This window comes from Kitasatospora sp. NPDC090308, from assembly GCF_044769485.1.
Lineage (GTDB): Bacteria > Actinomycetota > Actinomycetes > Streptomycetales > Streptomycetaceae > Kitasatospora > Kitasatospora fiedleri.
Window position 1 is genome coordinate 57,672 of sequence record NZ_JBIVXY010000015.1, and the last position, 55,419, is coordinate 113,090.

A 55,419-nucleotide genomic window follows, 5' to 3' on the forward strand; every position below is an offset into this window, starting at 1 on the left:
GGAGCCCGCGGCACCCCGGACCGGGGCGTCCGCCCGCCGTCCCGCTCCGGCCGCCGGGGTCGGGAAGCGGCGGCCGGCGGCCCCGGCGCCCGTACCGGCGGGGGTGGGGGCGCGGGCGTTCGGCTGGCTGGTGGACGGCGCGGTCACGGCGGTGGTCGGCGCGGCCGTCGCGGTGCCGCTGGCCGGGACGGTGCGCGCGCACGTCCAGCAGAAGATCGACCAGGCGGAGCTGGCCGCGCGCATGACGGGACGTCAGCACCAGGTGTGGCTGCTGGACGGGACGGTGCTGGGCCGGGTGGGCGTGCTGCTCGGGGTGCTGCTGGTGTTCGGGCTGCTCTACCAGGTGCTGCCGATCGCCCGGACCGGGCAGACCTTCGGCAAGCGGCTGGCCCGGGTCCGGGTGGTCGCCGCGGGCGGGGCCGGTGCGCCGGGGTTCGGCCGCTCGCTGGTCCGCTGGCTGGTGCGCGGCCTGGGCACCGCCGTCCTGCTCGGCCCCGCCGCCGCGCTGCTGGACCGCACCGCCCGACGCGGCTGGCACGACCGGGCGGCCCGGACCCGGGTGGTGCGGGTGGAACGCGGCTGACCCGCCGTCAGCCGCCCGTGGTCCGCCACCTGTCCGAACGGAACACTGCGAAACGGGCGGAAACGGATCAAATATCCCAACATCGTAGTATTCCCGGTGGTCTACTCGTGCCATGAGCACCAGCGACCCCTCCGGAACCGAGCCGGAGGAGGGCGGACGGCCTTCCTTCGACAAGCAGCCCCCGTCCTCGGGCAGCCCGTACGACAGCCCGCCCGGCTACGGCGGCCAGTACGGTGCGCCGGCCGGCTCGGGCTCCCCCTACGACCGCGACCAGCCCCCCGGCTACGGCCCCCCGCCCGGTGCTCCCGGCAGCCCGGGCGGACCCGGCGGCTCCGGTGACCCCTACGGTTCGCCCTACGGCGGGCCCGGCCCCGGCCCCGGTCCGGGGCCCGTTCCCGGCATGCCCGCGCTCGGCGGCTGGGGCGCGCGCATCCTGGCCCGGCTGGTCGACTACGTCATGGTGCAGGTCATCGCGGTGGCGGTGCTGCTGCCGTTCCTGCACTTCAACAAGCAGAGCGGCTGGATCGGCTCCTTCTGGTTCAGCTGCGCGCTGTACCTGGTCTACGAGGGCCTGATGCTCAGCCGGGACGGCCAGACCCTCGGCAAGAAGCTGATGAAGGTCCGGGTCGCGATGCTCGCCGACGGCTCCGCCCCCACCTCGGCGGCCGCCTGGACCCGCGCCGCGACCTTCATCGTCCCCGCGCTGATCTGCTGCGGCGGCCTCTGGTGGGCGATCGACGGGCTGTTCGGCGTCTTCGACAAGCCCTACCGCCAGTGCGTCCACGACAAGGCGGCCAAGACCGTGGTGGTCTCGACCGGCTGACGACCGGTCGGGCATCTCCCTGGGCCCCGGGCCTGCGGCAGTCGTTCACCTGCCGCCGGCCCGGGAGTCTTCGCGTGCCCCGCCCTGCTCCGGACGCCTCCGGTGGACCGGAGCGGCGGGGGTTCAGCGGGACTGGTGCGCGTACACCGGCTGCCGGGCGGCGGTGGCCGCGGCGGGCTGTTCGGCGGCCCACGGGGCCCGCCCGGCCGCGAGCGCCCGCGGCGGACGGCGGCGGGCGGCGGGGGAGAGCAGGACGGCCGAGAGCGTCCCGAGCGCGACGGCGAAGCCGATCAGCACCGCGATCCGCCACACCCCCGTCTCCCCGGACACGGCCAGCAGCGCCACCGCGGCGACCACCGCGATCAGCGCGCCGACCCCCAACTGCACGGCACTGAAACGACTCCCGGACACGAGCCCGGCAGCCCGGGACGCGGTGACGGCACGGGACGGAACGGCGGGGCGCGGCATGGCGGACGACCCTTCGCGCGGAGCGGGGAGAGCGACGGGGAACGGCGGGTGAGCGGCGGGTGAGCGCGGGCGGGGACCCGGCTCGACGGGAACGGGCGGAGCGGGAACAGCAAGTACAGGCTAACCGCCGGAAGTTGACCTGCCCCGGGGCACGGGGGGCGCACGGACTCACACCCCGGCAGCGCGCCGCCGTACCGGCCGGACGGCTCCCCGGGGCCGCCCGCTAACGTGCGTACGGAAATCACGTGCGGACATCACGTGCGGGCGGGGCGGGCAGCGCCGAGCACCGCGGAACGCACCGGGAGCCGACCGCCACCGCCCGCCGCCCGCCGCCCGCCGCGCCCGACCCCGACCCCGGAGCCCCGCCATGACCGTCCCCGCCGACTGGCCCACCACCGCCGAGGCCGCCCGCGCCGAACAGGAACGCCTGCGCCCCCTGGTCGTCCCCGAAGGACCCGAACCCCCGCGCCGCCCGGGCACGTTGATCGCCGGCGTGGACGTCGCCTACGACGACGAACGCGACGTCGTCGCCGCCGCGGCCGTCCTGCTCGACTACACCACCCTCGACGTCGTCGAGGAGGCCACCGCCGTCGGCCGGGTCGCCTTCCCCTACCTCCCCGGCCTGCTCGCCTTCCGCGAACTCCCCGCCGTCCTCGACGCCCTCTCCCGCCTCACCCGCACCCCCGCCCTCGTCGTCTGCGACGGCTACGGCCTGGCCCACCCCCGCCGCCTCGGCCTCGCCAGCCACCTCGGCGTCCACACCGGCCTCCCCACCCTCGGCATCGCCAAGAATCCCTTCACCTTCACCCACCGGCCCCCCGACGACCACCGCGGCGCTTGGACCCCCCTCCTCGACGGCCCCGAAACCGTCGGCCGCGCCCTGCGCACCCGCCAGGGCGTCAAACCCGTCTTCCTCTCCGTCGGCCACCGCATCGGCCTCGACGAAGCCACCGCCGTCACCCTCGCCCTCACCCCCTCCTACCGCCTCCCCGAAACCACCCGCCGAGCCGACTCCCTCTGCCGCCGGGCCCTCGCCGCGACCTGACCCCACCCGCACCCACCAGGGGGCGTGTTGACGGCCCGTTCCATGTGTTAGACATAGAGGTTGGAGCCAACTTTCTTTCAGGCCCCAGGCGGTCGAGCGGCAGTCGCGCGGGGCAGCAGGTACGGGGGAGGTACGAGACACATGAGCACCAGCGGTAAGGGCTTCGAGGTCGAGGTCGACAGCCTGCGGGCGTTCGCGGCCCAAGTGCGCGGTCTGTTGAGTGAGTTCGAGAGTGGTGCGGGTACTAGTGCGGTGTACGGCCCGAGTGGTGTCGGATCGGTGGCGTTCGGGAGTTTCGCCGAGGCGCAGGGCCTGTACACGCAGTACGACGCGTTGCGCCTTCGGTTGAGCACCCTCCTGGCCGATATCCAGAACGCCATCGACCTGGCCCAGCGGAACGCGGACCACACGGCGACGAACTACGAGGAACACGAGCAGGACACCCGCAAGAACATGACCCTGTCGAAGGACGGGTGGACCACGACCTGGAGCCAGTCCGAACTGGACGCGAGGAAGGCTGGGACCACCACGTCGGCCCAGTCGACGAACACGGTGAAGCCACAGTGGTGACGGTGCTGAAGACCAAGGACACGGACAACGGGCTGGAGGGTGCACAGTGAGGATGATGGACCAGGGCGGTGGCTCGGGGAGCACCGACTTCTCCGTTCACAGCCATGCCGAACTGATCTCCATGGTCCACTCGTTGGACTCCGGTTCGGTCATGGCCGCGGCCGATCCGTGGCGGCGGGCCCACGAGACGCTGACCCAGATCCACTCGGCGCTGACCACCGCCACCGGTGACGCCACCAGCACCTGGCAGGGCAGCACCAGCGACGCCTTCCACGCGCACATGACCGAACTCGCCGCGAAGGTCAGCGCCACGGCCGAGCACGTGAACTACACCGCCACCGCGCTGCAGACGCTGTCCGCGTCGATCGACGAGGCCAAGGCCGCGATGCCCGAGGAGCCGGGCTTCTGGGACAAGGTGGGCGACGGGATCAGCGACGCCGCCAAGCAGTCCGTCGGGGTCGACGACGCCGACGCGCGGCAGGGCATCGCCGACACCCGCAAGGAGGAGGCGGTCGGCGTGATGCAGGTGCTGGCGGCCAAGTACAGCACGGCCAGCAGCCGGCTGGGCAACCTCAGGACCGGACTCGACGACAACTCGAAGGACAATCAGGTAGCCCCTCCGAGTGACGGCGGCGCATCGGGTTTCATCGCGGCGATCGCCGGTGTCGGGGCCGGCATTTCCCAGAGTTCCGGACGAGTGAGCGGTTCCTCCTCCTCCGGGTCGCAGACCTTGCTCAAGAGCACGTCGAGCAGCCGGGCACCGCAGGCGCCCAAGGTCAAGCCCGCGGTGGTCCGTCCGACGGACGCGGGCATCTCCGGTGGAACGGCCAACGCCCTTCCGCAGCCGAAGGGCCCGGGCACGGGTATCGACGGCATCCACGGTGGTACCGGCGGCGTCCGCGGCGGCGGCACCACGACGATCGGCGGCCCCACCGTGTCCGGCGGCGTGCCCGGGACCGGTGGCGGCGGTGGCGGTCTCGGCGGTGGTGGTACCACCGGCGGGCTGATCGGCGGTGGCGGCGGGACCCTGGCCGGTGGCACCGGCATCGGTGCCCGCGCCGGGTTCAGCGGCAACAGCGTGTCCAAGGCCGGGACGTTCGGTTCCAACGGCCTGGGCGGCGGAGGCACGGGTCCGGGCGGCACCGCAGCGGGCGGCGCAGCCGGTGCCGGCGGCCGGGCCGGTGGCACGGGCAGCGGCGGTCTCGGCGGTGGCGCCGGAGCGGGCGGTGCCGGTGGCGGCGCGGGCCTCCGGGGCCGTTCCGGCGGCAGCCTGGCGGGTCGGGCCGGCGGCATGGTCGGCGAGGCGGCGCACGGCGGTGCCGGTGGCCGGGCCTTCTCCGAGGGCGGGTCGGGCATCGGCCGCAGCCGCCTCGGCCAGGGCGCCGGAGCCTCCGGTGCCGGTCACGCCGGTGGCACGGGCCAGGGCGGCGCGGCCGGGCACGGCGCCGGCATGGCCGGTCACGGCCAGTCGAGCAAGCGCGCCAAGAAGGGCACCTCGGAACGCCCGGACTACCTGGTGGAGGACGAGGAGACCTGGGCCTCCGGCGGAAACGCCAATCCGAACGTGGTGGAATGACGTTCGGTCAGTAGAACAGTCGGACATTACCTGGCCGCCCTGCAGACTCAAGGGTCTGCGGGGCGGCCGCTCAACGAGGGGTGACGAGGCTTGACGACCAGCCGAACCGTGCGCGGTCTGGCCGCGCTCGCTGCGGGAGCCCTGCTGTGGGGCGTGAGCGCCGGCCCGGCGGCGGCGGACCAGGACCGTCAGCAGCAGTGGGTGCTGGACAAGTACGGCATGGCCAGCGACGTCTGGCCGGTCAGCCAGGGTGACCAGGTCATCGTCGCGGTCATCGACAGCGGTGTCGACGCCAGTCATCCGGACCTGGCCGGACAGGTCCTCCCCGGTCTCGACCTCACCGGCAAGGGCGGGGACGGCCGGACCGACAGCGACGGCCACGGTACGGCGATGGCCTCCGACATCGCCGCACACGGGCACGGTGACAACGCCGGCGTCATGGGCATCGCGCCCAAGGCGAAGATCCTCCCGGTGAAGTTCGATTTCAGTGACGATCTTGGTTCGGCCGAGAACGTGGACTTCGGCGCGGGGATCCGGTTCGCCGTCGACCACGGTGCCAAGGTCATCAACATGTCTTTCTACGGCGGGAATCCGAGCGACAGCGGATACCGGGGAGCCATCGAGTACGCCATCCAGAAGGACGTCGTTCTCGTGTCGGCCTCCGGGAACCACGCCGGCTTGCCGATCGACTACCCCGCGGGCTTCCCGGGCGTGGTGGTGGTGTCGGGTGTCGCGGAGGACGGAAGCATCTGGCCGAAGTCGACCACCGGCCCGCAGGTGACCCTGGCGGCTCCGGCCGACGGCATCCACCGGGCCGACCTCAAGCAGGGGTACGCGACGGCTTCCGGTACCTCCGAATCCGCGGCCATCGTGTCGGGGATCGCGGCGCTGGTGCGGTCGAAGTACCCGAACCTGTCGGCTGGTCAGGTCATCAACCGGATCACCAAGGGTGCCTTCAAGCCCGACGGTCAGGGCTCGTTCCCGAACGACAAGTACGGGTACGGCATCGCGTCCCCGTCCGGGGCGTTGGCGGCGAACCCGGCGGTGGACAACGGGCCGAAGGAGAACCCGCTGCTGGGCCGGGCGGAGCCGGACTACAGCGGGACGGGTGGTAACTCGTCCGCGCCGTCGTCCCCGGCTTCGAAGGCGCCGTCGGCCGGTGCCGGGAATTCGGCGACTCCGCAGGCGAGCGGTGACGCGGGTGACGAGAAGAGCAACACGGGGATGCTGGTCGCGGTCGGTGGCGGTGTGCTCGCCGTGATCGTGATCGTGGTGGTCGTGGTGCTCGTGCGTCGTTCGAAGAACAACGGCGGCAACGGTGGCGGGCCCGGGGGCCCGGGCGGTCCGGGTGCGTCCGGCGGCCCCGGTGGTCCGGGGTACGGGTATCAGCAGCAGGCGCCGCAGCAGCAGCCGGCCGGGTACGGGTATCCGCCGCAGCAGCAGTCGGGGCAGGCGGTGTACCCGCCGCAGCAGCAGGCCGGGCAGCCGGGGTATCCGCAGCAGCCGCCGGCCGGGGGTAATCCGTACCGGAGTTGAGCGGGTCGGAGCGTAGGAAGAACGGCCCCTCGCGGGGCCACGGGGCAGGTGCCCGGTGGCTCGGCGGGGGGCCGTCGGCGTGGGCGGGGGCGACACGCCCACGGATGGGGGAAGGGGGGCGTGGGGGGTGAGGGCGGGTGGGTAGGGAGAGGGGACTGTGTCGTCGGATGTTCGGAGGTGGTTGCCGTGGTGCGGTGGAAGTGTGCGGTGGCGGGGTTGGTCGTGGCGGTGGCGGGAGTGGTGGGGGCTTCGGGGACGGCGGGGGCCGAGGGGCTGCGGGACGAGCAGCAGCAGGAGGTGTGTGCGCGGTTGTTGGACGGGCTGCTGCCGGGGTTGGTGCCGACGTCCTCGGTCTGCCGGGTCAACGTGGCGGGGCAGGGCTGAGCGGAAGGGGGGGGGCGGCCGGGTGAGGGGTGGGGAGTGTTACGCGTGCGCGCGGGAGGCTGAGTTCGAGCGGTTGCCGCGGTACCAGCGGATCGCGGTGGACGAGCACTGGCGGGTGGCGCACGCCGTGGATTGCGCGCTGCCGGGGTGGCTGGTGCTGTTGCCCCGGCGGCACCTGGAGTCGATGGCGGAGCTGACCGGGGCGGAGGCGGCGTCGCTGGGGGTGTGGCAGGTGCGGCTGGCCCGGGCGCTGGAGGTGGTGACGGGGTGCCGGAAGGCGTACGTGGCGCAGTTCGGGGAGGCGGAGGGGTTCGCGCACGTGCACTTCCACGTGGTGCCGCGGGCGGAGGAACTGCCGGTGGAGTGGCGGGGGCCGCGGGTGTTCGGGCTGCTGGGGGCCGGCGGGCGGGCGGTGCCCGCGGAGCGGATGGACGAGCTCGCCGGGCGGCTGGCCGAGGTGCTGGGGGGCTGAGCGGCGGGTTTGGCGGGATCTCGATGGGCGGTGGCATTCCTGCTGCTGGCCGGGTGGTCGTCCGGGCGGCCATCCTGGGGGCATGATCACTCCTGACACCAAGGACTGGACCTGGGTCCTCGAACGTCCTTGCGCCGAATGCGGGTTGGACACTTCGGCGATCCCCTTCGAGGCGGTACCGGCCCTGATCCGGGGCAACGGGCGGTTCTGGGCCGAGCTGCTGGCCGAGGGCGAGGCCGACGGCGAGGGCGGGGACGGGAGGGGGCTGCGGGAGCGGCCGGCGCCGGAGGTGTGGTCGCCGCTCGAGTACGCCTGCCACGTGCGGGACGTGTTCCGGACGATCGAGGGGCGGCTGCTGCTGATGCTGGCCGAGGACGACCCGGTGTTCCCCGACTGGGACCAGGACGCCACCGCCGTCGAGGACCGCTACCGGGAGCAGGACCCGGCCGCGGTGGCCGCCGAGGTCGGGGCGGCGGCCGAGCGGCTGGCGCGCGCCTACGAGGGGGTGCCGGACGCCGGCCGGGAGCGCACCGGCGAGCGCAGCGACGGCGCCCGGTTCACCGTGGCGTCCCTCGGCCGCTACGTCTTCCACGACGTGGACCACCACCGGTACGACGTCACCGGCGGGCAGCAAAAGGATTGACGGTCCGTCAGTCCGACTGCCGGAGGACCGGGTCGTCCGGCGCCGGCGTCCACGCGGGCAGGCCGTGCGGTACGGACTCGGCGAGCGTCGTGGTGATCGCGGAGCCGGAGCCCGAGCCGGGGCCGGAGCTGAGTCGGGCGGTGAGCAGGAAGCGGTGCCCGCCGCCGACCCGGCGGGGTTCGAAGGCGAGGTGAAGGAAGGGCGCGGACGGGGTCGAGGCGGCCGCGAGTCGTGCCAACTCGCCTTCCACGGAACGCCATTCGTCGACGGGAACGTACTGCCGCATGACCGAGTGCCAGACCACGGTCAGCGCGCCCGGCGCCGTTTCTAGGCCGCGCAGGAACACGGCCGCGCCGACCGCCTCGACCGGGGCGGGCGTCCGGGCGGCGAGGGCGAGTGCGCCATTCAGCCGCTGTGCGCGCGGGAGTTGGTCGGCCCACAGGTAGGAGCGCAGGGCCAGGGCGCCGTCGGCGGAGCGCGGGTCGATCGGTGTCGGGTCGCAGCCGCGCCGCTCCGTCACCCGCTGGAGCGGGGCGTCGCGCAGCCAGGCGGGCGGCTCGCCGCGCCAGGCGTCGGCGAGGACGACGGGGGAGTCCGGCGGCCCGTACGAGAAGCCCTCCGAGACGCAGCGGAACTGCTCGGCAAGGAGGTTGAGGCCCGCGCTGGATCCCAGCTCGTACAGCCGGACGGGGAGCGGGAACGGAGATGTGGTGGCGGTGGAGGCGGCGGCGTCGGCGAGCTGTTGCTGGGCCCAGGCGAGGCCGGTGAGCAGCAGGTTGGACCGGCCGACCTCGTTGGTCTGCGGCGGGCGGGTGAGCCACTCGCGGACGAACGGCAGGTGGGCGGCGACGGCGGCGCGGAAGGCCGGCCAGGGGGCGTCCGGGTCGGCGGGGTCGAAGTGGCCGCCCGCGTCGGGGTAGTGCGCGGCGAGGTCGGGGGCCCGGCCGGACAGCACCAGGGCGTGGACGGCGCCGAGCAGTCGCAGGGCGATGGCGTTCGGGCCGGGGGCGTCCTCGTGCCCGGCGATCGCCTCCGCGCACGGCCCGCCGGCGGCCAGGTCACCGGCGGCCCGGTGCAGCAGCGCGGCGGACAGCGGGGAGCCCAACTCGGCGCAGGAGTCCGCCTGGTGGCGGAACATGGCCACGGCGTGGTCGAAGGACATCCGGGGTCTCCGTCTGGGTCCGGGGCGCCGCGCACGGAGTGTCGGGCACGTGGTGCGGGTGCGGGTGCGGGTGTCGAGTGCGGGTGCCGGGCGTGATCGAACGGCCCCATCCTTCGCCGACCCGATCCGCGGGGGTAGTGCGACCGGCCGTGATGTCGATCACCGGTCCTCCGGGTGCGATCGGGTGCGATCGGCCCGGGCGGGCGCGCCCGGTTCGCGGGGGTACGCCACGGGCGGGCGGAACGGTCCGGGGGCGTGCGTGCCGCCCCGCACGCCCTGCCGGTGCCGTCGACGAGGGGGCGCGGAGCCGGGGGCCGGGACGCCGGACGGACTCGATGGCTCAGCTGCTCAGCGGCCCCGCGGGATCACCAGTCGGTGGTGCGCCGACGGTGGGTCTGGCGGAGCTGGCTGGTGATGCTGGCGGTGTCGCCGCCCATCACGTCTGCGATCTCGGGCGTGGCCAGGCCGACCACGTAGTGCAGGATCGCCAGGTCCTCGTCGCCCTCCACGTCGGGCCGCAGCCCGGCAGTCCCGGCGATCCCGGCGGCTCCGGCCGCCACGGCGGTGCCGTGCTGCTCGGTGACCGTCTCGCGGAGGATCTGCCAGGCCGCGGCGGCCGGGTTGGGGCTCTCCAGGACGGTCGGCCACACCGCGGCGATCGCGTGCAGGGCCAGCCGGACCACCCGGTGGGCGGCGCCGGGCTCCTGGAACCAGACCCGGGCGTAGCTCTGGTAGCGCGGCTCGTGCAGCTCGCAGAAGGCGGCGAACTCGACGGACACGTAAGGAAGTTCGGCGGACCGATCAGCAGATGCCGAGTCTGCGGCCGGGACATGACGTTCAGTCACATCAGCTGCCTCTCGATCTGGGTCCGGACGGGAGCGTCAGCGCTCACTCTAGGCCCTCGGGCGGGTGCGGTGGGTGACAAGTCTGCTGAGATGCCCGGGGCCGGGTCGGATTCGGGTCGTTGTGTGACGGCCCGTCAGCAGGGGTCGCTCGCCCGGTGCAGTTGCGAGGGCGTCGCACCTGGTCAGAGGTGGTACATCGGCAGTGGCTGCAAGCCAGTTGGTGTGCCACCGTAGGCCCTATGGGTGAACGCGAAATCGGTGACCGGCCTCACCTTCACGGGCGAATCCCGAGTCACGGGCATGACCACCATCACACACCGGACCGGCCGGACCGCCCCGGTCACGAGCCCCACGACCACCATCACCCGCACGGCGGCACCGTCCGGGGCCCGGAAACCCTCCCCACCCACCGGAGCGCGCCCCACGACCACGCGCCCCACGACCACGCCGAGCGCCACCACCCTCACCCGCACGATCAGCGCGATCACGATCACGATCACAGTCACGGTCACGGTCACGACCGCAGCCACCAGCACGGCCACGGCCACGGCCACGCCCGCGCCCGCCTGCGGCACCGCCTGGCCCACCTGCTGCGCCCGCACTCGCACGACGCCGCCGACCGGGTCGACGCGGCGATGGAGTCCTCCGCCGAGGGCCTGCGCACGCTCTGGGTCTCGCTGCTGGTGCTGGGTGCGACGGCCGCCGCGCAGGCGGTGATCGCGGCGCTGTCGGGTTCGGTGGCGCTGCTCGGCGACACCGTGCACAACGTCGCGGACGCGCTGACCGCCGTCCCGCTGGGCGTGGCGTTCCTGCTGGGGCGGCGGGCGGCGAACCGCAGTTACACGTACGGGTACGGGCGGGCCGAGGACCTGGCGGGCGTCGCGGTGGTGCTGGCGGTGGCGGCGTCCTCGCTGGTGGCGGGGTGGACGGCGGTGGAGCGGCTGCTGCACCCGGAGCCGGTCGGGCACCTGTGGGCGGTGGCCGCCGCGGCCCTCGCGGGGTGCGTCGGCAACGAGTGGGTGGCCCGCTACCGGATCGCCACCGGCCGCCGGATCGGTTCGGCGGCGCTGGTCGCGGACGGCCTGCACGCCCGCACCGACGGGCTGACCTCGCTGGCGGTGCTGCTGGGCGCCGGGGGCAGCGCACTGGGCTGGCGGTACGCGGACCCGGTGGTGGGGCTGCTGATCACGGTGGCGATCCTGGGCGTGCTGCGCGGCACGGTGCGCGAGGTGGGCCGACGGCTGATGGACGCCGTCGACCCGGCGCTGCTGGACGCGGCGGAGCGCGAACTCGCGGGCGTGGACGGGGTGCGCGGGGTCGGCGCGGTGCGGATGCGCTGGGTCGGGCACGCGCTGCGCGCCGAGGCGGAGGTGGTGGTCGACGGCGCGCTGACGGTGGTGGCCGGCCACCGGGTGGCGGAGGACGCCGAACGGGCCCTGATCCGGGCCGTCCCCCGGCTGCTGGCCGTGACCGTGCACGTCGACCACGTCCCGGCCGGGGCGCTCTGACCGCGTCCGGGCGTCCTGGCGTCCTGGCGTCGGAAGCCGGAAGCCGGAAGCCGGAAGCCGGAAGCCGGAAGCCGGAAGCGGGAAGCAGCAAATCGAAAGCCGAAAGCCGAAAGCCGCGAGCCGAGAGCAGGAAGCCGGGCAGCGCAGCTGACGTGCCGTCAGAAAGCCTTCCAGTGGGGCCAGTAGGGCCTGCGAAGGGCTTCGGCGACCCCGAGGGCCTCAGGGGTTGCCCGGGCCCGCTCGCGGGCCCTTCACGGCCTTCGCGTCCGCGGGCCGGTCCTTCGCGTCCGCGGGCCGGACCGTCACGTTCCCTGGTCCGGCCCGGGGCTCAGCTCTCGCGCGCCGACCGGGTGGCGGAGGCCCCGCCGAACCGGACGGTGGCGCCCGCACTCCCGGCGGTCCGCGCCGCCGCTTCACTGCCCGTCCGCCGGGCGGCCTCGCCGGTGCGCACCGCGTCCTCGCCCGCTCCGGCGGCGGACCCATCCGCGGCTCCGCCGACGGCTCCTCCGCTGACGGCTCCTCCGCCGAGGGCTCCTCCATCGGCCCCGCCCGCGCTCCCGCCCGCCCGCGCCGCCGCTCCGGCGGCGGCCTCGGCCGCGGCGCTCTCGGCGGCCCGCACCGCGGCGGCCACGCTGTCGGGCTCGCGGCGGGTCTGCTCGGGGATGCCGGCGGTGCGGCGGTCGGTCCGGGCGGTGGTCTCGGCGGCCTCGACGCTCTCCCGGGCGGCCAGGTAGGCCTGCACGGCGGCGATGCCGTAGACCGGCTGGATGAGCTGGTGGCCCTTGAAGAAGGGCCGGGCGGGAGCGAATCCGGCGGCGGTCACCAGCTCGCGGATCTCGGTTATCTCCTCTTCGCTGCGCGCCGTGAAACGGACTTCCCAGCCCTTCTTGTACGTACGGCCGTCCTCTCCGCCGCGTCTGGCGGGGTCGGGTTGGCGGACGTAGCCGGGCAGGCGGCCGAGGCGTAGTCGGGCGGCGCGCTGGGCTGATGACTCGTCGCGGGGCATGTGCCCGATGGTAGGCAATTCGTGACGGCCACCGACGCCAGCGGGTGTGACGTTGCGTGTGTGATCGATCACTTCCGGTCAGATCGCGCAGGTCGGCGGCGCGGACTCGATCGGATCGCAATGCTGTGTCGATCCGATGAAAATCGGATAGTAGAAAACAAGTCCGATCTATTACGGCAACGGAGTGAACACCCGATACGCCGAATGGGTGAGGGTATGGGGACTTTAGTGCGGAGCAGTCCCGGTTTGACGACGGTTGCGTAACAGGTCGTCAGGTCAGGCGTCGGGTGTCGGAGCCGAGGGGGAACGTGGACGGCATGAGCTACCGGATTCCGCAGCAGCCCGTGTCCCTCGAAGAACTCGCCCGGCGCCAGCAGAACGTGGTGACGGCCAGTCAGCTCCGCGCCCGCGGCGTCCCGGCCCGCATGGTGAGCGAGCACTGCCGCAGCGGCGGGCCGTGGCAGCGGCTGCTGCCGCGGGTCTACCTGCTGCAGGACGGCGCGCCGACGCCCGAGCAGCGGATGTGGGCGGCGCTGCTGTACGCGGCGCAGAACGGCCCGGCGGGGGACGGCACCCGCGAGGGCGCGGTGATCACCGGCGCGGCGGCGCTGGCGCTGTACGGGTTCGTGTCGGTGCCGCGGCTGCCCGCGGTGCTCGGGGTGGAGGTGCTGGTGCCCCGGCAGCGCCGGCTGCGGGACGCCGGACAGGTGCGGATCCGGCGCACCGGGCGGGAGCTGGAGGCCCGTTCGGTGCACGGGCTGGCGGTCGCCCCGGTGGCCCGGGCGGTGGCGGACGCGATCAGCGAGTGGGCCGAGCAGGGCGCGTTCGAGTCCGGCCGGGTCGGCCCGGGGCTGCTGCGGGCGCTGCTGCGCGAGGCGCTGCTGGCGCGCGGCGGCGGCTGCACGGTGGCGGAGCTGCTGGCCGAACTGGCCGAGGCGCGGCTGCTGGAGGCGCCCCGGGTGCGGGCGGCGGTGGACGAACTGCTGGCGGCGCGCCGGGAGGCCGCGTTCACCGAGCTGGTGGCCCTGGCGGTGGAGCGCGGTCTGCCGCTGCCGCTGCCCGGCCCCGAGCTGCGGATGCGCGGCGGCACCTACATCGCGGTGCCGGACCTGTACTGGCCCGAGGCCGCGGTGGCGGTGGAGGTCGACTCCGAGCTGCGCTGCGTCAGCGAGGGCGAGGCGGCCTGGGTGCGCGGCGGCCAGCACCGGATGGAGTACCTGGGCGTGCGGGTGGTGTACGTCGGCTCCGCCCGCCTCGCCGCCGAACGGGACGCGGTCGGCGACGAGCTGGCGCAGGCGTACGGGACCGGCGGCGAGGACGTGGTGGAGCTGGTGGTCACCGAGCGCTGAACCCGCCGGGACGGCAGGTGGATTGACGGACCGTCAGGCGCGGACGACCGGTGTGCCGGCCAGCTCGACCCCGGCGGAGCGCAGTTCCTCCAGTGCCTCGGCGGTGGTGGCGGGGGCGACGCCGGCCGTCAGGTCGAGCAGGACGCGGGTGGCGAAGCCTTCGCGGGCGGCGTCCAGGGCGGTGGCGCGGACGCAGTGGTCGGTGGCGATGCCGACCACGTCGACGTCGGTGACGCCGCGCTCGTTCAGCCAGTCGGTGAGGGTGCCGCCGTGCTCGTCGAAGCCCTCGAAACCGCTGTACGCGGCGGCGTGCGCGCCCTTGGAGAAGACCGCCTCGACCGCGCCCGAGGTCACCGAGGGGGCGAAGTTGGGGTGGAAGCCCACGCCCTCGGTGCCGGCCACGCAGTGCACCGGCCAGGAGCGGACGTAGTCGGGCTCGGCGGCGAAGTGCGGCCCTGGGTCGATGTGGTGGTCGCGGGTGGCGACGATGTGGGCGTAGCCGGGGGCGGACTCGGCGATCAGGTCGGTGATCGCGGCCGCGACCTCGGCCCCGCCGGCGACGGGAAGGCTGCCGCCCTCGCAGAAGTCGTTCTGCACGTCGACGACGATCAGGGCCCGGTGCATGGCTGGCTCTTCTCTCGTTGGCTCGTTGGGAGCTGGGGTGCGGCCCGGAGCCCGGGGGTCTCGGCCGCGGTGGCGTCGGGGTGGCCCGGGCGGGCCCGGACGGTACAGCGGTTGGCACTCTAGGCAGTGCGGGGCGGGCGCGAAAGTGCCGGGGCGCCGCCGGGGGATCGCCGCGGGACAAAGCCGGGCAAAGCCACGTCCGCGCCCGCCCCACCCGGTGTCCGCGCCCGTCCCATCCGGCGTCCGAGCCCGCCCCACCCGTGTCCGCGTCCGGCGGTTCAGTTGGCCTGCCGCTCGGTGTTGATCACCGGCTCGCCGCGGGAGAGCTGGGTCGCCGACAGCGGCAGCGCGGCGCGGGCCCGGCGGTGGCGGTCCCGGGCGGCATCCAGCGGCTCGCGGCCGACCACCTCGCCGTCGGTGATCAGCGGGACGTGCAGCAGGTGCGGCTCCAGCTCGGCCGGGACGGGGCCGGTGCCGACCACCTCGGCCTCGGCGAAGCCGTCCCGGTCGGGGCGGCGGGCGGCCCACTTGCGGCCGCCGACGCTGGTCTTGCCGCCGGCCGAGCGCTTGGCGACCGGGACGAGCTCGCCGCCGGGCACCGACTCGCGGGCGACCAGCTTGTAGACCATCGCGCAGGTCGGGTGACCGCTGCCGGTGACCAGGCTGGTGCCGACGCCGTAGCCGTCGACCGGGGCGGCGGCGAGCGCGGCGATGGCGTACTCGTCCAGGTCGGAGGTGACGATGATCTTCGTGGCGGTGGCGCCGAGCTCGTCGAGCTGGCGGCGCACCCGGTGGGCGAGCAGGGTCAGGTCGCCGGAGTCGATCCGGACGGCGCCCAGCTGCGGGCCCGCCACCTCGACGGCGGTGCGGACCGCCTCGCCGAGGTCGTAGGTGTCCACCAGCAGGGTGGTGTCGCGGCCCATCGAGTCGATCTGCGCGGTGAAGGCGTCCCGCTCGCTGTCGTGCAGCAGGGTGAAGGCGTGCGCGGCGGTGCCGGTGGTCGGGATGCCGTAGGTGAAGCCCGCCTCCAGGTCGGAGGTGGCGGAGAAGCCCGCCAGGTAGGCGGCCCGGGCGGCGGCCACCGCGGACTGCTCGTGGGCCCGCCGGGCACCCATCTCGATCACCGGGCGGTCGCCCGCGGCGGCGGTCATCCGGGAGGCGGCGGCGGCGATCGCCGAGTCGTGGTTGAGGATCGACAGGATCACCGTCTCCAGGATCACCGCCTCGGCGAAGCTGCCCTCGACGGTGAGCAGCGGCGAGCCGGGGAAGTACGCCTCGCCCTCGGGGTAGCCGTGCACGCTGCCGGTGAAGCGGTAGTCGGCGAGGAAGCGCAGTGTCTCCTCGTCGACGACCCGCTGGTCGGCCAGCCAGTCGAGCTGCGGGGCGGTGAAGCGGAAGTCCTCGATGGCGTCCAGCACCCGGCCGGTGCCGGCCAGCACGCCGTAGCGGCGGCCGGACGGGAGGCGGCGGGTGAAGACCTCGAAGACCGAGCGGCGGTGGGCGGCACCGCTGCGCAGCGCGGCCTGCAGCATGGTCAGTTCGTAGCGGTCGGTGAGCAGCGCGGAGCTGCGGTGCGCGGTGATGGCGTCCATGGGGATGATGCTACTACCACTTAGCGTCAAAGTGACGATTTCTCTTCCGGTCCCCGTGTCGGGCCACCCTGATTCGCTCCCGGGTCCCTCGGATGGAAGCATGGGCCGGGGGGAAGCCGAGGTCGACGAGGAGAGACGGACTGTGAGTGTCGCGCCGGTGGAGGTCGAGCGCCCGGAGACGGAGGGGGTTCCGGTCACGGAACCGGACACGCCCTGGGTGACCATCGTCCACAACGACCCGGTCAACCTGATGAGCTACGTCCAGTACGTCTTCCAGAGCTACTTCGGCTACCCGAAGGACAAGGCCCACCAGCTCATGATGGACGTGCACCACAAGGGGCGGGCGGTGGTCTCCAGCGGCACCCGCGAGGAGATGGAACGCGACGTGCAGGCGATGCACGGCTACGGCCTGTGGGCCACCCTGCAGCACGACTGACGGCCCGTCACCCACCATCCACGAGGGACTGATTCGACACACATGGCCGGTTTGTTCGAGAGTGCGGGCGACGGCGGCGCGGTGATCGCGCTGGACGAGTTCGAGGCGTCCATCCTGCGTTCGCTGGAAGTGCAGATGCTGGAGCTGATCGGGCCGCCGCCCGGCGGCGGCAGCGACGACCCGCTGGCCGCGCTGTTCGCGGAGGGCCCCAGCGAGGCCCCCGAGGACCCGGCGCTGCTGCGGCTGTTCCCCGACGGGTACGGCGGGCCGGGCGCGCCGGAGGACCCGCGGACCGCCGAGCGGGCCGCCGAGTTCCGCCGCTACACCGAGCTGGACCTGCGGGCCCGCAAGCGCGAGGACGCGCTGGCGGTGGTCCGGGCGCTGGACGGGCTGGGCGGCGCGGGCGGGGTGCTGGAGGTCGAGCCGGACGACTTCCCGCGCTGGCTGGGCGCGCTGAACGACCTGCGGCTGACCCTGGGCGCCCGGCTGGAGGTCTCCGAGGAGGAGGACGAGGGCCTGTACCGGCTGCCCGACTCCGACCCGCGCAAGCCGCTGGTGATCGCCTACCTGTGGCTGGGCGCGATGCAGGAGAGCCTGCTGGAGGCGATGGCGGGCTGACGGGGCCCGTCAGACCCCCGTCCGACCCCCGTCCACGCCCCCCTCGCGCCCCTCGCCCGCGCCCCCCGTTCGGCCCCCTTCTTTCGTTCATATTGTCCGATTGCTCAGCTAAAGCTCAGATATGAGGCGTTCCGGGGCTCCGGCGTGGTTCACTGCTGCCTCCCCGGGATAGACGGGGCCCGTCGGCCGGCCGGCCGGCGCGGACCGGGAGGCGAGGCGGGCGGATGACGCAGCAGGTGACGGACGAGGCGGCCGGGTCCGCCCCCGACGAAGAGGGCTACCAGCGGGGGCTGGGCACCCGGCAGATCCAGATGATCGCCATCGGCGGCGCGATCGGCACCGGCCTGTTCCTCGGTGCCGGCACCGCGATCTCCAAGGCCGGGCCCAGCCTGCTGCTGAGCTACGCGGTGGCCGGCGTGGTGATCTTCGTGATCATGCGGGCGCTCGGCGAACTGCTCACCTACCGCCCGGTGGCCGGCAGCTTCGCCGAGTACGCCCGGGAGTTCCTCGGCCCGTTCGCGGGCTTCGTCACCGGCTGGACGTACTGGCTGTTCTGGGTGGTCACCGGCATGGCCGAGACCACCGCCGCCGCCGTCTACGTCCGCTTCTGGGCGCCCGACATCCCGCAGTGGACCACCGCGCTGGCCTTCCTGCTGGTGCTGTACGCCGCCAACCTGATCTCGGTGAAGCTGTTCGGCGAGATCGAGTTCTGGTTCTCGATGGTCAAGGTCACCGCGATCCTCGGGATGATCCTGATCGGCGTCGGCGTGCTCACCCTCGGCTTCTCGGACGCCGGCGACACCGCCTCGGTCACCCACCTGTGGCAGGACGGCGGCTTCTTCCCCAAGGGCGTCGGCGCGACCGTGATGACCCTGCAGATCGTCATGTTCGCCTACCTGGGCGTGGAGCTGGTCGGCGTCACCGCGGGCGAGAGCGAGAACCCGGAGAAGACCCTGCCGCGGGCCATCAACACCCTGCCGCTGCGGATCGCGCTGTTCTACATCGGCGCGCTGCTGGTCATCCTGTCGCTGGTGCCGTGGACCGAGTTCCAGCCCGGCGTCAGCCCGTTCGTCGCCGCCTTCGGCAAGATCGGCATCCCGGCGGCGGCCGGGATCATCAACTTCGTGGTGCTCACCGCCGCGCTGTCCTCCTGCAACTCCGGGATGTACTCCACCGGCCGGATGCTGCGCGACCTGGCCCTGCGCCGGCAGGCCCCCGGGCGGCTCACCCGGCTCAACGGCCACCGCACCCCCGCCGCCGCGATCACCGTCTCCTGCCTGCTGATGGGCGTCGGCGTGGTGCTCAACTACCTCGTCCCGGAACGGGCGTTCCAGTACATCACCTCGATCGCCACCGTCTGCGGCCTGTGGACCTGGGGCGTCATCCTGGCCAGCCAGATCCGCTACCGCACCGCCTGGAAGGCCGGCCGGCTGCCCGCCCCGACCTTCCGCGCGCCCGGCGGCAACTGGAGCCGCTGGCTGTCGCTGGCCTTCCTGGTCCTGGTCGCCGTCCTGATCGCCTTCGACCCCGACGCCCGGATCTCGCTGTACGTCTTCCCCGGCTGGGCGATCTGCCTGGCGGTCGGCTACGCGGTACTGCGCCGCCGCGACCCGGCCGCCCTGCACGCCGACCCGCACACCCACCTCCGGGCCGGGGACGGCAACTGACGTCTCGCTATCCTGGCCGCATGCTGACCATCACCCGAGAACTGCGCGACCGGATCGTCGCCCACGCCCGCGCCGACCACCCGGACGAGGCGTGCGGCGTGATCGCCGGACCGGCCGGCACCGGGCGTCCCGAGCGGTTCATCCCGATGCTCAACGCGGCCCGCTCGCCCACCTTCTACGAGTTCGACTCCGGCGACCTGCTCAAGCTCTACCGCGAGATGGACGACCTCGACGAGGAGCCGGTGGTGATCTACCACTCGCACACCGCCACCGAGGCGTACCCCTCCCGCACCGACGTGAGCTACGCCTCCGAGCCGTTCGCCCACTACGTGCTGGTCTCCACCGCCGAGGGCACCGGTGAGCAGGACCCCTACCAGTTCCGCTCGTTCCGCATCGTGGACGGTGTGATCACGGAGGAAGACGTCGAGGTGGTCGAGGCCCACCAGGGCTGAGCGACCCCCGACCCGGCCCGGGCCGGGAACGGTCCGGCCGTTCCCGGCCCGGGCCGCCCGCGCGCGGCGGGTCGGCCCGCTTTCCCACCCCTCGGAACGCCGCCGACCGGATGCCGAGACAAGCATGTCAAAGCGGGGGCGGGAATCTATACGATGAGTCCATGCGTTCCGTCGATGTGAGCAATCAGGCCCCAGGCACCCGCCTCGTGGCGCGCCTGCACGTCGACCTGTGCCGGCTCGCCAGCGCGATCTGTCCCGGCACCGCCGCGCACTGACCGGCGGCACCGACCGGCGAGCCACCGACCGGCGAGCCCCAGACAGCACCCGCCCCGCGCGCCGGGGCCCCCTCCCCTGCCGCGCCCCGCCCGGCCCGGCAACCCGAACTCACACTCCACAGGAGCGCAGCCATGGCCATCGAGGTCCGCATCCCGACCATCCTCCGCACCTACACCGACGGCGCCAAGGCCGTCGACGGCAACGGCGCCGACCTCGGGGAGCTCTTCACCGACCTCGACTCCCGCCACCCCGGCATCGCCGCCCGGCTGCTGGACGGCGGCGAGCTGCGCCGCTTCGTCAACGTCTACCTGAACGACGAGGACGTCCGCTTCCTGGACGGCGTCTCCACCGCGCTCGCCGACGGCGACAGCGTGACCATCCTCCCGGCCGTGGCCGGCGGTATGAAGTAATGCGCTACGACAGCCCGATCGAGGCCATCGGCAACACGCCACTGGTGCGGTTGCCGCGGCTCTCGGCCGCAATCCCCGGGAACGAGGACGGTCGGGTCACGCTCTGGGCCAAGCTGGAGGACCGCAACCCGACCGGCTCGATCAAGGACCGCCCGGCGCTGCGCATGATCGAGCGGGCCGAGGCCGAGGGCCGACTCACCCCCGGCTGCACCGTCCTGGAGCCCACCAGCGGCAACACCGGCATCTCGCTCGCCATGGCGGCCAAGCTCAAGGGCTACCGGATGGTCTGCGTGATGCCGGAGAACACCAGCGAGGAGCGCCGCGAGCTGCTCCGGATGTGGGGCGCGGAGATCATCTCCTCGCCCGCCGCCGGCGGCTCCAACACCGCGGTGCGGATCGCCAAGGAGATCGCCGCCGAGCACCCCGACTGGGTGATGCTCTATCAGTACGGCAACCCGGACAACGCCGGCGCGCACTACGCCACCACCGGCCCGGAGATCCTCGCCGACCTGCCCACCGTCACCCACTTCGTGGCGGGCCTGGGCACCACCGGCACCCTGATGGGCGTCGGCCGCTACCTGCGCGAGAAGGTCCCGGGCGTGCAGATCGTCGCCGCCGAGCCGCGCTACGACGACCTGGTCTACGGCCTGCGCAACCTGGACGAGGGCTTCGTCCCCGAGCTGTACGACGCCGCGGTGCTCACCACCCGCTTCTCGGTCGGCTCGGCCGACGCCGTCACCCGCACCCGCGAACTGCTCCAGCAGGAGGGCATCTTCGCGGGCGTCTCCACCGGCGCGGTCGCGCACGCCGCGATCGGCGTGGCCCACAAGGCCGCCAAGGCCGGCGAGCGGGCCGACGTGGTGTTCGTGGTCGCCGACGGCGGCTGGAAGTACCTGTCCACCGGCATCTACACCGCCGAGACCACCGAGGCGGCGGTCGAGGCGCTGCAGGGCCAGCTCTGGGCCTGAGCCCCGCGGCAGGACCACGGCGCGGCACCCCGCCGAGGGGGCCGCGCCGTCCGCTCGTCCGATCATCGGCCCGCTGTGACATCCCGGTATTTGTCCGTTCCCGGTGACCGCTCCGTCACGGAACGGTCACCGCGCCGGTCGCGCCCCGGTCGCCGGAGTCCGCCGCGCCAGGCTGGCGGCGCACCACTGGTACGCCGTCACCCGGAGGTGGGCGCGATGCCCGGCCGAGAGCTCTGGTCCTACGTCGAGATCGCCCGGCACATCAACGTGCGGGTCGAGACCGTCCGCAACTACAAGCGGCACGGGCTGCTGCCCGAACCCGACCGGGTGGACGCCGCGGGCCACCCCCGCTGGTACCCGGAGACCATCCGCGGCTGGGCGCTGGCCCGCCCGGGACGCCGCTGAACCGGGCCCCGCCCCGTCCTGGTGATTCCGCCCACAGCCCGGCACGGGAGAGGGGGCAAAGTGCCGCCCGGCCCTTACCCTCGACAGTCAAAGCACCGACGGAGTCGAAGAACCCCGCCCCGCCCGACCGGCGGCGCGGACGGCCGCGGACGATGGCCCGACGGGGCGGGAAGGGCTCGGCATGAAACTGACCGTGGTGGGGTGCTCGGGGAGCTTCCCGTCCGTGGACTCCCCGTGCTCCAGCTACCTGGTGGAGCACGACGGCTACCGCCTCGTCGTCGACCTCGGCAACGGCGCGCTCGGCGCCCTGCAGAAGTACACCGGCCTCTACGACGTGGACGCCGTCCTGCTCAGCCACCTGCACGCCGACCACTGCGTCGACCTGTGCGCCTACTGGGTCGCCCGCAACTACCGGGTCGAGGGCTGCCCCGACCCGCTGCCCGTGCACGGCCCGGCCGGCACCGCCGAACGCCTGGCCCGCGCCTACGACATGCCGGAGAAGCCCGGCATGACCGAGGTCTTCGACTTCCGCGACCTCGCCGACGGCGCCCGGCTGTCCCTCGGCCCGTTCACCGTCACCGCCGCCCGGGTCAACCACCTCGACTGCGAGGCGTACGGCTTCCGGATCGAGGCCGGCGGCCGCAGCCTGGTCTACTCCGGCGACACCGGCGTCTGCCCCGCCCTGGTCGAACTCGCCCGCGGCGCCGACCTGTTCCTGTGCGAGGCCGCCTACACGGACGGCAAGGAGACCTTCGACTCCATCCACCTCAACGGCACCCAGGCCGGCGAGCACGCCGCCGAGGCCGGCGCCGCCCGCCTGGTCCTCACCCACGTCCCGCCGTGGACCGACGCCGAACGCAACCGCCGCGACGCCGCCGCCGTCTTCCCCGGCCCGGTCGAACTCGCCCGCGCCGGAGCCGTCTACGCGCTGTGAACCGGCGTCAGCCAGTGCCGGTAACGGGGGTCCGCGCCGCTCACCGCGCCCCGGTACGCCTCGGCCAGGCGCTTGGTCAACTCGCCTTCGGAGGACGGTAGTTCGCGGTTGTCCAGGGAGGCCACCGGGACGACGCCGGCCGCCGTGCCGGAGAGGAAGACCTCGTCGGCCGCGTACAGGTCCGAGCGCAGCAGGTTCTCCACCCGGACCTCCACGCCCAGGTCCCGGGCCAGGGTCAGCAGGGTGTCCTGGGTGATGCCCTCCAGGGCGCCCGCGCTGGCGGGGGTGGTGCGCAGGACGCCGCCGCGGACCGCGAAGACGTTCTCCGAGCTGCACTCGCTGACCGTGCCGTCCGGAGCCAGCAGCAGCGCCTCGTCGAAGCCCGCGTCGGTGGCCTCCCGCCGGGCCAGCGCCGAGTTCAGGTACGGGCCGGTGGCCTTCGCCGCCGGGGGGACGGCGTTGGGGTCGGTGCGCCGCCAGCTGCTGGTCATCAGCCGCAGTCCGCGCCCCGCCGCCAGGTAGGCGGGCCACTCCCAGGAGGCGATCGACACGCTGGTGGGGGAGTGCCGCATGTCCAGGCCCATCGAGCCGTAGCCCAGGAAGGCCAGGTGCCGCAGGTAGCAGGAGCGGTGGCCGTTGGCCGCCACCAGCGCCACCGTCGCCGCCGCCAACTCCTCCCGGCTGTAGGTGAGTTCGATGCGCAGCATGTGCGCACTGCGCTCCAGCCGGGCCAGGTGCTCGGCCAGCCGGAACACCGCGGGCCCGTCGGCCGTCTCGAACACCCGGGTGCCCTCCAGCACCCCGGTGCCGTAGTGCAGGGCGTGGGTCAGGACGTGGACGCGGGCCTCCTGCCAGGGCACCAGCGCGCCGTCGAACCAGATCACGGAAGACTCGGGAATCGCCATGCCGCCCATCCTGGAGACCCCGGCCCGCCCGGCGAAGGCCCCCGGCCCCGCCGGATCAGGCCATGGCCGCCACCGGAGCGCCCGTCTCGGATGCCGGGACCGCCTCCCGGACGCGGACCCGCTCCCGGCCGCCCCACCACCGCGCCGTCCGGCCGCCCCGCCGCCGCCCGCCCGCCCGGACCGTCTCGCATGCTGAAAACCGCGCTCCGCCCCCCGCCCGCGGCCCTAGGCTCCCGGAGGGTGGAGACCAGCACCGCCCTGTACGCCCGCCTGCTCGCCGACCCCGGCCTGCCGCTGGACTCCCTGCGCGAGGAACTCGGCTGCGAGGAACGGGAGTTCGAGCAGGCACTGGACGAGCTGCGCGGCCTCGGGCTGCTCCAGCGGACGTCGGCGACCACCAGCGGGATGGCCGCCGTCTCGATCGACACCGCCGTCCGCCAGCTGCTGGCCGACTCCGACCGCCGCTTCACCGCGCTGCTCGGCGAGGCCCGCCGCACCCGCGAGCGGGTCGAGCACCTGCACGCCCGCTACCTGCCGCTGCACACCGGCACCGCCCACGAGCTGGTCCGCGGCACCGACCGGGTGGCCGCGCTGCTGGAGGACGCCGCCCGGGCCGCCCGCACCGAGGCGCTGTCGCTGCGGCCCGGCCAGGACCAGTCGGAGAGCGGCCTGGCCGAGAAGCTCGCCCGCGAGCGGATCGCGCTGGCCCACCGGGTCGCGCTGCGCACCATCTACCCGGCCGCCGCGCTGCACCAGGGCGCGGTCCTCGCCCACGTCCAGGCGCTGACCGCGGCCGGCGCGCGGATCCGGGTCGCGCACACCCTGCCGCTGTGGCTGATCGTGGTCGACGCGGGCCTCGCCGTGCTGCCCGCGCCGGGGGAGCCGCCGGGCAGCGCCGCGGTGGTGGTCCGCGACCCGGCGGTGGTCAGCGTGGTGCGCGAGCTGTTCGAGCACTTCTGGGCGGCCAGCTGGGTCCCGCCGGAGCTGCTCGGCCGCACCACCCCGGACGACCGCCACCGCGAGGTGCTGCGGCTGCTCGCGGCCGGGCTCACCGACCAGGCGATCGGCCGCAAGCTGGAGGTGTCCGACCGCACGGTGCGCCGCCTGGTCGCCGACCTCACCGCGGCGCTGGGCGCGCAGTCGCGCTTCCAGGCGGGCGTGCACGCGGCGCGGCTGGGGTGGATCTGACGGGACCGCCCGGGCCGGGCCCCACCCGCGCCCGGGGCTATCCGTCCTCGAAGCCGTCGTCGTCCTCGCGGCCCGGGGTCTTCAGGTCGAAGCGCAGGATGACGAACCGGAAGAGGGCGTAGTAGACCACCGCGAAGCACAGGCCGATCGGGATGATCAGCCAGGGTTCGGTGGCCAGGTTCCAGTTCAGGACGTAGTCGATGACGCCCGCGGAGAAGGTGAAGCCGTGGTGCACGCCCAGGCCCCAGGTGAGTGCCATGGACAGGCCGGTGAGCACGGCGTGCAGGACGTACAGGGCGGGGGCGATGAACAGGAAGGCGAACTCGATCGGCTCGGTGATGCCGGTGGCGAAGGAGGTGAGGGCCAGCGAGAACATCATGCCGAGCACGGCGCGGCGGCGTTCGGGGCGGGCGCAGTGGGCGATGGCGAGGGCGGCGGCGGGCAGGCCGAACATCATGATCGGGAAGAAGCCGGACATGAACTGGCCGGCCGCCGGGTCGTGCTGGAAGAAGCGGGTCTGGTCGCCGTGGAACTCCTGGGTGCCGACGGTGTAGCGCCCGGCCTGCTGCCAGAAGAAGGTGTTGGCCAACTGGTGCAGGCCGAACGGCAGCAGGGCCCGGTTGATCAGGCCGAACAGGCCGGCGCCGAGCGCGCCGAGGCCGATCGCCCAGGTGCTGAAGCGGTCGACGACGGCGCCGATCGGGCCCCAGCACAGGCCGAAGAAGACGCCCAGGGCGGTGCCGACGAAGGCCATCACGATCGGGACCAGGCGGCGGCCGTTGAAGAAGCCCAGCCAGTCGACCAGGCGGGTGCGGTGCAGCCGCTGCCAGAGGATCGCGGAGAGCAGGCCGACCACCACGCCGCCGAGCACGCCGGGGTCCTGGTAGGTGGCGGCGACGTCCCGGCCGGGCAGCACCTGGTAGGCGGTCTTGGGGAAGGCGGTGAGCACCTGGTGGTACGTCAGGAAGCCGACCAGGGCGGCCAGCGCGGTGGAGCCGTCGGCCTTCCGGGCGTAGCCGATGGCGATGCCCACGCAGAACAGCAGCGGCATCCAGTCGAAGACGGCGTGGCCGGAGGCGGAGAACACCTCGGCGACCCTGGTCCAGCCCAGGCCCTGGTCGCCGAAGACGTCCTCCTGGCCGAGCCGCAGCAGGATGCCGGCGGCGGGCAGCACGGCGATCGGGAGCTGGAGGCTGCGGCCGATCTTCTGGAGCGCCGCGAAGACCCGGGAGCGCAGCTCCCGGCCGCCGGACGCCGCCGCGGGCAGGGGGTTCTGCGCGGTGGTACTCATAGCGGTGGTTCCTCACGGCAGCGCGATCCTGGTCTAGACCACTTGTGGCCTCCTCCAGCTTTCTAGCACGCGCCGAACAGCGACCGGAACCCTCTTAAGGTTCGCCGGGGACAAGCGCCGCTGAATCGAAACCTTCGAACGGTTGACGCCGGGTCAGCCTACGTCCGGGCAGCACGGCGCCCCCGGCCGGGAGGGGTCTCCCGCCGGGGGCGCGCGGTGCGCCGGGCGGAGGTCAGGCCTTGGTCACGTCGTCGATCTCGTCGTCGTCCTCGCGACCCGGGGTCTTGAGGTCGAACTTGACGATGACGAACCGGAAGACCGCGTAGTAGACCACCGCGAAGCACAGGCCGATCGGGATGATCAGCCAGGGTTTGGTGGCCAGGTTCCAGTTGAGCAGGTAGTCGATCAGTCCGGCCGAGAAGCTGAAGCCGTCGTGGACGCCGAGCGCCCAGGTGACGGCCATCGAGACGCCGGTGAGCACCGCGTGGATGCCGTACAGCAGCGGGGCCACGTAGGCGAAGGAGTACTCGATGGGCTCGGTGACGCCGGTGACGAAGGAGGTCAGCGCGACCGAGGTCATCAGGCCGTAGATCTCCTTGCGCCGGTGCGGCTTGGCGCAGGCCGCGATGGCCATCGCGGCGGCCGGGAGCGCGAACATCATGATCGGGAAGAAGCCGGAGAGGAACTGGCCGGCGTCCGGGTCGCCGGCCAGGAAGCGGCCGATGTCACCGGTGCCGGACTTGCCGGTGTCCGGGTTGGTGTAGGAGCCGAACTGGAACCAGACGAAGGTGTTCAGCAGCTGGTGCATGCCGATCAGCAGCAGGGCGCGGTTGGCGAGGCCGAAGATGCCGGAGCCGACGGCGTCCAGGTCGGAGAGCCACTTGGAGAAGTCCTCCAGCCCGGAGCCGATCGGCTGCCAGATCCACACCATCAGCGAGCCGAGCAGCAGGCCGACCAGGGCGGTGATCATCGGGACCAGGCGGCGGCCGTTGAAGAAGCCCAGCCAGTCGACCAGCCTGACCCGGTGGTAGCGCACCCAGAGCCAGGCCGAGAAGAGGCCCATCAGGATGCCGCCGAGCACGCCGGGGTTCTGGAAGTCGGCCGACACCACCGTCTTGTCGGTGTAGTTGACGCAGATCGTGCCGTCGAGCGTCGAGCCGGTCGGGCAGTCCTTGGGGAAGGCGTGCAGGACGGCGTAGTAGACCAGGAAGCCGGCCACCGCGGCGAGCGCGGTGGAGCCGTCGGCCTTCTTGGCCATGCCGATCGCCACGCCGATGCAGAACAGCAGCGGCAGGCCGAGCGCCGGGTTGAGCAGCGCGCCGCCGGCGGCGCCGATCGCGGCGGAGACCTTGTTCCAGCCGAGGCCGTCCTTGCCGAAGATGTCGTCCTGGCCGAGCCGGGTCAGCAGGCCGGCGGCGGGCAGGACGGCCACCGGCAGCTGGAGGCTGCGGCCCATCTTCTGCAGGCCGCCGTAGAAGGTGTGCCACCAGGTGGACTGGTTCGCTGTGGCGCCTGTCGAACTCATCGTCGGCCCTCCGCTGCCGTTCCCGCTGCCTCTGGGTTCATCCGTGCGTGGGGCCAGGAACACCTGCGGACCGTCCGGCGTTGTCCCGAGTACACCTAGAATTGGTGTAGACCATTTATGGGGCAGTGGCGGTCCGCGGGTTTCGAGAGCCCGATGATCGCCATCCTCCGGCGGCCCGGGGGGCGGCCGCGCGCGGAGGTAGTCCGAAAGTGGACTAACGTGGCATATCGGTCGGAATCGGGTGATGCTGGTCGCGCCGTCGGAAGGCGCGGCAGACTGATCCCGGGTCACCTCCGGCCGGCACCACCGCACACGCAGTACGGCACCCGGCGACCGACCGCCGAAGCGCCGAGACAGAGGGAGAAAGACCATGGCCAGCAAGGCTGAGAAGATCGTCGCCGGTCTCGGCGGAATCGAGAACATCGACGAGGTCGAGGGCTGCATCACCCGGCTGCGCACCGAGGTCCACGACGCCTCCAAGGTCGACGAGGCGGCGCTCAAGGCGGCCGGCGCGCACGGTGTGGTGAAGATGGGCACGGCCATCCAGGTCGTCATCGGCACCGACGCCGACCCGATCGCCGCCGAGATCGAGGACATGATGTGAGCTGAGCCTCCCCGCAGGCCCGCTCCACCCGCGAGGGCCCGCCCGCCGGGGACCACCGGCCGGCGGGCCCTCGCGCGTGCGCCCCCGCCGGGGCCGGGGCGCCGACCCGATACGCTCGTGCCCATGTCTCGCATCGACGGCCGCACCCCCGACCAGCTCCGCCCCGTCACCATCGAACGGAACTGGAGCAAGCACGCCGAAGGCTCCGTCCTGGTCTCCTACGGCGACACCAAGGTGCTGTGCACCGCCAGCGTCACCGAGGGCGTCCCGCGCTGGCGCAAGGGCAGCGGCGAGGGCTGGGTCACCGCCGAGTACGCCATGCTGCCCCGGGCCACCAACACCCGCGGCGACCGCGAGTCCGTCCGCGGCAAGATCGGCGGCCGCACCCACGAGATCAGCCGGCTGATCGGCCGCTCGCTGCGCGCCGTGGTCGACCACCGCGCGCTCGCCGAGAACACCGTCGTGCTCGACTGCGACGTCCTCCAGGCCGACGGCGGCACCCGCACCGCGGCGATCACCGGCGCCTACGTGGCCCTGGTCGACGCGGTCTCCTGGGCCCGGGAGAAGAAGCTGCTGCGCGCGAAGGGCCAGCCGATCACCGGCGGCGTCAGCGCGGTCAGCGTCGGCATCATCGACGGCGTCCCGATGCTCGACCTCCAGTACGAGGAGGACGTCCGGGCCGGCACCGACATGAACATCGTCTGCACCTCCGACGGCCGCTTCGTCGAGGTCCAGGGCACCGCCGAGGGCGCCCCGTTCGACCGCGACCTGCTCAACCGGCTGCTCGACCTCGGCAGCCTGGGCTGCGCCGAGCTGGACGAGATCCAGCGCAAGGCGCTGGAGGCGTAGGGAACCGCGGGGGCTGAACGGCCGTCAGAGAGGGTGGGCGGGCCCGGGAGTGCTGTACAGGCACGCGGGCCCGGCCTTACCGTTCGGGGTGAGCCCGCACACCCTCCTGGAGGACTCGCCGATGCAGCAGCCGCTGAGCATCAACCGCACCACCGCGCTCGCCGTCGCCGCCCTGGCGCTGGTCCTGCCGCTGAGCGCGGTGAGCTGCTCCGCCGCCGAGAAGGCGCTCAGCTGCGCCAACACCGCGGTGCAGGTCAGCACGCACGTCGCCCAGCTCGGCGCGGCGTTCAACAACGCCGACCAGGACCCGGCCGCCGCCGGGCAGGCGCTGCAGAACCTCAAGGGCGACGTGGACAAGCTCGGGCGCAACTCCAACGACGCCGACCTGGGCCGGGCGGTCACCGACCTGCAGACCCAGATCGACAACGTGCAGCAGGCGCTCGACGACAACCGGACGCCCGACCTCGGGCCGCTGGGCAGCGCGGCCGGGCGGGTCAGCAAGGTGTGCACCGGCTGAGCGACGGGGGCGCACTAGGCTGGGGCCCATGACCAAGCGACTCGTTCTCGCCACCCGCAACCAGCACAAGCTCGCCGAACTGCGCGACATCCTCGGCGCGGCCGGGCTGGAGGTCGAGCTGGTCGGGGCCGACGCCTTCCCTGAGGTGCCGGACGTGCGCGAGACCGGGGTGACCTTCGCCGAGAACGCGCTGCTCAAGGCGCACGCGCTGGCGAAGGCGACCGGGCTGCCGGCCGTCGCGGACGACTCCGGGCTGTGCGTGGACGTGCTGGGCGGGGCGCCCGGGATCTTCTCCGCGCGCTGGGCCGGGCGGCACGGCGACGACAAGGCCAACCTGGACCTGCTGCTGGCCCAGCTCGGCGACATCGCCGCGGAGCACCGGGCCGCCTCCTTCGCCTGCGCCGCCGCGCTCGCGCTGCCGGACGGCACCGAGCGGGTGGTCGAGGGCCGGCTGCACGGCACCCTGCGCACCGAGCCGGCCGGGACGGGCGGCTTCGGCTACGACCCGGTCCTCCAGCCGCTCGGCGAGAGCCGGACGTGCGCCGAGCTGAGCGCCGAGGAGAAGAACGCGATCAGCCACCGCGGGCAGGCGTTCCGCTCGCTGGCGCCGGTGGTCGCCGAACTGCTCGGCTGAGGACGGCGGATGCGCGAAGAGGCCCGCCCCGGCTCCCCGGGGCGGGCCTCTCGGCGTGCTCAACGCCGGTGCGGCCTGAGGGACTCGAACCCTCACGAGATTGCTCTCACGGGCACCTAAAACCCGGGCGTCTGCCAATTCCGCCAAGACCGCCGATACCTGATGTCCGCCATGCTACTGGCCCGTTGCGCGGGCGTGCACCACCCTTTCGGGCGGCGGTGCGGGGTGTCCGGACTTGTTCAAGAATTGGTACAGACCTATTGACCCTTGTGGTCCAGACCACGTACGTTCGCGCCGATCCGCGGAAATCCGGGCCCCGGGCGGTGCGCAACGGCCGGGCCCAGGCACGTCTTCCTCCCCCACGGCGTCCGGCCCCCCACGCCGGGCGCGAGCATTGGAGCGACCCATGCCCGAACGCGCCACAACCGCGCGCTCCGCCGCCCGGACCGGGCGGCGCCCGCTGAAGGCCCACGCCGCGCTGGTGACCGCGACCGCCCTGGTGGCCGGCGCCGCCGGACTGGTCACCGCGATCGGCGGCACCTCCTCGGCCGCCACCGTCAACCTGCTGGTCAACGGCGACTTCGAGAGCGGCACGCTGTCCGGCTGGAACTGCTCGGCCGGACTCGGCTCGGTCACTGCCACCGCCCCGCACGGCGGTGCCAGGGCGCTGCAGGCGGCGGCCTCCGCCTCGGACACCGCCCAGTGCTCGCAGACCGTCGCGGTCAGCCCGGGCACCACGTACAGCCTGAGCGGCTGGCTGAAGGGCAACTACACCTACCTGGGCGTCACCGGCACCGGCACCACCGACACCAGCGCCTGGGGCTCCGGCGCGGACTGGGCCAACCGCAGCACCACCTTCACCACCGGCGCCTCGACCACCTCGGTGACGGTCTACACCCACGGCTGGTACGGCCAGGGCACCTACTACGCGGACGACCTGGTGCTCACCGGCCCGGGCGGGTCGGGCTCCGCCAGCCCGTCGGCGAGCGCCTCGGCGAGCGCGTCGGCCAGTGCCGGCGCGTCCGCGTCCGCGTCGGCCGGTCCGTCGTCGAGCCCGTCCTCCAGCGCGTCGTCCAGCGCCAGCCCCTCGCCGTCGGCCAGTGCCTCGCAGGGCGGGACGCCGGGCGGGGACGGGGTGGTGACCACGCCGACCGGGCTGAGCGCGAGCGTGGCGGGCACCGCGGTGACGCTGAAGTGGAACGCCTCCGCCGACAACGCGCAGAACGGCAACAGCGCGGTCTACCGGATCTTCACCGGCGGCACCACGACCCAGACCGCCACCTCGATGGGCACCTCGGTGACCGTCTCCTCGCTGCTGCCGAACACCCCGTACACCTTCACCGTGCAGGGCTACGACAAGGACGGCCACAGCAGCGGGTACTCCGCGCCGGTGACCGTCACCACCGGGGCGGCCCCGAGCGGCGCGCTGAAGTCGGCGTACTTCGCCCAGTGGGGCATCTACGGGAACAAGTACTACCCGTCGACGATGGCCGCCACCGGCGCGGCGAGCGGGCTGAACACGATGACCTACGCGTTCGCCAACATCAACCCGTCCACGCTGAGCTGCTTCGAGACCATCAAGGCCGCCGACACCAACGACAACAACCCGAACGCCGGCGACGGCGCGGGCGACGCGTTCGCGGACTACCAGAAGGGCTACACCGCCGACATCGCGGTGGACGGCACCACCGACGCCTGGACCCAGCCGTTGAAGGGCAACTTCAACCAGCTGCGCGAGCTCAAGGCGAAGTACCCGAACCTGAAGATCACCATGTCGCTGGGCGGCTGGACGTACTCCAAGTACTTCTCGGACGCGGCGGCCACCGACGCCTCGCGCAAGAAGCTGGTCTCCTCCTGCATCGACATGTTCATCAAGGGCAACCTGCCCTCGATCCAGGGCGACGCCACCGGCGGGGCCGCCGCGGCGATGGGGATCTTCGACGGCATCGACATCGACTGGGAGTACCCGGCCTCCGCGGGCGGCCACACCGGCAACCACTACTCGGCCGCCGACACCGCCAACTTCACCGCGCTGCTGGCCGAGTTCCGCAACCAGCTGGACGCGTACGGGCAGACCGTCGGCAAGAAGTACCTGCTCACCGCGGCCCTGCCGTCCGGCCAGGACAAGATCGCGCTACTGCAGACCGACCAGATCGGGAAGTACCTGGACTACGGCAACGTGATGTCCTACGACATGCACGGCGGCTGGGACGCGACCGGCCCGACCAACCTCCAGGACCCGCTGTACGACAGCCCGAACGACCCGAGCAACCCGGTCGCCCCGGGCACCCAGAAGTACACCGTGGACAACGCGGTGAACGCCTACCTGAACGGCGCCCCGGCGTACGGCATCAAGGGCGGCTTCCCGGCGAAGAGGCTGGTGCTGGGCGTGCCGTTCTACTTCCGCGGCTGGACCGGCGTCCAGGCCGGCTCGAACTACGGCCTGTACCAGGGCGCGACCGGCCCGTCGGCGGCGCAGGGCACCAGCCAGACCGCGGGCGTGGCGTTCTGGAAGGAGCTGGCGGCGGCCGGCAAGACCGGCGGTTCGGCGGTGCACTGGGACCCGACCACGCAGAGCTCGTGGATCTACGACGGCACCAGCCTGTGGACCGGTGACACCCCGCAGGCGATCGCGGCGCGCGGCTCGTACGCCGCGTCCAAGGGCCTCGGCGGCATCTTCGCCTACTCGCTGGAGGCCGACGACAGCGCCGGAACCCTCGTCAACGCGATGACCGGAAGCATGAAGTAGCGTCAGTTCCCCCTGGTGAGGGCCGGATCGTCCGAATGCGGACGGTCCGGCCCTTCATATCAAGTTGGTACAGACCTGTTGACGGGGATGGTCCAGACCTTTTAGGTTCGGCGGAACTTCCCCCACAGGTGTGCGGCTTCCCTCGGCCGCGCGCACGACACTCTCTCCAGGAGGACCGAGTGTTGATCCGAAACAAGGTGGAGCAGCGTCCCACCGCTGCCGGCCGCCACTCCAAGGGCCGCAGGACGGCCTTCGCCACCACCGCGGCCGCCGGCCTGGCGGGCCTGCTGATGAGCACGCTCGGCGTGGCCCCGTCCGCCGCCGCCGTCGACAACCAGGCGTGTCGTCCCGACGGCATGTACACCACGCCCGGTGTCGACGTCCCCTACTGCAACGTCTACGACACCAGCGGGCGCGAGCAGATGGGCGCCGACCACCAGCGCCGCGTCATCGGCTACTTCACCAGCTGGCGCACCGGCAAGGACGGCACGCCCGCCTACCTGGTGAACAACATCCCCTGGGACAAGGTCACCCACCTCAACTACGCGTTCGCGCACGTGGCGTCCGACAACACGCTGTCGGTCGGCACGGACAACGCGAACAACGCCTCCACCGGGATCACCTTCCCCGGCGTGGCGGGCGCGGAGATGGACCCGGCGTACGCGTACAAGGGCCACTTCAACCTGCTCAGCAAGTTCAAGAAGCAGTACCCGAACGTCAAGACCATGATCTCGGTGGGCGGTTGGGCCGAGACCGGCGGCTACTTCGACGACTCGGGCCAGCGGGTCAACTCCGGCGGCTTCTACTCGATGACCACCAACGCGGACGGGTCGGTCAACCAGGCCGGCATCAACACCTTCGCGGACTCGGCCGTCAGCTTCATCAAGAAGTACGGCTTCAACGGCGTCGACCTCGACTACGAGTACCCGACCTCGATGAAGGACGCGGGCAACCCGCTCGACTACTCGCTCTCCAACGCCAAGCGCGCCTCCCTGATGAAGGGCTACGCGGCGCTGCTGAAGACCATGCGCGAGAAGCTCGACCGGGCCTCCGCCGCCGACGGCAAGTACTACCTGCTGTCGGTCGCCGCCCCGTCCTCGGGCTACCTGCTGCGCGGCATGGAGACCTTCCAGGTCACCCAGTACCTGGACTACGTCAACATCATGTCGTACGACCTGCACGGCGCCTGGAACAAGTACGTCGGCCCGAACGCCGCGCTGTACGACGACGGCAAGGACGCCGAGCTGGCGGCCGCCAACGTGTACGGCACCTCGCAGTACGGCGGCATCGGCTACCTGAACACCGACTGGGCCGTGCACTACTTCCGCGGCGCGATGCCGGCCGGCCGGATCAACCTCGGCGTGCCGTACTACACCCGCGGCTTCCAGAACGTGCAGGGCGGCACCAACGGCCTGTGGGGCACCTCCTCCACCACCACCTGCCCGGCCGGCTCCGGCCTGACCACCTGCGGTGACGGCGCCGTCGGCGTCGACAACATCTGGCACGACCTGGACGACAACGGCAAGGAGTCGCCCGCCGGCTCCAACCCGATGTGGCACGCCAAGAACCTGGAGGCCGGCGTCCTGCCGGACTACCTCGCCAAGTACGGCGTGAGCGACACCTCGCTCAAGGGCACCTACGCCCGCAACTACAGCTCGTCGCTGGTCGCCCCCTGGCTGTGGAACGCCGACAAGAAGGTCTTCCTCTCCACCGAGGACGACCAGTCGATCGGCGCCAAGGCCGACTACGTGGTCAACCAGGGCGTCGGCGGCGCGATGATCTGGGAGCTGGCCGGCGACTACAAGTGGGACGCCACCGCCAACGGCGGCAAGGGCGAGTACGTCCAGGGCAGCACCATGACCTCGCTGCTGTACGACAAGTTCAAGTCGGCCTCGGCGTACGGTGCGACCCGCTCCACCATCGCGCTGCCGCAGCAGACCCTGCCGATCGACGTGTCCTTCACCGACTTCGCGCTGGGCGACAACAACTACCCGATCAACCCGAAGATCCACATCGTCAACAACTCGACCACCACCCTGCCGGGCGGCACCGAGTTCCAGTTCGACTACTCGGTCTCCGCGCCCGCCAACGCCGCCGACCAGTCCGGCTTCGGCTCCAAGGTGATCCGGGCCGACCACACCGGCAGCAACGTCGGCGGCCTGAAGGGCACCTACAACCGGGTCTCGCTGAAGCTGCCGACCTGGCAGACCCTGGCGCCCGGCGCCTCGGTGGACGTCGCCTTCGTCTACTACCTGCCGGTCTCCACCCCCGCCAACTGGACCGTGAACGTCGGCGGCACGCTGTACGGCATCACCGGCGACTTCACCCGCGGCACCACCGCGGGCACCGCCTCGCCGTCCCCGTCCACCTCCGCGTCCGCGTCGCCCTCGAAGTCGGCCTCGCCGTCCGCGTCGGCCAGCGCCTCGCAGTCGGCGTCCCCGTCGGCCAGCGCCTCCGCCTCGCCCTCCAAGTCGGCCTCGCCGTCGGCCAGCGCCTCCGCCTCGGCCAGCACCGGGACCTGCTCGGGCGCGCCGAGCTGGAGCGCGGGCGCCGTCTACGCCACCGTCACCAAGGTGTCGTGGAAGGGCCACTACTACCAGAACAAGTGGTGGACCACGAACGAGGACCCCTCGCTGAGCGGCGCCTGGGGCGCCTGGACGGACCTCGGGGCCTGCTGAGCCCGGCCCCGGGCCCATGAACGGCGGTGGCGGTCGACCCGGTCGGGGGGTCGGCCGCCACCGCTGCGCCGTTCAGGAGCTCACCGGCCGACCTTCAGGTCCTTGAGCAGCTTGGCGACGTGGCCGGCGGCCCGGACGTTGTACAGCGCCCGCTCCACCCTGCCCTCCTCGTCCACCACGACCGTGGAGCGGATCACGCCCTGGTAGGTGCGGCCGTAGTTCACCTTCTCGCCGTACGCGCCGTACGCCTCCAGCACCCGGTGCTCCGGGTCGGACAGCAGGGTCACCTTCAGCTGCTCGGTCTCGCGGAACCTCCCGAGCTTCTCCGGCCTGTCCGGCGAGACGCCGATCACGTCGTAGCCGGCCCCCGCGAACACCTCCAGGTTGTCGGTGAAGTCGCAGGCCTGCTTGGTGCACCCCGGGGTAAGCGCCTGGGGGTAGAAGTAGACGATCACCTTCCGGCCCAGGTGGTCGGCCAGCGACACCTCCTTCCCGTCGGCGTCGGGCAGGGTGAAGGCGGGGGCGGTGTCGCCGGGCTGCAGGCGCTCGCTCACGATCGGGGCTCTCCTCGGGAGTGGACGGGTGGTCGTGCTGCGGGATCAACCTACTCCCGTTGGTGGGTGGCGCTGCGCGCGTGCGGCGGTGAGCTGACAGACTGTCGACGGAGAAGAAGTACCTAGCGGTAACAGAGATGGGGTGGCCCCAGTGGCAGCGAGCGGCAAGGACACGTCGGCACCGCGTACGACGGCCCAGATCGAGGCGGACATCGCCGGGACGAGGGACCGGCTCGCCGTGACCCTCGACGAACTCGCCATGCGCGTCCACCCGGCCACCGTCGCCGCGCAGGCCAAGGCCAAGGTCCGGGCCTCGGTCGAGCAGAAGGCCGGGCAGGCGTACGTGGCCGCGAGCGGCGCCGTCGAGCAGGTGAAGTCGAAGTTCGTCGACGAGGACGGGCGGCTGCGGACGGAGCGGGTGGTGCCGGCCGCGCTGGTCGGCGTCGGCGTGGTGCTGCTGATCGCCTCGGCGCGGCGGCGGCGCAAGGGCTGACCGCAGCCCGCCGCGGGGCCCCGGGCCGGTGCCCGGGGCCCCGCCGTTTCCCCGGTCCGGTACGGTCGGGGCGTGAGCGAGAACGACACGCAGAACACGGCCGCGGCCGACCGGGACGAACCGCACGACCGGCACGGGCGGCACGACCGGCTCGGCGAGAAGCTGCCGATCCGGATGCTGCACGACCGGGTGCTGGTGCGGACCGAGACCGGCGAGGGCGAGCGCCGCTCCACCGGCGGCATCCTGATCCCGGCGACCGCCGAGCTGTCGCGCCGCTGCGCGTGGGCCGAGGCGGTGGCCGTCGGCCAGAGCGTCCGGTCCGTCGAGCCCGGCGACCGGGTGCTGTACGACCCGGAGGACAAGCTGGAGGTCGAGGTCCGCGGGGCGACGTACGTGCTGCTGCGCGAGCGCGACCTGCACGCGGTGGCGGCCGGGCGGTTCGGCGACCTGGAGGGCTCGACCGGGCTGTACCTGTAGCAGCCGTGCCGACAGGGCCGGACCCGGAACAAACGGGGTGCGGGACGGCCGGTGCCGGGCGTAGCATGGTGGGCCGTCCGGGTACCGGGATCGTCGGCGAGGGGGCATCGTGGTCGGCGCGCTCTACTGGTCGGTGGCCCGGGGCGCGTTCCGGCGCTACTCCACGTACCGGGCGGCGACGGTCGCGGGGACGGTCACCAACAGCGTGTTCGGGATCATCCTGGCGTACACCATGCTCGCGCTCTGGCGGGCCCGGCCCGGGCTGGGCGGCTACGACGCCGCGCAGGCGGTCACCTACATCTGGATCAGCCAGGCCCTGCTGGCGACGGTCGCGGTCTGGGGCGGCGGCTTCCAGGACGACCTCCAGGCGCGCTTCCGCAGCGGCGACATCGCGGTGGACCTCTACCGGCCGGTGGACTTCCAGGGCTGGTGGCTGGCCACCGACCTGGGGCGGGCCGCGTTCCAACTGGTCACCAGGGGCGCGCTGCCGGTGCTGGTGGGCGCCGCGCTGTTCGACCTGGCGCTGCCGCGCAGCCCGCTGGTGTGGGCCGAGTTCCTGCTGGCGGTGGCGCTGGCGGTGCTGGTCAGCTTCGGGCTGCGCTTCCTGGCCTCGCTGACCGGGTTCTGGCTGCACGAGTCCGAGGGGGTGCGGGCCGCGATGACCGTGGTGTCGATGTTCTTCTCCGGGATGCTGCTCCCGCTGGCCCTCTTCCCGGGCCTGCTGGGCGAGTTGGCCCGGGCGCTGCCGTTCTCGGCGATGGTGCAGCTGCCCGCCGACGTGCTGCTGCGGCGGCGCACCGGCACCGGCCTGCTGAGCCTGTACGGGTTCCAACTGGCCTGGGCCGCCGCGCTGCTGGCCCTCGGCCGGGCCGGGCAGGCGCTGGCGGTGCGCCGGGTGGTGGTGCAGGGTGGTTGAGCCGGAGGGCCTGGCGGCCCGGGCCGGCTGGGCGGTGCGCTCCTGGTGGCTGATCGCCGGGATGTGGATCCGCTCCACCATGGCCTACCGGGCCTCGTTCGTGCTCAGCCTGGTCGCCAACACCCTGATCACCTTCCTGGACTTCACCGTCCTGCTGCTGATGTTCGGCCACACCCGGCAGCTGGCCGGGTGGACGCTGCCGGAGACCGCCTTCCTGTACGCCACCTCCTCGATCGCGCTCGGCGCGGCCAACGTCCTGGTCGGCTCGGTCAGCGGGCTGGGCGAGCGGGTGCGGGCCGGCAGCCTGGACACCATGCTGATCCGGCCCGCCCCCGCGCTGGCCCAGCTCGCCGCCGAGCGCTTCTCGCTGCGCCGCCTGGGCCGGCTGCTCCAGGCCCTCGCCGTGCTCGGCTGGTCGCTCGCCGCGCTGGACGTGCACTGGACCTGGGACCGGGTGCTGATGGTGCCCGCGCTGCTGCTCTGCGGCACGCTGATCTTCTGCGCGCTGTTCGTCGGCTGCTCCTGCGTGCAGTTCTGGTGGGGCGAGGCCGCCGAACTGCAGAACTCGGTGACGTACGGCGGGGCCACCCTGCTCCAGTACCCGCCCACCGTGTTCGCCCGGGAGGTCGTCGCGGGCACCGTGTTCGGCGTCCCGCTGGCCTTCGTCAACTGGCTGCCCGCCCTGCACGTCCTGGGCCGGCCCGACCCGCTCGGCCTGCCGGTCGGCTTCCGGTTCGCCGCGCCGCTGGCCGCCGCGCTCTGCCTGCTGGCGGCCGGCCTGGCCTGGCGGGCCGGGCTGCGCGCCTACCGCTCCACCGGAAGCTGACGGAAGGGGAACCACGGCGATGATCGAGGTCGAGGACGTCCGGCGGAGCTTCACCGTCCGCACCGGCGAAGGGCGCTGGCGCCGCGGCAGGCGCGAGGTGCGGGCCGTCGACGGGCTGACGTTCAGCGTCGCCGAGGGCGAGTGCGTCGGCTACATCGGCCCGAACGGCGCCGGGAAGTCCACCACCGTCAAGATGCTCACCGGCATCCTGGTGCCCACCGGCGGACGGCTGCGGGTGGCCGGCGTCGACCCGGCCGCCCGCCGCTCCGAACTCGCCCGCCGGATCGGCGTGGTGTTCGGCCAGCGCACCACCCTGTGGTGGGACCTGCCGCTGCGCGACAGCTACGAACTGGCCCGGCGGATCTACCGGATCCCCGACGCCAGGTACCGGGCCAACCTCGACCGCTGCGTCGAACTGCTCGACCTGGCCGCCCTGCTGGACACCCCCGTCCGGCAGCTCTCGCTCGGCCAGCGGATGCGCGGCGACCTCGCCGCCGCCCTGCTGCACGACCCCGGCGTGCTCTACCTCGACGAGCCCACCATCGGGCTCGACGTGGTCAGCAAGGCCAAGGTCCGCGAGTTCCTGCGCGAGACCAACCGGGAGCGGCGCACCACCGTGCTGCTCACCACCCACGACCTGACCGACATCGAGCAGCTGTGCGGCCGGGTGATGGTGATCGACCACGGCCGCCTCGTCCTGGACGGCCCGCTGGAGCGGCTGCACGAGATCGGCGGCAGCGAACGCACCCTGGTGGTCGACCTGGCCGGAGCGCACCCGCCGATCGAGCTGCCCGGCGTCCGGGTGGTCAAGACCGAGGGCCCGCGCCAGTGGCTGGCCTTCCCGGCCCGGCAGAGCGCCGCGCCGATCGTCGCCGCCGTCGCCGAGCGCTACCCGCTGGTCGACCTGTCGCTGCGGGAGCCCGCGATCGAGGACGTGATCGCCCGGATCTACGCCGGGAGCGCCGCCGCGCCGGTGGCCTGAGCCCCCTCACCCGTTCGGGTGGCGAAGGTGACCAGTCGGCCGGTACGGGAGTTGACACCTCGTGACCGAGCAAGGACCGGACGTCAGCGTGGTGATCGCCGTCCACGACACCATGCCCTACCTGACCGCCTGCCTGGACTCGCTGGTGGGCCAGAGCATCGAGCCGCACCGGATGGAGGTGGTCGCCGTCGACGACGGCTCCAGCGACGGCAGCACCGAGGAACTCGCCCGCTACGCGGCCGCCCACCCCGGACTGTTCCGCACCGTCCGGCAGCCCGCCTCCGGCGGCCCCGCCAGACCCACCAACCGCGGCACCGAACTCGCCCGCGGCCGCTACCTGCTGTACCTAGGCGCCGACGACTGGCTCGGCCCCGAGGCGCTGGAGCGGATGGTCGAGGCCGCCGACCGCTGGCAGTCCGACGTGCTGATCCCCAAGCAGGTCGGCGAACACGGCCGGGTCGTCCCGCAGGGCATCTTCGACCGCACCGCCGAACAGGTCGGCTTCACGGACTCCGCGCTCGCCTGGGCGCTCGGCGACACCAAGCTGTTCCGCCGCGAACTCGTCACCGCCCACGGACTGCGCCGCCGCGAGGACCTGGTCATCCACTCCGACCAGCCCTTCACCCTCGGCGCGCTGCTGCACGCCCGCAAGGTCTCCGTCCTCGCCGACTACGACTACTACCACCTGGTGCTGCGCCGGGACCGCTCCAACGTCACCCACCGGGCCGGGCCGATGGACCGGCTGCGCGGCTTCGCCGCCGCCCACGAGGTGCTCGACCGCAGCGCCCTGCCCGGGCCCGACCGGGACGCCGTGCGGGCCCGCTACTTCAGCTGGGACGTCCCGCAGCTGCTCCAGGCGCCGTTCCTGGCCGAACCGCCCGCCGTGCAGCGCCGGATCGTCCAGGAGATCGGCCGGTTCACCGACCGGCACTGCTCGCCCGCCGTGTTCCGCACCCTGCCCGTCCCCGCCCGGCTCCGGCTGGCCCTGGCCCGGCGCGGCGAACTGCTCGCCCTGTGCGACCTGATCACCTGGGAGCAGGACCACGGCGAGCCGCCCGCCGTCCGGCGCGGCTCCCGGCTCTACGCCGACCACCCGATGTTCCGCGACAAGCGCCTCGGCCTGCCCGACGCCCTGTTCGAACTCGGCCGCGCCCCCGGGCCGGCCGGCTGGCGCCGCCTCGTCCCCGCGCCGCTGCGCCGCGCCCGGTGGGCCGTCAAGCGCGTGCTGCGCAGGGCCCGCCGGGACGGCCTGACCGGGCTGCTGCGGGGTGCCCGGTGAACGGGGTGCCGGAGCGGGACGCGGTGCACGGCACTCCGGTGCGGGACGCGCTCCTGGAGCAGGACGCGGGGCCCGCCGGGGACCCGGCGGGCCCGGCCCCGGAGCCGGACGCGGCGGGCGCGGCCCCGCAGCAGAACGCGGTGCTGGACGTCTGCGTGGTCGGCCTGGGCAAGATCGGCCTGCCGCTGGCCGTGCAGTACGCCGGCAAGGGCCACCTGGTGACCGGCGCCGACATCGCCCCCGAGGTGGTCGCCGCCGTCACCGCCGGCCGCCCCCCCTTCCCGCGCGAGGCGCACCTCGACGAGCGGCTCGCCGAGGCCGTCGCGGCCGGCCGGCTGCGCGCCACCACCGACACCGCCGCCGCCACCGCAGGGGCCGACGCCGTGGTGATCGTCGTCCCGCTGGTCACCGACCCCGACGGCAACCCCGACTTCGCGCTGCTGGACGCCGCCACCGACGCCGTCGCCGCCGGACTGCGCCCCGGCACCCTGGTCAGCTACGAGACCACCCTGCCGGTGGGCACCGTCCGCGGCCGCTTCGCCCGGCGGCTGGAGGCCGGCTCCGGGCTGGCCGCCGGACGGGACTTCGCACTGGTGTTCAGCCCCGAACGGGTCCGCACCGGGCGGGTCTTCGCCGACCTGCGGCGCTACCCCAAACTGGTCGGCGGCATCGACGCGGAGTCCACCCGGCGCGGCGTCGCCTTCTACCGGGCGGTGCTCGACTTCGACCCGCGCCCCGACCTGCCGCGCGGCAACGGCGTCTGGGCGCTGTCCGGGACGGAGGCCGCCGAGTTCGCCAAGCTCGCCGAGACCACCTACCGGGACGTCAACATCGCGCTGGTCAACCAGTTCGCCCGGTACGCGGACCGGGTCGGCGTCGACCTCGCCGAGGTCATCGACGCCTGCAACTCGCAGCCCTACAGCCACCTGCACCGCCCCGGCATCGCGGTCGGCGGCCACTGCATCCCGGTCTACCCCCGGCTGTACCTGTGGAACGACCCGGGGGCCGGCGTGGTGCGGGCCGCCCGCGAGGCCAACGAGCAGGTCCCGGCGTACGCGGTCGGCCTGCTGGAGGGCGCGATCGGCCCGCTGGCGGGCGTCGCGGTGACGGTGCTCGGCGCGTCCTACCGGGGCGGGGTCAAGGAGACCGCGTACTCCGGGGTCTTCCCGCTGGTCGCCGCGCTCCGGGCGGCCGGGGCGGAGGTCGGCGTCAGCGACCCGCTCTACCAGCCGGAGGAGCTGGCCGCGCTCGGCCTGCCGCCCGACCAGGGCAAGCCCGCCGCCGCGCTGGTCGTGCAGGCCGACCACCCCGAGTACCGGGACCTCGGCGCGATCGACTTCCCGGGCGTGCGGGTGCTGCTCGACGGCCGCCGGGTCACCGACCCCGAACGGTGGGAGGGCGTGCGGCGGATCGTGCTCGGCGGGGGCGGCTGAGGACGCCGCCGCCGCGGCACCGGGCAGGCGGATTTGCGGGGCGGCTGCCGTTTCGGGCGCGCGGTGTGCCAGGCTGGCGGGGTGAGCACGGACCAGACGGCCCCAGGAGTCAGCTTCACCGCCGCCGACGAGGAGAAGCGGCGCGGTGTGCGGAAGATGAAGACCGTCGCGACCGGGCTGCTCGCCCTGGCCACGCTGGTGTTCGCCCTCGCCACCTGGGCGAAGGCGTCCGGCGCGGGCACCTGGGCCGGGTACGTCGCGGCCGCCGCCGAGGCGGGCATGGTCGGTGCGCTCGCCGACTGGTTCGCCGTCACCGCGCTGTTCCGCCGGCCGTTCGGGCTGCCGATCCCGCACACCGCGATCATCCCGACCAAGAAGGACGCCTTCGGGCGCTCGCTCGGCGACTTCGTCGGCGACAACTTCCTCTCCGGGCCGGTGGTCCGGGCCCGGCTCGGCCGGATCGGGGTGTCCCGGCTGCTCGGCGAGTGGCTCCGCGCGCCCGGCAACCCGGAGCGCGTCACCCACGAGGCGGCCGCCGCGCTGCGCGGCCTGCTGGAAGTGCTCCGCGACGAGGACGTGCAGGCCGTGGTCGCCGAGGCGGTCACCCGGCGGGCCGCCGCCACCTCGGTCGCCGAACCCGCCGGGCGGCTACTCGGCCGGATCGTCGCCGACGACGGCCACAAGGGCGTGGTCGACCTGGTGGTGGCGCGCGCCCACGACTGGCTGGTCGCGCACCACGGCGAGGTGGTCGCCCGGGTCACCGCCAAGACCCCGGGCTGGACGCCGAAGTTCCTCGACCAGCAGGTGGGGGAGCGGGTCTACAAGGAACTGCTGCGCTTCGTCGGCGACGTCCGCGACGACCCGGTCCACCCCGCGCGCGGCGCGCTCGACAACTTCCTCGCCGACTTCGCGCGCGAGCTCCAGCACGACCCCGCCACCATCGAGCGGGTGGAACGCGCCAAGTCCGACCTGCTGGCCCGCCCCGAGGTGCAGGACCTGATCGCCTCCTCGTGGGCGGCCGTCCGCGCCCTGGTGCTGAACGCCGCCGAGGACGAGGACAGCGAGCTGCGCCGCCGCCTCACCGAGGCGCTGCGCACGCTGGGCCGCCGGCTCGCCACCGACGGCCGGCTCCAGGCGAAGACCGACAGCTGGCTGCTGAACGCCGTCGACTACGTGGTCACCAACTACCGGGAGCAGATCACTTCGTTGATCTCCGAGACGGTGGCCGGCTGGGACGCCGCCGACGCCTCCCGCAAGATCGAGGCCAACGTCGGCCGCGACCTCCAGTTCATCCGGATCAACGGCACCGTGGTCGGTGCGCTGGCCGGCCTGCTCATCCACACCGTCAGCACCGCCCTGGGGGGCTGACGGTGCGGCGGGCCGCCGCGGGTTAGCATGCGAGGTCTGTCCGGGTCCGGGTGAGAGCAGAACGGGAGCGTGCCGTGGCCGAGGGTGTCCAGGGGATCGAGGCGTTCATCGCCGGAATGCCGAAGGCGGAGCTGCACGTCCACCACGTGGGCTCGGCCTCGCCGCGGGTGGTGGCCGAGCTGGCGGCCCGGCACGCCGGACGCAGCCGGGTGCCGGCCGACCCGCAGGCGCTCGCCGAGTACTTCACCTTCACCGACTTCGCGCACTTCATCGAGGTGTACCTGAGCGTCGTCGACCTGATCCGGGACGCCGAGGACGTCCGGGCGCTGACGTACGGCGTCGCCCAGGACATGGCCCGGCAGAACATCCGGTACGCCGAACTGACCGTCACCCCCTACTCGTCGGTCAACCGCGGCATCCCCGACACCGCCTTCATGGAGGCGATCGAGGACGCCCGGCGGTCCGCCGAGAAGGACCTCGGCATCGTGCTGCGCTGGTGCTTCGACATCCCCGGCGAGGCCGGGCTGGCCTCCGCCGAGGAGACCGCCCGCCTCGCCCTCGACCTGGCCCCCGACGGGCTGGTCTCGTTCGGGCTCGGCGGCCCCGAGATCGGCGTGCCGCGCCCGCAGTTCAAGCCGTACTTCGACCGGGCCCGGGCGGCCGGCCTGCACAGCGTGCCGCACGCGGGCGAGTCGACCGGCCCCGAGACGGTGTGGGACGCGATCCGGCTGCTCGGCGCGGAGCGGATCGGGCACGGCACCCAGTCGGTGAAGGACCCGGCGCTGGTCGACTACCTGGGCGAGCACCGCATCCCGCTGGAGGTCTGCCCGACCTCCAACCTGGCGACCCGGGTGGTCGAGCGGATCGAGGACCACCCCGTCCGGCAGATGGTCGACGCCGGCCTGCTGGTCACCATCAACAGCGACGACCCGCCGATGTTCGGCACCGACCTGAACACCGAGTACGCGGTCGCCGCGAAGCTCCTCGGCCTGGACGAGTCCGGCGTCGCGGCGCTCGCCCGCAACGCTGTCGAGGCGTCCTTCCTCGACCAGGCCGCGAAGCGCCGGCTGACCGGCGAGATCGACACCTACCTGGCGGCCTGGCCCACCGCCTGAGCGTTCCGGAAAGGGAGTTGTTCGGCCTCGTACGGGTCGGTAGTCTGGCGCCGCCATCAGGCGATCTTCAGACTTTTCCAGACCTGGGGGGTCGGTGCTCCACCGCCGTCTCATCGCGTCCGCCGCGGCTCTCGCTGCCTCGGTCGCCTTCCTGCCGGGAGCGGCGCACGCCGCCGACCCGGCCCCGAACGCCGGCCAGGCCGCCACCCCCCGGGGGTGGGAGCCGGAGCCGGCCGGCGCCAAGACGTTCACCAGCCCGGCCGACAAGTCGTTCCGGCTCCAGGAGGAGTCACCCGGTACCGCCACCGCGAAGCCGGCCGCCGCGGGCGCCCGGGCCGCCGCCGTGCCGTCCACCGGCCGGACCGTCTACGTCCTCACCCGGGCCGGCTGCACCACGGACCGGGGCACGGGCACCCAGGCCGCGCCGTTCTGCACCGTACAGCGGGCGGTGGACGCCGCCGTGCCCGGCGACGCGATCCGGGTCGACGGCAAGGACGAGGGGGCGCTCCCGCCCAGCGACACGGAGACCGTGGTCGTCCGCACCTCCGGCCTGACCATCACCGGCGGCACCAACGCCCCGCGGATCATGGCGCAGGACTACACGGTCGGAAAGCCCGGCCTGACCCTGGACGGGGTCAGCGACGTGACGGTCAGCGGCCTCACCTTCTTCGGCGGCGGCGGACCGGGCGTGGCCGTCAAGGGCTCCGCACGGGTCACCCTCGACTCCCTCCACCTCTACGGGGGCGCCGCCGGCGCCTTGACCGTCGACGGCGCGTCCAGCGCGGTCACCGTGGCCAGGACGTACACCACGATGTCCGGCACGGCCCCCGGCACCGCGGCGATCGCGGTGGCCGAGGGGGCGAAGGACGTCACCCTGGCCGGCAACCTGGTCAACGCCGTCGCCCTCGACAATTCCTGGAACTACCAGCCGTCCGTCGGCATCTCCGCCACCGGCGTGCAGGGGCTGAACGTCACCAACAACACCGTCCAGCGCGGCTGCCTGCCCGCCGTCGCCGTGGACGGCGCCTCGACCGCCGTGTCGGTCCAGAACAACCTGATGGTCGAGACGGCCGCCGCGGCCGCCTGCGACTCCGGCCAGCCCGCCGTGGCGGTCGCGGCCGAGTCGGCCCCGGCGACCACCGCCGACTACAACGACTTCTACGCCGAGACGTCCACCGGCGCCGGACCTTACCGCTGGGCCGGCACCGGGTACCCGACCGTCGCCGCCTTCCGGGCCGCCGTGCCCGCCCAGGGCGCGCACGACACCGTCGAGACGGTCGCGCCGCAGTACGTCAACACCGGCTGGGAGGGCGGCGTCGCCTACGCCCTGCAGACCGGCTCCGCAGCGATCGGCACCGCCAACCCGTCCGCGCCCGGCGTCCCGGCCACCGACTACTTCGGCCACGGCCCGCTGGCCGACCGCGGCGCGGTCAGGTACCAGAGCAACAACCCCGGCTTCGCGATGGCGCTCGACGCGAGGAGCACCAGCGCGTTCGGCATCACGATGGACATCGACGTGACCACCCTGCCGGTCGCCCAGGACATCTACCTGCAGTGGGGCGACGGCACCACCGACGTCCTCAACTTCTACGGCAACAAGCCGGTGAAGACCACGGCGCAGCACATCTACCAGAAGCTCGGCGACTACACCGTCACCGTCACCGACTACGAGAAGACCGGCAACACCATCCGCAACACGGTGAAGGTCTCCACGCTCGGCTCGCAGTACACCGCGTACGGCCCGAAGCGGCTGCTCGACAGCCGGGACGGCACCGGTGTCCCGGCCAAGGGCCGGATCGCCCCGTACGGGACGGTCAGGCTCAAGGTCGGCGGCGCGAACGGCATCCCGGCGGACGCGACCGCCGCGGTGCTGAACGTGACGGTGACCAACCCGGCCGCCGACGGCCACGTCACGGCGTACCCGGAGGGCGGCCAGCGGCCGAACACCTCGAACGTCAACTACCGGACCGGGCAGAGCGTGCCGAACCTGGTGATGGTGCCGATCGGCGTCGACGGCTACGTCGACCTGTACAACGGCGGCTGGGGCGCGACCGACCTGGTCGCCGACATCACCGGCTACTTCACCCCGTCCCCGGCCGCCGGCTACGCGGCCGTCGGCCCGACCCGCCTGGTCGACACCCGGGACGGCACCGGTGCTCCGCGCGCCCAGATCGCCGGACGCAACTCCGTCCCGGTGCAGGTCGCCGGTGCGGCCCCGGGCCTGCCCGGCGGCGGCATCACCGCCGTCGCGCTGAACGTCACCGTCACCAACCCGCGCGAGGACGGCCACCTGATCGTCTACCCGAGCGGGCAGGCCGTGCCCACCGCGTCGAACCTCAACTTCACCGCCGGACAGACCGTCGCCAACTCGGTGGTCGTGCCGGTCGGCGCGGACGGCAGGATCCGGGTGTTCAACGGCGCCTGGGCCGGCACGGACGTGATCGTCGACGTGGTCGGCTACTACGGCGCCAACGAGAAGGGCGCGTTCATGCCGGTCGACCCGGAGCGGCTGCTCGACACCCGCGACCCCGCGCTGTGGAAGGGCGCGCTGCCGCTGCACGGCCGCTACTACGCCTACCTGCCGATGACCACGCGCAGCGACATCCCGGCGTTCGTCTTCAACGCCACCGTCACCGACACCCGGGACAACGGCCACCTGTCCGTCGCCTCGGACCCGAACACCCTGGACAACTACAAGAACAACAACACCTCCCCGGTCTACCCGCCGACCACTTCCTCGCTGAACTGGAAGCGGGGCGACACCGTGCCGAACCTGGTGCAGGTCGCGTCGGGAGGGGGCGTCATCGACTTCTTCAACGAGAGCGACGGCGACATCAACCTGATCGTCGACATCTTCGGCTACTACCAGAACGCCTGACACCCGCTCGGCCCACGCCGCGTCCCCGGAGCGCCCGCCGCCCCGGGGACGCGGCGTTCCCGGCCGCGCTCAGCGGTGCAGGTACCGGCGCTCGGCCGTCGTCCAGGCGGTGCTGGTCAGCAGGTAGAGCGCGCCCGCCGCGGGCAGCAGCAGGGCGAACAGCGGGGTGCCGAAGGCCAGCCAGCGGGTCGGGCCGGCCGTCGTGGGGGAGTGCGCGGCGCGGCGGGCGCTGTACCAGGCCAGGGCGAGCAGGGCCGCCTCCAGGGCGGCGAACAGCGCGAACTGGGCCGGGGTGTGGGCGGTCGTGGGGCGGGTGCCGAGCGGGACGCCCGCGAGTGTCGCGTCCAGCAGGTGGCCCGGGGCGGTGGTGAACAGGCGGTACATCACCGAGAAGAACGGGGCCTGCAGCAGCGCCGGGAGCAGGCCCGCGAGCGGGCCGGTGCCCTCGGCGCGGTGCAGGGCGAGCAGTTCGCGGTTCAGCCGGGCGGGGTCCTTGGCGTGTCGTTCGCGCAGCCGGGCGACCCGGGGCGCGATCCGGGTGCGGGCCCGTTCGGCGCGGGCCGCGGAACGGGCCAGCGGGTGCATGGCGGCGCGGACCGCCAGGGTGAACAGGACGATCGCGGCCGCGGTGGGGACGGCGGTGGCGAGGGCCGCGACGCCGGCGTGGGCGAGGTGGACGGCGGGGTCGAGGACGCTCAGGACGGACACGGTGGCTCTCCGGGAGTCGGCGGGACTGGCGACGGTGCTCGGAGGGCGGGCGCGCGGAGGGGACCGACGGCGCCGGGCGCGCGGGCGCGCGCGGCGGGGGTCGGGGAGGGTGCGTGGTCGTTCGCGCGCGTCCCCGGGTGCACTCCCGGCCCCGGTGGGGTGCGGGAGTTCGGGGAGGCGCGGAGGAGGAACGGGCCCCTCAGGCGGCCGCGGGCGGCCGTCCCGGGGCGCGGGGGCGGGGGCGGCCCGGGGCGTCCGGGTCGCGCGGGGCGAGGTAGGCGGTGCGGTAGGCCCGGCGGCGCAGGGCGCCCGCGTGGACGGCGGCCGGGGTGCGGGCGCCGGGGACGCGGGCCGCGGCGAGGGCGGTGCCGGTGGCGACGGCGGCGAGCAGGAGCAGCGCGGCGGCCGCGGTCAGCGCGCCCGGACCGGTGGGCAGGTCGCCGGTGAGGACCCGGAGCAGCGCGAGCAGCAGCGGCGTGGCCGTCACGGTGCGCACCTCCTGGGGTCGGGGCCGGGGCCGGGGCCCGGGTTCGGGTCCGACGGTACGTCAACGGCGGGGTGGTGGTCCGTGGTTCCCGCCCCCGCCGTCGACGCGGGGGTCAGGGCAGGCGGACCACCGAGGCCGTCGCGGCGGAGGCGCGGGCGGCCTCCAGGACGGCGAGGGTGGCGACGGCGTCGCGCGGGTCGACGGGCGGCGGGGTGCGGTCGGCGAGCGAGGCGGCGATGCCCGCGTAGTACGCCGGGTAGTCGCCGGGGTCGGTGGTGACGGACTCGGCGTCGCCGTCGCTGCCGAGCAGGCCGTACGCGGCCGGGTCGTCGTCGCCCCAGGGCCCGTCCGGCGCGCCCGGGCGGCGGCCGGCCCGCAGCGCGGCCTCCTGCGGGTCCATGCCGAACTTGACGTAGCCGGCGCTGTCGCCGAGGACGCGCAGCCGGGGCCCGGCGAGCGGGGCGAGGGCGCTGGTCCACAGCTGGGAGCGGACGCCGCCGGTGTGGGTGAGGGCCAGGAAGGCGTCGTCGTCGACCACCGCGCCGTCGCGGCGCACGTCGATCTCCGCGTACACCGTCTCGACCGGACCGAACAGGGTGAGCGCCTGGTCGACCAGGTGGCTGCCCAGGTCGTACAGGGTGCCGCCGACCTCGGCCGGGTCGGCCAGCTCGCGCCAGCCCGCCTTGGGCTTGGGGCGGAAGCGCTCGAAGCGGGACTCGAAGCGGTGCACCCGGCCGAGGCGCCCCTCCGCGATCAGGCGGGCCGCGGTCAGGAAGTCGCCGTCCCAGCGGCGGTTCTGGAACACCGACAGCAGCAGGCCGGACTTCTCGGCGAACTCGCACAGGTCGCGGGCCTGGTCGCTGGTCGCGGCCAGCGGCTTGTCGACCACGGTGGCCAGGCCCGCGAGCAGGGCGGTGCGGGCGAGCGGGACGTGGGTGCGGTTGGGGGAGGCGATCACCACCAGGTCGAACCGGTCGGCGTCCTCGAACAGCTGCTCGGGGGTGTCGAGGGCGCGGGCGTCCGGGTGGTCGCGGTGCAGCCGGGCGCGGCGGTCGGGGTCGGCGGTGACCACCGCGTCCAGCCGGAGTCCGGGGGTGCTGGCGATCAGCGGGGCGTGGAAGGCGGAACCGGCCAGGCCGTAGCCGATCAGGCCGACGCGGAACGGGGCGGAGGGCGTGCTGCTCATGGCCTCAACTCAACCACCCCGGCCCGCCGCGGCGGCGGAGGCCGCCCGGTCCGGCCGGCCCCGCCGGGGAACCGGTCAGCGCTCGGACGGGGGGCGGCACCGGTGCCGCACGGCGAACGCGGCGCCGGTCAGCAGCAGCACCGAGCCCACCGACAGCAGCACGCCGTTGAGCACCGCGGCGCCCTCCCCGGACCCGGCGAGCCGCACGGCCGGCCCGGCCAGCAGGGCGGCGACGGCCAGCAGTACGGCGGCGCGGGCGGTGGCGGCGCGGGCGGTGCGGTGGACGGAGGCCATCGGGGGCTCCCTTGCGTCGGGCGGAGCGGGCGTGTCCGGGACGCTAACCGTTCTCAGTACGGTAACTGACGGTACGTCAGGGTAGTTACGGGCGGCTTAAGGCGGTGTTGAGACGCCCCGCACCGGGGTCGACGGTCCGGGGCCGGCCGGTCACCCGCCGTTCCCGGACCGGGCCCCCGGCCGTGCGCCGGGGCCCGGTCCGAGCGGGGCGCGGGGGCGTCAGATCAGCTCGACCAGGTCGGCGATCGACTGGACCACCTCGGTCGGCCGGTACGGGAAGCGCTCGACCTCGGACGCCTGGGTCAGGCCGGTGAGGACCAGGAAGGTCGACATGCCCGCCTCCATGCCGGAGACGATGTCGGTGTCCATCCGGTCGCCGATCATCGCGCTGTGCTCCGAGTGCGCGCCGATCGCGTTCAGGCCGGCCCGCATCATCAGCGGGTTCGGCTTGCCGACGAAGTACGGCTCCACGCCGGTCGCCTTGGTGATCAGCGCGGCCACCGCGCCGGTCGCGGGCAGCGCGCCCTCGGCGGACGGGCCGGTCTCGTCCGGGTTGGTGGCGATGAACCGGGCGCCGTCGTTGATCAGCCGGACGGCCTTGGTCATCGCCTCGAAGGAGTACGTCCGGGTCTCGCCCAGCACGACGAAGTCCGGGGCGGTGTCGGTCAGCACGTAGCCGATGTCGTGCAGCGCGGTGGTCAGGCCCGCCTCGCCGATCACGTACGCGGTGCCGCCCGGGCGCTGGTCGTCCAGGAACTTGGCGGTGGCCAGGGCGGAGGTCCAGATGTGCTCGGCGGGCACGTCCAGGCCCATCCGGGCGAGCCGGGCGTGCAGGTCGCGCTGGGTGTAGATCGAGTTGTTGGTGAGCACCAGGAAGGGCTTTCCGGACTCACGCAGCCGCTGGAGGAAGGCGTCGGCCCCCGGGATCGGCACGCCCTCGTGGATGAGGACTCCGTCCATGTCGGTCAGCCAGGTCTCGATGGGCTTGCGGTCTGCCACGTGGGTGTCTCCTTGGTCTTGCACAGGTCGAACGATCTTCGTGATCGCTCCGACCGGACACCACTGGCCGGTCGGGCGCCACAGGCTGCCCCAACGCCGGTCAGCCTAGTCGTCCCGGTCGGCCGGCCACAGGGGCGTCCGCGCCCGCCGACGTCCGCCGACGTCCGCGAGAACACCCCCGGCCCCCGGGCCGCGGCGGGCGCAGCGGGCTGTCGGCGCGACTGTGTAGCGTTCACCGCGGCGGGTCCGGGACGGGCCCGCGGAACGCACGAGTGAGAGCGGCCGCCGTGCGGCGCGGCCGGTGGGAGGTACAACGTGACGGAGCTGGCCCAGACGTCCGCGAACGGCGCGCCGGAACTGCCCGAGTCCTGGCGGGGGGTGCTCGCCGAGGAGACCGGCAAGCCCTACTACGCGCAGCTGACCGAGTTCCTGGCCGCCGAGCGCGCCGAGCACGAGGTGTTCCCGCCCGCCGGGCAGGAGTTCTCGGCGCTCGCCGCGACCGCGTACCAGGACGTCCGGGTGCTGATCCTCGGTCAGGACCCCTACCACGACAACGGCCAGGCGCACGGCATGAGCTTCTCCGTGCTGCCGGGCGTCCGGACCCCGCCGTCGCTGCGCAACATCTACAAGGAGCTGCACACCGACCTCGGCCTGGCGGTGCCCGACAACGGGTACCTGATGCCGTGGGCCGAGCAGGGCGTGCTGCTGCTCAACGCGGTGCTCACCGTGCGGGCGCACGAGGCCAACTCGCACAAGAACAAGGGCTGGGAGAAGTTCACCGACGCGGTGATCAAGGCGGTCAGCGCCCGCGAGGAGCCCTGCGTGTTCGTGCTCTGGGGCGGCTACGCGAAGAAGAAGCTCCCGCTGATCGACACCAGCCGCCACGTGGTCGTCCAGGGCGCGCACCCGTCGCCGCTGTCCGCGAAGCTGTTCCTCGGCAGCAAGCCGTTCTCGCAGATCAACGAGGCACTGGAGGGCTTCGGCCAGAAGCCGGTCGACTGGCAGATCCCGAACCTGAACCAGTAGCGGCACGAGCGGGAGCGGGGCCCGGGGAGCGCCTCCCCGGGCCCCGGCCCCGCTCGCCTCAGGCGAGGACCGGCGGTTCGGTGGCGGCGCGCAGCCGGTCGAGGGTGACGCCGTCCGCGAGTTCGACCAGCCGCAGGCCCTCGGGGGTGACGTCGAGGGTGGCCAGGTCGGTGACGATCCGGTGGACGACGGCGCGGCCGGTGGCGGGCAGGGAGAGCTCGTCCACGATCTTGGGGGTGCCGTCCTTCGCGGTGTGCTCCGTCACCACGATCAGCCGGCGGGCCCCGTGCACCAGGTCCATCGCGCCGCCCATGCCCTTGACCATCCGGCCGGGGATCATCCAGTTGGCGAGGTCGCCGCGCGCGGAGACCTGCATCGCGCCGAGCACCGAGACGTCGATCCGCCCGGCGCGCACCATGCCGAAGGAGAACGCCGAATCGAAGTACGCCGCACCGGGGTTGACGGTGACCGTCTCCTTGCCGGCGTTGATCAGGTCGGGGTGGACGTCGGCGTCCGCCGGGTAGGGGCCGGTGCCGAGGATGCCGTTCTCGGAGTGCAGGACGACGTGCACGCCCGGCGGCAGGTGGTCCGGGATCAGCGTGGGCAGACCGATGCCGAGGTTGACGTACTGGCCGTCGCGCAGTTCGCGGGCGGCCCGGGCGGCGAGCGCCGCGCGCGGGTCCGAGGGGGCGGCGGTGGTCATCGGGACTCCTCCGGGGCGGCGGGGCGGCGGACGGTGCGCCGCTCGACGCGGCGGTCGGCGGGGTCGGCAGCGACGATCCGGTCGACGTACACGCCGGGCAGGTGGACGGCGTCCGGCGGGATCTCGCCGGGCTCGACGATCCGGTCGGCCTCGACCACGGTGACCCGGCCGGCGGTGGCGCACAGCGGGTTGAAGTTGCGGGCGGCGGCGTGGAAGACGCAGTTGCCGTGCCGGTCGGCGACCTCGGCGCGCACCAGCGCGAAGTCGGCGTGGATCGCCTCCTCCAGCAGGTGGCGGCGGCCGCCGAACTCGCGGACCTCCTTGGGCGGGGAGGCCAGCGCGACCGCGCCGCCGCCGGGGGCGTAGCGCCAGGGCAGGCCGCCCTCCTCGACCTGGGTGCCGGCCCCGGCCGGGGTGTAGAAGGCGGGGATGCCCGCGCCGCCGGCCCGCAGGCGCTCGGCCAGGGTGCCCTGCGGGGTGAGCTCGACCTCCAGCTCGCCGTTCAGGTACCGGCGGGCGAACTCCTTGTTCTCGCCGACGTAGGAGGAGGTCATCCGGGCGATCCGGCCGGCCCGCAGCAGCAGGCCCAGGCCCCAGTCGTCCACCCCGCAGTTGTTGGAGACGACCCGCAGGCCGGTGGTGCCGGCGTCGACCAGGGCGCCGATCAGGGTGGACGGGATGCCGCACAGGCCGAAGCCGCCGACCGCGAGCAGGGCGCCGTCGGGAATGTCCCCGACCGCGCGGGCCGGGGAGTCCAGGACCTTGTCCAAGGGGGGCCGCCTTTACCAGGAGAGGGCAGGAGAGGGCAGGGGGTGCAGGGGAGTGCAGGGGAGGGACCGACTGGCGCACCACCCTCCCCGCAGGCCCCGGGGCTTTCCATGGCGGACGGCGCCACGGCGCGGGCGCCCGCCATGTGCCCGCCGCACACCTCCGGCCGCCCGCCGCCGCGACATGGCGGCGGGCCACGCAGTGCGGGCGGCCGATGTGTGGGTCCGTCACATGTCGTCCCACCGGGCGCGCCCCTACGGTTCCGGCATCCCACCAGCACCGGTACGTCAGGAGCCCCCCACCATGCCAGTCACGGACGCCACCCACAGACGCCCCGTCCGGAAGCTCGCCGCACTGGCCGCCTGCGTGCTGCTCGCCGCGGGCTGCGCGAAGGCCGGCACCGCGGGCACCTCGACCGGGGCCGGGAGCGGCGGGGGCGACAGGAGCCCGGTCAAGGTCGGCCTGGTGTACTCGAAGACCGGCCCGCTGGCCGCCTACGGCAAGCAGTACCTGGAGGGCTTCAAGGCGGGCCTGGCGTACGCCACCAAGGGCACCGGCGCCGTGGACGGCCACCCGGTGGAGGTCGCCGAGCAGGACGACGCGGGCGACCCGGCGAAGGCGGTCTCCGCCGCCAAGGACCTGATCGGCAAGAACTACAAGATCCTGGCGGGCTCCACCGCCTCCGGCGTGGCGCTCCAGGTCGGCCCGATCGCCGCGCAGAACAAGGTGCTGTTCATCTCCGGCCCGGCCGCCGCCGACAAGGTCACCGGCCTGAACAAGTACACCTTCCGCTCCGGCCGGCAGTCGTACCAGGACACCCGGGCCGCCGCCTCGTTCATCGGCGACGCCAAGGGGAAGAAGGTCACCGTGCTGGCCCAGGACAACGCCTTCGGCCAGGCCAACGTGGCCGCCGTCAAGGACGTCCTGGGCGCCGGGGGGGCCGTTGTGGACGCCGTGCTGGCCCCGCCGTCCGCCACCGACCTGACCCCGTTCGCCACCCAGGCCAAGGACGCCAGGCCCGACCTGCTGTACGTCGCCTGGGCCGGCGACACCGCGTCCGCGCTGTGGACCTCGCTCAACCAGCAGGACGTGTTCTCCGCGACCAAGGTCGTCACCGGCCTCGACGTGGCCGCCTCGTACCCGCTGTTCGGCCCGGCCGCCGAGAAGATCGACTTCCTGAACCACTACTTCGGCGGCGCCGCCGGCACCGAGGCCGAGAAGGCGATGACCGACGCGGTCACCAAGGCCGGCTCCAAGCCCGACCTGTTCACCCCCGACGGCTTCACCGCCGCCCAGATGGTGGTGCACGCGCTGGAGGCCGCCCAGGGCTCCGACGCCGACACCGACGCGCTGGTCAAGGCCCTGGAGGGCTGGAGCTTCGACGGCGTCAAGGGCAGGCTGACCGTCCGGGCCGAGGACCACGCGCTGCTCCAGCCGATGTTCCAGGTCAAGCTGGTCGGCAGCGGCGCCGACGCCAGGCCCACCGCCGTCCGGACCCTGGACGCCGACCAGGTCGCCCCGCCGGTCGCCCCGACGGCGGGCTGAGCCCGATGAGCACCCCCGCCCCGGTCCTGCGGCTGGACGGACTCGGCTGGTCCGTGCGCGGCGTCCCGATCGTGCAGGACGTCAGCCTCG

Annotated in this window: 57 protein-coding genes and 1 tRNA gene (2 of these 58 running past the window's edge); 40 read left to right on the top strand and 18 right to left on the bottom strand. The window is 73.5% G+C overall.

The genetic code is table 11. The features are described from left to right. Positions 1–583 carry the 3' end of an RDD family protein gene (locus tag ACIQVD_RS27755; protein ID WP_402292034.1) on the top strand. The gene continues 1,175 nt to the left of window position 1, outside the view, so 583 of the gene's 1,758 nt are visible here — the last part of the coding sequence; its start codon lies beyond the left edge, outside the window; it ends in the stop codon at positions 581–583. A gap of 112 nt (positions 584–695) precedes the next feature. Continuing rightward, positions 696–1,406, top strand: a complete 711-nt coding sequence (locus ACIQVD_RS27760; protein WP_402292035.1) for an RDD family protein — start codon at positions 696–698, stop codon at positions 1,404–1,406. Positions 1,407–1,529: 123 nt separating this feature from the next. On the opposite strand, the gene ACIQVD_RS27765 is transcribed toward ACIQVD_RS27760, so the two are convergent. Continuing rightward, positions 1,530–1,793 (bottom strand): hypothetical protein, encoded by a 264-nt coding sequence (locus ACIQVD_RS27765; RefSeq protein ID WP_400680204.1) that lies wholly within the window; start codon positions 1,791–1,793, stop codon positions 1,530–1,532. Positions 1,794–2,241: 448 nt separating this feature from the next. Here ACIQVD_RS27765 and ACIQVD_RS27770 point away from each other — a divergent pair, with 448 nt between their 5' ends. The 7 genes from ACIQVD_RS27770 (at position 2,242) to ACIQVD_RS27800 (ending at position 8,100) form a co-directional block, all read left to right on the top strand. Further along, complete coding sequence (locus tag ACIQVD_RS27770; protein ID WP_282205802.1) at positions 2,242–2,919, top strand: endonuclease V; 678 nt, start codon at positions 2,242–2,244, stop codon at positions 2,917–2,919. Positions 2,920–3,060: 141 nt separating this feature from the next. Beyond that, positions 3,061–3,489 carry a hypothetical protein gene (locus tag ACIQVD_RS27775; protein ID WP_402292036.1) on the top strand — a complete coding sequence of 143 codons (429 nt, stop codon included), beginning with the start codon at positions 3,061–3,063 and terminating at the stop codon, positions 3,487–3,489. 52 nt (positions 3,490–3,541) lie between these two features. Next, a complete protein-coding gene (locus ACIQVD_RS27780; RefSeq protein WP_402292037.1) occupies positions 3,542–5,065 on the top strand; it encodes a WXG100 family type VII secretion target in 1,524 nt (507 codons plus the stop codon). Between the two features lie 90 nt (positions 5,066–5,155). Beyond that, positions 5,156–6,601: a S8 family serine peptidase gene (locus tag ACIQVD_RS27785; protein ID WP_402292038.1), complete on the top strand. Its 1,446-nt coding sequence runs from the start codon at positions 5,156–5,158 to the stop codon at positions 6,599–6,601. 207 nt (positions 6,602–6,808) lie between these two features. Further along, positions 6,809–6,985 carry a hypothetical protein gene (locus ACIQVD_RS27790; RefSeq protein WP_402292040.1) on the top strand — a complete coding sequence of 59 codons (177 nt, stop codon included), beginning with the start codon at positions 6,809–6,811 and terminating at the stop codon, positions 6,983–6,985. Between the two features lie 73 nt (positions 6,986–7,058). After that, positions 7,059–7,457, top strand: coding sequence for an HIT family protein (locus ACIQVD_RS27795; RefSeq protein ID WP_402292041.1), 399 nt, complete (start codon positions 7,059–7,061; stop codon positions 7,455–7,457). A gap of 82 nt (positions 7,458–7,539) precedes the next feature. Further along, positions 7,540–8,100 carry a DinB family protein gene (locus ACIQVD_RS27800; protein ID WP_402292042.1) on the top strand — a complete coding sequence of 187 codons (561 nt, stop codon included), beginning with the start codon at positions 7,540–7,542 and terminating at the stop codon, positions 8,098–8,100. A 7-nt stretch (positions 8,101–8,107) separates the two neighbouring features. Here ACIQVD_RS27800 and ACIQVD_RS27805 read toward each other — a convergent pair whose 3' ends face one another. After that, entirely contained in the window at positions 8,108–9,262 is a 1,155-nt protein-coding gene (locus ACIQVD_RS27805) for a DUF2332 domain-containing protein (RefSeq protein ID WP_402292043.1), read from the bottom strand. Between the two features lie 365 nt (positions 9,263–9,627). Further along, positions 9,628–10,041, bottom strand: coding sequence for a hypothetical protein (locus ACIQVD_RS27810; protein WP_100838103.1), 414 nt, complete (start codon positions 10,039–10,041; stop codon positions 9,628–9,630). A gap of 305 nt (positions 10,042–10,346) precedes the next feature. Between ACIQVD_RS27810 and ACIQVD_RS27815 the strand changes: the two genes are divergently transcribed. After that, entirely contained in the window at positions 10,347–11,615 is a 1,269-nt protein-coding gene (locus ACIQVD_RS27815; RefSeq protein WP_402292044.1) for a cation diffusion facilitator family transporter, read from the top strand. Between the two features lie 328 nt (positions 11,616–11,943). Here the strand turns inward: ACIQVD_RS27815 and ACIQVD_RS27820 are convergent, their stop codons facing one another. Then, positions 11,944–12,621 carry a hypothetical protein gene (locus ACIQVD_RS27820; protein ID WP_402292045.1) on the bottom strand — a complete coding sequence of 226 codons (678 nt, stop codon included), beginning with the start codon at positions 12,619–12,621 and terminating at the stop codon, positions 11,944–11,946. Between the two features lie 317 nt (positions 12,622–12,938). On the opposite strand from ACIQVD_RS27820, the gene ACIQVD_RS27825 reads away from it, so the two are divergent. Continuing rightward, positions 12,939–13,970: a type IV toxin-antitoxin system AbiEi family antitoxin domain-containing protein gene (locus ACIQVD_RS27825; RefSeq protein WP_402292046.1), complete on the top strand. Its 1,032-nt coding sequence runs from the start codon at positions 12,939–12,941 to the stop codon at positions 13,968–13,970. Between the two features lie 33 nt (positions 13,971–14,003). Here the strand turns inward: ACIQVD_RS27825 and ACIQVD_RS27830 are convergent, their stop codons facing one another. Then, a complete protein-coding gene (locus ACIQVD_RS27830) occupies positions 14,004–14,594 on the bottom strand; it encodes an isochorismatase family protein (protein ID WP_400680180.1) in 591 nt (196 codons plus the stop codon). A gap of 278 nt (positions 14,595–14,872) precedes the next feature. After that, positions 14,873–16,186, bottom strand: a complete 1,314-nt coding sequence (locus ACIQVD_RS27835) for a nicotinate phosphoribosyltransferase (protein ID WP_402292047.1) — start codon at positions 16,184–16,186, stop codon at positions 14,873–14,875. Positions 16,187–16,328: 142 nt separating this feature from the next. Between ACIQVD_RS27835 and clpS the strand changes: the two genes are divergently transcribed. From clpS to ACIQVD_RS27880, 9 genes are all read left to right on the top strand, one after another. Next, on the top strand, positions 16,329–16,622 hold the full coding sequence (clpS, locus tag ACIQVD_RS27840) for an ATP-dependent Clp protease adapter ClpS (protein WP_199528063.1): 294 nt from the start codon (positions 16,329–16,331) through the stop codon (positions 16,620–16,622). Between the two features lie 42 nt (positions 16,623–16,664). Continuing rightward, positions 16,665–17,240: a DUF2017 domain-containing protein gene (locus ACIQVD_RS27845; protein WP_402292048.1), complete on the top strand. Its 576-nt coding sequence runs from the start codon at positions 16,665–16,667 to the stop codon at positions 17,238–17,240. 224 nt (positions 17,241–17,464) lie between these two features. Then, positions 17,465–18,907, top strand: a complete 1,443-nt coding sequence (locus ACIQVD_RS27850; protein WP_402292049.1) for an amino acid permease — start codon at positions 17,465–17,467, stop codon at positions 18,905–18,907. 20 nt (positions 18,908–18,927) lie between these two features. Continuing rightward, positions 18,928–19,359 carry a Mov34/MPN/PAD-1 family protein gene (locus ACIQVD_RS27855; RefSeq protein ID WP_100838111.1) on the top strand — a complete coding sequence of 144 codons (432 nt, stop codon included), beginning with the start codon at positions 18,928–18,930 and terminating at the stop codon, positions 19,357–19,359. 161 nt (positions 19,360–19,520) lie between these two features. After that, positions 19,521–19,634 carry a putative leader peptide gene (locus ACIQVD_RS27860; protein WP_318552237.1) on the top strand — a complete coding sequence of 38 codons (114 nt, stop codon included), beginning with the start codon at positions 19,521–19,523 and terminating at the stop codon, positions 19,632–19,634. A 132-nt stretch (positions 19,635–19,766) separates the two neighbouring features. After that, on the top strand, positions 19,767–20,045 hold the full coding sequence (locus tag ACIQVD_RS27865) for a MoaD/ThiS family protein (protein WP_400680172.1): 279 nt from the start codon (positions 19,767–19,769) through the stop codon (positions 20,043–20,045). Beyond that, a complete protein-coding gene (locus ACIQVD_RS27870; protein WP_402292050.1) occupies positions 20,045–21,013 on the top strand; it encodes a PLP-dependent cysteine synthase family protein in 969 nt (322 codons plus the stop codon). The genes ACIQVD_RS27865 and ACIQVD_RS27870 overlap by 1 nt, the downstream gene beginning before the upstream one ends. A 216-nt stretch (positions 21,014–21,229) precedes the next feature. Beyond that, positions 21,230–21,418: a MarR family transcriptional regulator gene (locus tag ACIQVD_RS27875; protein ID WP_100838114.1), complete on the top strand. Its 189-nt coding sequence runs from the start codon at positions 21,230–21,232 to the stop codon at positions 21,416–21,418. Between the two features lie 181 nt (positions 21,419–21,599). Further along, complete coding sequence (locus ACIQVD_RS27880) at positions 21,600–22,352, top strand: MBL fold metallo-hydrolase (RefSeq protein WP_402292051.1); 753 nt, start codon at positions 21,600–21,602, stop codon at positions 22,350–22,352. On the opposite strand, the gene ACIQVD_RS27885 is transcribed toward ACIQVD_RS27880, so the two are convergent. Then, positions 22,340–23,257 (bottom strand): branched-chain amino acid transaminase, encoded by a 918-nt coding sequence (locus ACIQVD_RS27885; protein ID WP_402292052.1) that lies wholly within the window; start codon positions 23,255–23,257, stop codon positions 22,340–22,342. The genes ACIQVD_RS27880 and ACIQVD_RS27885 overlap by 13 nt on opposite strands. A gap of 240 nt (positions 23,258–23,497) precedes the next feature. Between ACIQVD_RS27885 and ACIQVD_RS27890 the strand changes: the two genes are divergently transcribed. Beyond that, on the top strand, positions 23,498–24,445 hold the full coding sequence (locus tag ACIQVD_RS27890) for a LuxR C-terminal-related transcriptional regulator (protein WP_402292053.1): 948 nt from the start codon (positions 23,498–23,500) through the stop codon (positions 24,443–24,445). 37 nt (positions 24,446–24,482) lie between these two features. Here ACIQVD_RS27890 and ACIQVD_RS27895 read toward each other — a convergent pair whose 3' ends face one another. Together ACIQVD_RS27895 and ACIQVD_RS27900 are read right to left on the bottom strand one after the other, a co-directional pair. After that, positions 24,483–25,736 carry a PTS transporter subunit EIIC gene (locus tag ACIQVD_RS27895; protein ID WP_100838118.1) on the bottom strand — a complete coding sequence of 418 codons (1,254 nt, stop codon included), beginning with the start codon at positions 25,734–25,736 and terminating at the stop codon, positions 24,483–24,485. A 232-nt stretch (positions 25,737–25,968) separates the two neighbouring features. Continuing rightward, positions 25,969–27,261: a PTS transporter subunit EIIC gene (locus ACIQVD_RS27900; protein WP_400680163.1), complete on the bottom strand. Its 1,293-nt coding sequence runs from the start codon at positions 27,259–27,261 to the stop codon at positions 25,969–25,971. A gap of 370 nt (positions 27,262–27,631) precedes the next feature. Here ACIQVD_RS27900 and ACIQVD_RS27905 point away from each other — a divergent pair, with 370 nt between their 5' ends. From ACIQVD_RS27905 to rdgB, 4 genes are all read left to right on the top strand, one after another. Further along, positions 27,632–27,865, top strand: a complete 234-nt coding sequence (locus ACIQVD_RS27905) for a glucose PTS transporter subunit EIIB (protein ID WP_014135942.1) — start codon at positions 27,632–27,634, stop codon at positions 27,863–27,865. 123 nt (positions 27,866–27,988) lie between these two features. After that, positions 27,989–28,714: a ribonuclease PH gene (gene rph, locus ACIQVD_RS27910; protein WP_402292054.1), complete on the top strand. Its 726-nt coding sequence runs from the start codon at positions 27,989–27,991 to the stop codon at positions 28,712–28,714. An 88-nt stretch (positions 28,715–28,802) separates the two neighbouring features. Next, the gene (locus ACIQVD_RS27915) at positions 28,803–29,231 is read left to right on the top strand and encodes a hypothetical protein (protein ID WP_400680157.1); all 429 of its coding nucleotides are present in this window, start codon (positions 28,803–28,805) and stop codon (positions 29,229–29,231) included. Positions 29,232–29,259: 28 nt separating this feature from the next. Further along, positions 29,260–29,865: an RdgB/HAM1 family non-canonical purine NTP pyrophosphatase gene (rdgB, locus tag ACIQVD_RS27920; RefSeq protein ID WP_400680155.1), complete on the top strand. Its 606-nt coding sequence runs from the start codon at positions 29,260–29,262 to the stop codon at positions 29,863–29,865. Between the two features lie 69 nt (positions 29,866–29,934). Here rdgB and ACIQVD_RS27925 read toward each other — a convergent pair. Continuing rightward, positions 29,935–30,018 (bottom strand) — tRNA-Leu (locus ACIQVD_RS27925). 253 nt (positions 30,019–30,271) lie between these two features. On the opposite strand from ACIQVD_RS27925, the gene ACIQVD_RS27930 reads away from it, so the two are divergent. Continuing rightward, complete coding sequence (locus ACIQVD_RS27930) at positions 30,272–32,614, top strand: glycosyl hydrolase family 18 protein (protein WP_402292055.1); 2,343 nt, start codon at positions 30,272–30,274, stop codon at positions 32,612–32,614. Between the two features lie 290 nt (positions 32,615–32,904). After that, entirely contained in the window at positions 32,905–35,292 is a 2,388-nt protein-coding gene (locus ACIQVD_RS27935; RefSeq protein WP_402292101.1) for a chitinase C-terminal domain-containing protein, read from the top strand. 80 nt (positions 35,293–35,372) lie between these two features. Here ACIQVD_RS27935 and bcp read toward each other — a convergent pair whose 3' ends face one another. Continuing rightward, on the bottom strand, positions 35,373–35,846 hold the full coding sequence (bcp, locus tag ACIQVD_RS27940; RefSeq protein ID WP_402292056.1) for a thioredoxin-dependent thiol peroxidase: 474 nt from the start codon (positions 35,844–35,846) through the stop codon (positions 35,373–35,375). A gap of 142 nt (positions 35,847–35,988) precedes the next feature. Between bcp and ACIQVD_RS27945 the strand changes: the two genes are divergently transcribed. The 10 genes from ACIQVD_RS27945 to ACIQVD_RS27990 all read left to right on the top strand — a co-directional run bounded on the left by ACIQVD_RS27945 (position 35,989) and on the right by ACIQVD_RS27990 (position 47,613). Continuing rightward, positions 35,989–36,339: a DUF3618 domain-containing protein gene (locus ACIQVD_RS27945; protein WP_370447587.1), complete on the top strand. Its 351-nt coding sequence runs from the start codon at positions 35,989–35,991 to the stop codon at positions 36,337–36,339. Positions 36,340–36,513: 174 nt separating this feature from the next. Beyond that, positions 36,514–36,816, top strand: coding sequence for a co-chaperone GroES (locus ACIQVD_RS27950; protein WP_051732111.1), 303 nt, complete (start codon positions 36,514–36,516; stop codon positions 36,814–36,816). Positions 36,817–36,925: 109 nt separating this feature from the next. After that, the gene (locus ACIQVD_RS27955; protein WP_400680146.1) at positions 36,926–37,732 is read left to right on the top strand and encodes an ABC transporter permease; all 807 of its coding nucleotides are present in this window, start codon (positions 36,926–36,928) and stop codon (positions 37,730–37,732) included. Next, on the top strand, positions 37,725–38,558 hold the full coding sequence (locus ACIQVD_RS27960) for an ABC transporter permease (protein ID WP_400680143.1): 834 nt from the start codon (positions 37,725–37,727) through the stop codon (positions 38,556–38,558). Before ACIQVD_RS27955 ends, ACIQVD_RS27960 begins: the two co-directional genes overlap by 8 nt. A 19-nt stretch (positions 38,559–38,577) precedes the next feature. Continuing rightward, complete coding sequence (locus ACIQVD_RS27965) at positions 38,578–39,540, top strand: ATP-binding cassette domain-containing protein (protein WP_400680142.1); 963 nt, start codon at positions 38,578–38,580, stop codon at positions 39,538–39,540. 61 nt (positions 39,541–39,601) lie between these two features. Continuing rightward, complete coding sequence (locus ACIQVD_RS27970; protein WP_402292057.1) at positions 39,602–40,819, top strand: glycosyltransferase family 2 protein; 1,218 nt, start codon at positions 39,602–39,604, stop codon at positions 40,817–40,819. A 143-nt stretch (positions 40,820–40,962) separates the two neighbouring features. Further along, positions 40,963–42,252: a nucleotide sugar dehydrogenase gene (locus ACIQVD_RS27975; protein ID WP_400681515.1), complete on the top strand. Its 1,290-nt coding sequence runs from the start codon at positions 40,963–40,965 to the stop codon at positions 42,250–42,252. A 63-nt stretch (positions 42,253–42,315) separates the two neighbouring features. Next, on the top strand, positions 42,316–43,620 hold the full coding sequence (locus ACIQVD_RS27980; protein WP_400680137.1) for a DUF445 domain-containing protein: 1,305 nt from the start codon (positions 42,316–42,318) through the stop codon (positions 43,618–43,620). A gap of 74 nt (positions 43,621–43,694) precedes the next feature. Continuing rightward, positions 43,695–44,735 (top strand): adenosine deaminase, encoded by a 1,041-nt coding sequence (locus ACIQVD_RS27985; RefSeq protein ID WP_400680134.1) that lies wholly within the window; start codon positions 43,695–43,697, stop codon positions 44,733–44,735. Between the two features lie 94 nt (positions 44,736–44,829). Further along, a complete protein-coding gene (locus ACIQVD_RS27990; protein ID WP_402292058.1) occupies positions 44,830–47,613 on the top strand; it encodes a right-handed parallel beta-helix repeat-containing protein in 2,784 nt (927 codons plus the stop codon). A 69-nt stretch (positions 47,614–47,682) separates the two neighbouring features. Here ACIQVD_RS27990 and yidC read toward each other — a convergent pair whose 3' ends face one another. The 5 genes from yidC to ACIQVD_RS28015 all read right to left on the bottom strand — a co-directional run bounded on the left by yidC (position 47,683) and on the right by ACIQVD_RS28015 (position 51,287). Then, the gene (gene yidC / locus ACIQVD_RS27995) at positions 47,683–48,321 is read right to left on the bottom strand and encodes a membrane protein insertase YidC (RefSeq protein WP_402292059.1); all 639 of its coding nucleotides are present in this window, start codon (positions 48,319–48,321) and stop codon (positions 47,683–47,685) included. 199 nt (positions 48,322–48,520) lie between these two features. Then, entirely contained in the window at positions 48,521–48,808 is a 288-nt protein-coding gene (locus tag ACIQVD_RS28000) for a DUF6412 domain-containing protein (protein WP_402292061.1), read from the bottom strand. A 112-nt stretch (positions 48,809–48,920) separates the two neighbouring features. Beyond that, entirely contained in the window at positions 48,921–49,994 is a 1,074-nt protein-coding gene (locus ACIQVD_RS28005) for a Gfo/Idh/MocA family oxidoreductase (RefSeq protein WP_402292063.1), read from the bottom strand. A 75-nt stretch (positions 49,995–50,069) separates the two neighbouring features. Beyond that, a complete protein-coding gene (locus ACIQVD_RS28010; protein ID WP_400680122.1) occupies positions 50,070–50,288 on the bottom strand; it encodes a hypothetical protein in 219 nt (72 codons plus the stop codon). A 219-nt stretch (positions 50,289–50,507) separates the two neighbouring features. Next, on the bottom strand, positions 50,508–51,287 hold the full coding sequence (locus ACIQVD_RS28015) for an HAD-IIA family hydrolase (RefSeq protein ID WP_400680121.1): 780 nt from the start codon (positions 51,285–51,287) through the stop codon (positions 50,508–50,510). Between the two features lie 315 nt (positions 51,288–51,602). Here ACIQVD_RS28015 and ACIQVD_RS28020 point away from each other — a divergent pair, with 315 nt between their 5' ends. Next, positions 51,603–52,313, top strand: coding sequence for a uracil-DNA glycosylase (locus ACIQVD_RS28020; protein WP_400680119.1), 711 nt, complete (start codon positions 51,603–51,605; stop codon positions 52,311–52,313). A 58-nt stretch (positions 52,314–52,371) separates the two neighbouring features. On the opposite strand, the gene ACIQVD_RS28025 is transcribed toward ACIQVD_RS28020, so the two are convergent. Continuing rightward, the gene (locus ACIQVD_RS28025; protein WP_402292064.1) at positions 52,372–53,016 is read right to left on the bottom strand and encodes a 3-oxoacid CoA-transferase subunit B; all 645 of its coding nucleotides are present in this window, start codon (positions 53,014–53,016) and stop codon (positions 52,372–52,374) included. Continuing rightward, the gene (locus ACIQVD_RS28030) at positions 53,013–53,786 is read right to left on the bottom strand and encodes a CoA transferase subunit A (RefSeq protein ID WP_100838134.1); all 774 of its coding nucleotides are present in this window, start codon (positions 53,784–53,786) and stop codon (positions 53,013–53,015) included. Before ACIQVD_RS28030 ends, ACIQVD_RS28025 begins: the two co-directional genes overlap by 4 nt. Before the next feature lie 301 nt (positions 53,787–54,087). On the opposite strand from ACIQVD_RS28030, the gene ACIQVD_RS28035 reads away from it, so the two are divergent. Continuing rightward, on the top strand, positions 54,088–55,329 hold the full coding sequence (locus ACIQVD_RS28035) for a substrate-binding domain-containing protein (protein ID WP_402292065.1): 1,242 nt from the start codon (positions 54,088–54,090) through the stop codon (positions 55,327–55,329). Between the two features lie 5 nt (positions 55,330–55,334). After that, positions 55,335–55,419, top strand: the beginning of a protein-coding gene (locus ACIQVD_RS28040; protein WP_111553388.1) for an ABC transporter ATP-binding protein. 674 nt of this gene lie beyond the right edge of the window; only the first 85 of its 759 coding nucleotides appear in the window; it begins with the start codon at positions 55,335–55,337; its stop codon lies off the right edge, out of view.

Coding starts and splice junctions, on each gene's coding strand:
- ACIQVD_RS28005 (WP_402292063.1), bottom strand. CDS start 49,994: ATGAGCAGCACGCCCTCCGCCCCGTTCCGCGTCGGCCTGATCGGCTAC.
- ACIQVD_RS27845 (WP_402292048.1), top strand. CDS start 16,665: ATGGCCGGTTTGTTCGAGAGTGCGGGCGACGGCGGCGCGGTGATCGCG.
- ACIQVD_RS27880 (WP_402292051.1), top strand. CDS start 21,600: ATGAAACTGACCGTGGTGGGGTGCTCGGGGAGCTTCCCGTCCGTGGAC.
- ACIQVD_RS27935 (WP_402292101.1), top strand. CDS start 32,905: ATGAGCACGCTCGGCGTGGCCCCGTCCGCCGCCGCCGTCGACAACCAG.
- rph (WP_402292054.1), top strand. CDS start 27,989: ATGTCTCGCATCGACGGCCGCACCCCCGACCAGCTCCGCCCCGTCACC.
- ACIQVD_RS28035 (WP_402292065.1), top strand. CDS start 54,088: ATGCCAGTCACGGACGCCACCCACAGACGCCCCGTCCGGAAGCTCGCC.
- ACIQVD_RS27870 (WP_402292050.1), top strand. CDS start 20,045: ATGCGCTACGACAGCCCGATCGAGGCCATCGGCAACACGCCACTGGTG.
- ACIQVD_RS27900 (WP_400680163.1), bottom strand. CDS start 27,261: ATGAGTTCGACAGGCGCCACAGCGAACCAGTCCACCTGGTGGCACACC.
- ACIQVD_RS27830 (WP_400680180.1), bottom strand. CDS start 14,594: ATGCACCGGGCCCTGATCGTCGTCGACGTGCAGAACGACTTCTGCGAG.
- ACIQVD_RS28025 (WP_402292064.1), bottom strand. CDS start 53,016: ATGACCACCGCCGCCCCCTCGGACCCGCGCGCGGCGCTCGCCGCCCGG.
- ACIQVD_RS27875 (WP_100838114.1), top strand. CDS start 21,230: ATGCCCGGCCGAGAGCTCTGGTCCTACGTCGAGATCGCCCGGCACATC.
- ACIQVD_RS27835 (WP_402292047.1), bottom strand. CDS start 16,186: ATGGACGCCATCACCGCGCACCGCAGCTCCGCGCTGCTCACCGACCGC.
- ACIQVD_RS27825 (WP_402292046.1), top strand. CDS start 12,939: ATGAGCTACCGGATTCCGCAGCAGCCCGTGTCCCTCGAAGAACTCGCC.
- ACIQVD_RS27820 (WP_402292045.1), bottom strand. CDS start 12,621: ATGCCCCGCGACGAGTCATCAGCCCAGCGCGCCGCCCGACTACGCCTC.
- ACIQVD_RS27780 (WP_402292037.1), top strand. CDS start 3,542: ATGATGGACCAGGGCGGTGGCTCGGGGAGCACCGACTTCTCCGTTCAC.
- ACIQVD_RS27850 (WP_402292049.1), top strand. CDS start 17,465: ATGACGCAGCAGGTGACGGACGAGGCGGCCGGGTCCGCCCCCGACGAA.
- rdgB (WP_400680155.1), top strand. CDS start 29,260: ATGACCAAGCGACTCGTTCTCGCCACCCGCAACCAGCACAAGCTCGCC.
- ACIQVD_RS28010 (WP_400680122.1), bottom strand. CDS start 50,288: ATGGCCTCCGTCCACCGCACCGCCCGCGCCGCCACCGCCCGCGCCGCC.
- ACIQVD_RS27855 (WP_100838111.1), top strand. CDS start 18,928: ATGCTGACCATCACCCGAGAACTGCGCGACCGGATCGTCGCCCACGCC.
- ACIQVD_RS27965 (WP_400680142.1), top strand. CDS start 38,578: ATGATCGAGGTCGAGGACGTCCGGCGGAGCTTCACCGTCCGCACCGGC.
- ACIQVD_RS27760 (WP_402292035.1), top strand. CDS start 696: ATGAGCACCAGCGACCCCTCCGGAACCGAGCCGGAGGAGGGCGGACGG.
- ACIQVD_RS27805 (WP_402292043.1), bottom strand. CDS start 9,262: ATGTCCTTCGACCACGCCGTGGCCATGTTCCGCCACCAGGCGGACTCC.
- ACIQVD_RS27770 (WP_282205802.1), top strand. CDS start 2,242: ATGACCGTCCCCGCCGACTGGCCCACCACCGCCGAGGCCGCCCGCGCC.
- ACIQVD_RS27865 (WP_400680172.1), top strand. CDS start 19,767: ATGGCCATCGAGGTCCGCATCCCGACCATCCTCCGCACCTACACCGAC.
- ACIQVD_RS27860 (WP_318552237.1), top strand. CDS start 19,521: ATGCGTTCCGTCGATGTGAGCAATCAGGCCCCAGGCACCCGCCTCGTG.
- ACIQVD_RS27950 (WP_051732111.1), top strand. CDS start 36,514: ATGCTGCACGACCGGGTGCTGGTGCGGACCGAGACCGGCGAGGGCGAG.
- ACIQVD_RS27775 (WP_402292036.1), top strand. CDS start 3,061: ATGAGCACCAGCGGTAAGGGCTTCGAGGTCGAGGTCGACAGCCTGCGG.
- ACIQVD_RS27815 (WP_402292044.1), top strand. CDS start 10,347: ATGGGTGAACGCGAAATCGGTGACCGGCCTCACCTTCACGGGCGAATC.
- ACIQVD_RS27800 (WP_402292042.1), top strand. CDS start 7,540: ATGATCACTCCTGACACCAAGGACTGGACCTGGGTCCTCGAACGTCCT.
- ACIQVD_RS27905 (WP_014135942.1), top strand. CDS start 27,632: ATGGCCAGCAAGGCTGAGAAGATCGTCGCCGGTCTCGGCGGAATCGAG.
- ACIQVD_RS27885 (WP_402292052.1), bottom strand. CDS start 23,257: ATGGCGATTCCCGAGTCTTCCGTGATCTGGTTCGACGGCGCGCTGGTG.
- ACIQVD_RS27930 (WP_402292055.1), top strand. CDS start 30,272: ATGCCCGAACGCGCCACAACCGCGCGCTCCGCCGCCCGGACCGGGCGG.
- ACIQVD_RS27895 (WP_100838118.1), bottom strand. CDS start 25,736: ATGAGTACCACCGCGCAGAACCCCCTGCCCGCGGCGGCGTCCGGCGGC.